The following is a 57,671-nucleotide window of genomic DNA, read 5'->3' as shown; positions in this document are numbered from 1 at the left end:
TTGCACTAAGCATATGTATTGCTTTATATATTTGGCAGGATGAATTTACTTCTCTGTTGCATAGACTTTAATAAAGCTGTGGAACGATGGGTAGTGCACTACCTAAAAATTAAATAATTGCATATAGTATTAGTATACATTCAATGATTAACCGGAGCGATTTCGACCATTGTATGTTAAAGTGGGATATTTTTACGTAAGGGGGATACTGTATGCGTGTTGAAAGACTGTCAAGTCACCAGTTTACGATTTTCTTAACGTTTGATGATTTAATTGAACGTGGCTTTACGAGCGATGATATATGGCACGATGCAGCAAGTGTCCGGCATTTGTTCAGTGAAATGATGTATGATGCAAGTGATGAACTAGATATAGAGTTAGATGGTATGCTTCTTGTTCAGGTGTTTATGATGCAAGCGCAAGGAATGCATATTCTTGTCACTCAAATGAATGATATTGTAGGTGAAGATGATGATTTCATCGAAATGAAGGTGACATTAGACGAAAGTCATGAATTGATATTTTTGTTTGATGATATTGAGAATCTTATTCATGTTGCCTCCTATTTATCTCCTATGGGTATTGAAAATGGGCAGGTATACTACCTGGACAATTATTATTACATGCTCTTTGAAGAGGACGATTTATCCGGTGTGGAGAAGGAAAGCATCATTGCAGTAATGTCGGAGTATTCCCAGTCCAGTATTCTGACCTCCCATCGTCTAAAAGAATACGGTAAGATAATTTATGAAAATCAAGCAGTGAAACAGTTGATCGATAACTTCTACTGATAAGTTATTGGCCTCCATGTTTAAATCTGAGGGTATTATGGGAAATGAATTATTAATCATTTATATTAGTGTTTCAGGTATTTATATCCCGAATCGTAGTTACCTGTTTTATAGTATTTTTATTGCATATTTACTGTTAAAGTGTATACTAACTTCTTAGTAGAAGGTTTTTTATTATATATGTATTCTAGGGGGTAAATTCATGGTAACCGATAAAGCAGTAGATTCTACCGAAGAAAATCATGAAAATCTAGATGTGTTAGATTCCACAAGAACAGTGATTAAAACGGCCTTAGAAAAACTGGGATATTCGGATGAAGTTTATGAATTGTTGAAAGATCCACTTCGTATGATGTCAGTTCGTATTCCAGTACGGATGGATGATGGGAAAGTAAAGGTTTTTACAGGCTATCGTGCACAGCACAATGATGCAGTTGGACCTACTAAGGGTGGAATTCGTTTTCACCCAGATGTTACAGCCAAAGAAGTGAAGGCTTTATCCATTTGGATGAGTTTGAAAGCGGGGATTGTAGACCTTCCGTATGGTGGTGCCAAGGGTGGAATCATCTGCGATCCGCGACAAATGTCTTTCCGCGAATTAGAGCAACTAAGTAGGGGATATGTTCGAGCTGTTAGTCAAATTGTTGGACCTACTAAAGATATTCCAGCACCAGATGTATTCACAAACTCTCAAATTATGGCCTGGATGATGGATGAATATAGTAAAATCGACGAATATAATAGCCCTGGTTTCATTACTGGAAAACCAATTGTTCTTGGTGGATCACATGGTAGAGAATCTGCAACCGCAAAAGGGGTAACGATTGTTCTAAACGAAGCTGCTAAAAAACGTGGCATTGACATAAAAGGTGCTCGAATCATTATTCAAGGCTTTGGAAATGCAGGAAGCTACTTATCGAAATTCTTATATGACCAAGGGGCAAAGATTGTTGGAATAGCAGATGCCCACGGTGCACTATATGACGCGGATGGGTTAGATATTGACTATCTGTTGGATAGAAGAGACAGTTTTGGAACCGTAACCAATCTGTTTGATAATACTATTTCAAATAAGGAATTGTTTGAACAGGAATGTGATATTATTATTCCTGCTGCTGTAGAGAATCAAATAACTAGAGATAATGCGCATAAAATTAAAGCGAGTATTATCGTTGAAGCTGCAAACGGACCAACAACTGCTGAAGCAACCCAAATCTTGACAGAGCGAGGAATACTGCTCGTGCCAGACGTACTGGCATCAGCTGGTGGGGTAACTGTATCCTACTTTGAATGGGTGCAGAATAATCAAGGTTATTACTGGTCAGAAGAGGAAATAGATCAAAAACTACATGAAATAATGATAAATGCTTTTGAAACGATATATAACCTTTCCCAGACTAGAAAGGTTGATATGCGACTTGCCGCTTACATGATTGGTGTAAGGAAAATGGCAGAAGCAGCCCGTTTCCGAGGCTGGGTCTAAAACAACCTAAACAAAAACTCTTATCATTTGTCTGATAAGAGTTTTTATATTGCATAATAACTTAGAAAGTTCATTACGCCTCTACTGGAGGACTGCTCACAGCTATACATTTATTAATCTCACTGCATTTTCATGAAGCAGTTTATACATTTTCCAACACATCTTCGTTTGTACTTAAATTTATTTATAGTAAAATGGACCATAGAGCATATATAAAGGAAGTGGCAAGTTATGCAGCAGGAAGAAGTTATCATTGTGGGTGCTGGTCCTTGTGGGATGGCAGCAGCAATTGCTTTACAGGAAAAAGGTATTAACCCTTTAATTATCGAAAAAGAAAATATCGTAAATAGTCTATATCGTTTTCCGACACATCAAACATTTTTCAGTTCCAGTGATAAACTCGAAATTGGGAATGTAGCATTCATTACAGAAAAACAACGCCCTGTGAGAAATGAAGCACTGACTTATTATCGTGAAGTGGCAAAAAGAAAAGAATTGCGGATTCATTCTTTCGAGGAAGTTATACATATCGAAAAAGACAATAAGGGGTTTACTGTACAAACGGAAAATAGAAATCAAGCTACAAAAGAATATAAAGCGAAGTTTGTTATTATTGCAACGGGATATTATGATCAACCAAATTGGATGGGGATACCTGGTGAGGAATTATCTAAAGTAAGTCATTATTTTAAAGAAGCTCATCCTTATTATGATAAAAATGTTGTCGTTATCGGAGGCAAGAATTCAGCGGTAGATGCAGCATTGGAGCTGCATAAGGCTGGTGCTCATGTAACGGTGATGTATCGGGGAGATAAATATTCCAAAAGTGTAAAACCTTGGATTTTACCTGGATTTGATTCACTTGTGCAAAAAGGCGAGATATCAATGATTTTTAACGCTCATGTGACAGAAATTACAGAGCAAGAGGTCTATTACCATGTGGCTGGAGTTGAAGATAAAATCCCTAATGATTATGTGTTTGCGATGACAGGTTATCAACCGGATATTAAATTCTTAAACCAAGTAGGGGTACATACGGATGAACAAACTGGGATTCCAATGTATGATGACGAGACTTATGAAACCAATGTACCGGGGCTCTATATAGCGGGAGTAGTAGCTGCAGGATTTAACAACAATGCGATATTTATTGAGAATGGGCGTTTTCATGGAGAGGCTATTGCAGAATCGATAGCTGCTCTACATTCAAGTAAAGTATAAATATCCAGTCTATTATTTGTAATTCTTAAAGAGAGTTAGCATGAAGTGCTAACTCTCTTTATTTAGTTGAAAATAGTTGTCAATGATTTTATATCTCTCGTGTTTTCTAGTGCTATCAATAGTTTTAGTCTTGCTTTCGGACCAGTTAACCCATTGGCAAAAATAACTCCTATTTCTTTCAACTGCCTGCCCCCGCCAGAATAAGCATAAGTCGGTTGGACAATTCCTTGGTAACTTCGGGAAACGAGAACAACTGGTACTTTATTCTCGAGTAATTTGCGGATTGATTCAACTGTAGAAGCCGGTAAATTACCTTGCCCAAGTGCTTCAATTACCAATCCGTCCGGCTTGATTGTGTGGAGAGCTTCGATTAATCTGCCATCCATTCCAGCATATGCCTTAAGCAAATAGACATTCGAATTGATTTGGTGAACTGGATAGTGTTCCTGCCTTAAAATGCCGTGATGAAATATGATTAGTTCCTTTGTGACAATTCCAATAGGTCCATATTGAGGACTTTGAAATGTTGCGACATTACTTGTTGATGTTTTGGTTACGTTGGCAGCTGTATGTATTTCATCATTCATTACGACCAGAACACCTTTATCCTTGGCGTTATCTTCACAAGCTACCCGTAACGAGCTTATTAAGTTATATAGTGCATCTGATCCGATTTCATTACTTGACCGCATGGCGCCTGTAAGGATAATCGGTTTTTCAGTATTAATTACAAGATCTAAAAAATATGCTGTTTCTTCAAGAGTATCTGTACCGTGGGTTATAACGATTCCATCATACTTTGGTAGAACACGTTGTATTTCAATTGCCAGTTGTAACATATGATTAGGAGTAATATGGGGAGAAGGTAGGTCAAAGATTACTTGTTCATCAATGTCTGCAATTTGTTGATACTGGTCTTTTGCTCGGCTTAGAGGGTGTTCGTTCGTTACATTTACCGCACCAGTTTCTTTATTTTCCAACATAGAAATGGTGCCACCCGTATGAATCAATAATATTTTTTTCATCGTATTCACCTGCTTAAAATTTTACTATTTCAAATAGGACAACTTAATGATACGATAAAAGTAATGTATTTGGAAAGAGGTTTAAGGTTATGATCGCTATATTTACAGTCGGGTTCGCACCTGTTGTAGCATTAATGTCATTTTTTTACTTGAAAGATGAATATCAAGAGCCTATCCCACTAATCATCCGTTGTTTTTTATTGGGTAGTGTTCTTGTTTTTCCTATTATGTTCGTGCAACACGCATTTGTAAAAGAAGGCTTTGTTTTAAATAGCTTCTTAGAATCCTTTCTCCAAATTGCATTGCTAGAAGAATTTTTAAAATGGTTTATTTTTATGTTCTCCATGTACCATCATGAGGAATTTGATGACCATTATGATGGGATAGTTTATGCTACAGCGATCAGTCTTGGCTTTGCCTCAGTTGAGAATATCCTCTTTTTATTAACGAATGGAATAGAGTATGGTTTTTCCAGAGCCATATTTCCCGTATCTTCTCATGCCTTGTTCGGAGTGATTATGGGCTATTATATTGGAAAAGCAAAAACTCGTGAAAGTAGAACGAAGTATAACCTATGGTTGGCATTTTTCATCCCATTCTTGCTTCACGGCATTTATAATTATATTTTACAAACCGTCACAACGAATTGGTTATATTACTTGATTCCTTTTATGATTGTTTTATGGATGTTTGGACTACATCGGATGAAAGTAGCAAACCAACCAAATCTCAATTAAAGAACAGTAAGCATGTAGAGCATCACACCTCTACATGCTTTTTATTTTTCTATCATGTATAAAAATAGAGTTGCAACAAAAACTATCCTCAAGTAATTGCATTAGAGGAGGGTTAGGTTTGCGAACAACAAAGATTAGTTTATTAATCATCTTTAGTTTATTCCTGTTGCTCTTTATTAACGATGACAATCAGGAAATAAAAGCGTTTAGTCCCCAAGTAATTCAACATGGGGCGGTTGGTGATGATGTAATTGAACTTCAAGCTAGGTTACAATATTTAGGATTTTATAACGGAAATATTGACGGCGTGTTTGGCTGGGGTACGTATTGGGCACTTAGAAACTTCCAATATGAATTTGGGATGGAGATTGATGGATTAGCAGGTGAAGAAACTAAAAATAAACTGGTCCAAGCTAGTGAGTATGATGAAGCGTATGTAAAAGAACAAATTAAACAAGGTAACCGGTTTACGCATTATGGCGGAACTAATAAACAATCAGACACTGGAAATCAACAGAACCAGGAAGCCCAACAAACAGATAATACAACTGCGGTAAATGTACCTCAAGGATTTTCACAGAATGATATTCAGTTGATGGCTAACGCAGTCTATGGGGAGGCAAGAGGTGAACCATATGAAGGACAAGTGGCAGTGGCTGCTGTTATCTTGAATAGAGTGGCTAGCCCGAGCTTTCCTGATACAGTATCAGGGGTTATTTTTGAACCAAGGGCATTTACTGCTGTAGCTGATGGACAAATTTGGTTAACTCCAAATGAAACAGCCAAAGAAGCAGTTCTCGATGCGATTAATGGTTGGGATCCTTCGTCGAATGCGTTGTACTACTTTAATCCAGATACCGCAACTTCACCTTGGATATGGACCAGACCTCAAATTAAGCAAATCGGTAAACATATCTTTTGTAAATAGGAAGGCGTGAATAGTATGATTCGTTGGATTACCATTGGTGCTTTAACTTTAGGTTTAATTGGAACAGCAGTTTGGGGATACCAAGAACATCAAGAGAAGAATGCGATCTTAATACAAGCAGAGAATAGCTATCAAAAATCCTTTCATGAACTTACTTATTATATGGATTTATTGAATGATGAAATCGGGACAGTACTCGCAATGAATTCACATGAACGGCTGTCGCCTCAATTCGTTGATATTTGGCGAATTGCTTCAGAAGCTAATACAAATGTTTCTCAGTTGCCTCTTGGTCTGTTGCCTTTTAATAAGACAGAGGAGTTTCTATCGGATATCGGTGATTTCACTTATAGAACAGCAATCCGCAATCTAGATGACGATCCATTGACATCAGAAGAGACAAAGGTGTTAGAGGATTTATATGTGCAAGCAAAGGAAATTAAGGACGAATTAAGACATGTGCAACATATGGCGCTTGAAAATAATTTACGCTGGATGGATGTTCAACTAGCCTTGGTGAATAATGACCAATCTGACAATACAATCATTGATGGTTTTAAAACCGTTGAAAAACAAGTGGAAGGCTATACTGAGGCGAATAGCCAATCTGGTTTAATCGGTGTAAGTACAAAACCGCAAAATCATATTGAAGATTTGCCTGGAGAAAAGCTAACCGAAAAAGAAGTACAAGACTTGGGGCGAACAGTTTTAGGTGTTGATCAAAGTGAAGAAATGGATGTTACCTCTTCAGGAGATGGAGCAGATATACCTTTTTATACCGTTTCCTATCATGATGATGATAAAAGGACATATATGGATGTGACACAAAAGGGTGGATACCCGCTAACGATATTAATTGAGCGGCCAATCGGGGATAAAAAATTAAGTTTGCATGATGGAGCAGAAAAAGCTGAAGAATATTTGGAACAAATGAATATTGAAAATATGGAATTATATCAAAGCATGGAATTGGATAAAGTCGGAATGTATTCTTTCCTGTATAACCAGGATGGAATCCGTGTGTACTCTGATTCGGTGGAAGTAAAAGTTGCTTTGGACAATGGAGATATTCTCGGTTTAACTGCAGAAAACTATTATAGTAACCATCATAAACGAGAAATAGCTGAACCTACGCTTAGTGAAGAAGATGCCTTAGAGTATGTTAATCCGAATGTAAAAATTGAAGAGGCTGACCTTGCGATAATCACTAATGACCTTGATGAAGAAGTTTTAGTGTACGAATTCCTAGGTACATTGAATAATGAAACGTATCGTATTTTCATCAATGCAGAAGATGGAACGGAAGAAATGGTTGAAAAACTAGGAGGCAAGGAATTAAAATATTCTCTTGATTTTTAGGGGTAGGCTAAAGCCTTCCCCTTTTCAAATAAATCTGTAATAATAAATATATAATAATTTGAATAATTGAGAGAAGAATTGAGGTAACAAGATGAAGGGGATTTCCATCAAAGTTGGAACAAAGGTCAGTTTGATATTAAATGAACCAGGGAAGAGTAAGGAAGAATACTACAGTAAAATAATCGATATGAAAGAAAACTATATTATTTTGGACAATCCGGTTCATAAGGCTACAAGGAAAACTATATATTTTCCCGTCGGTACTTCTTTTAACTTAAGTTTTGTAGGAGACGACCAAGCAGTATATGAGTTTTCCACTAAAATTGCTGCCAGGCTAAAATTAAAATTTCCTGCCTTAGCGGTTCCTATGCCTAAATTAGAAGATCTACATAGGATTCAACGTAGGGAGTTTGTGCGGGTAGATGCAATTGTAGATGTCGCTGTTCACCGGAAAGATAAATACAATCGAGCATTTACTACAGTTACATCAGATATTAGTGGTGGCGGCTTATCACTTATCTTACCTAAAAAAGAATCCCTTGAAATGGATGAAGTCGTTGATATCTGGCTGAGTCTTGGTTTCATATCTGGGACATATCATTATATACATACAAGTGCTAAAGTAGTGTTTATCCAATCAAAAGATGGTATTCGTTCAGCTTCCGTTAAGTTTGAATCTATAAAAACACAAGAGCAACAGTTAATTGTCAGTTATTGTTTTGAAAAACAGAGGGAAATGAGAAAAAAAGAATATTCTTAAGTAGAGAATTCTAGACCTTACAATTTAAATTATGCTATGATGAATAGTAGATAGGTTTAATAATTGCTTGATCATGTGGTAGGTAAGATGCATGGTCGGAGAGGACGGCAGGTTGTACATGCAGGAACAGAATACAGCAATTGCAATCGACGGGCCAGCAGCAACTGGAAAGAGTACCGTCGCAAAAATTGTAGCTGAAAAATTAAAATATATTTATGTGGATACAGGAGCGATGTATAGAGCCCTCACATTAAAGGTACTGAATCTGGATATAGACCCTTCAGATGAAGAAGCAGTGTTGGAAGTGCTTTTGGAAACCGATATTGAACTGACCAATGAATCAAACGGGCAGCGGGTTCTTTTAGACGGGCAGGATGTCACAAATGAAATACGTCATCAACCTGTATCTGCAAATGTATCATACATAGCTAAACTCCCTACTGTACGAAAAGAAATGTTGAAAAGACAGCAGGAATTGGCTAAAGACCGTGGAGTAGTTATGGACGGTCGGGACATAGGCACCCACGTACTTCCCAACGCTGCAGTTAAAATTTTTCTTGTGGCTTCGGTGGAAGAAAGGGCAAAAAGACGTCATGAAGAAAACATGGCAAAAGGCATCCCGTCAGAACTAGACCAACTGAAAAAGGAAATTCAACAAAGAGATGAAATTGACTCTAATCGTGAAATCGCTCCATTAACAAAGGCTGAGGATGCAATTGAAGTAGACACTACTTCTTTATCTATAGAAGAAGTTGTCGATCGTATTTTACTCGAAGTAGAGAAGTACAAAACTACACAATTGTAGAAGACTTTACTTGACAAAAAAATGTAATTATTAGAAGTTATAAAAAGAATCATTTATAATCGTATGATGTCAATAGGAGGGCTAAGGATATGAGTAACGAATTTAACGAAATACCAGAACTAAACGTAGGGGATACGGTAACGGGGACGATTGTTAAGGTAGAGGAAAAACAAGTTCTCGTTGATATCGGTTATAAAACAGAAGGGATTGTTCCGATAAGTGAACTTTCCAGTCTGCATGTTGAGCTTCCAAGTGATGTTGTAAGCGAAGGAGATACTATTACACTGCAAGTGAAAAAAGTTACGGATGACGAAGTTGTGTTATCTAAAAAAGCAGTAGATGCTGAAAAAGCATGGGCAGATCTACAAGAGAAATTTGACAATAAAGAAGTCTTTGAAACTGTCGTTAAAGAAGTAGTTAAAGGTGGACTTGTTGTCGATGTGGGTGTGAGAGGATTTATCCCTGCATCACTTGTAGAAACATATTATGTAGAAGATTTCAGTGACTATAACGGAAAGACTCTAGAGGTCATCGTTGAAGAACTGGATAGCAGCCAAAATCGTGTGATTTTATCACACCGTGCAGTAGTGGAAAGAGAAGCTGAAGCGAACAAAAAAAATCTGTTGGAATCGCTCGAAGAAGGTCAAGTAATTGAAGGGACTGTACAACGCTTAACAAGTTTTGGTGCATTTGTTGATATTGGTGGTATTGATGGTTTAGTCCATATCTCGCAACTAGCCCACCATCATGTTGAAAAAGCATCAGATGTTGTTTCAGAAGGAGATAAAATCAAAGTAGAGATTTTATCCGTTGATCGTGACAGCGAAAGAATTTCTCTATCCCATAAGGCGACACTTCCAGGACCATGGACAAATATCGGTGAAAAGGTTGCGCAAGGTGATGTACTTGAAGGTACAGTAAAACGACTGGTGAGCTTTGGTGCATTTGTTGAATTGTTCCCGGGAGTAGAGGGACTAGTGCATATTTCACAAATAGCTAACCGTCATATTGGTACCCCTCAGGAAGTTCTTGAAGTCGACCAAAAAGTCAATGTAAAAGTACTTGATGTAAACGAAGAAGAAGAACGTATATCACTGAGTATCAAAGAACTTGAGCAACAACAGCAACAAGAAGAAGTAAAAAATTATGAAAAAGATGATGATCATTCCGGTTTTCAATTGGGAGACGTGATTGGTGATCAACTGGATAAATATAAATAAAAAGAATTAAAAGCTTTCCCTATAGGGAAAGCTTTTTTTGTGTTTACTATATGAGTTAATCCGGATATCATTTCGTATAACAAGCTCACTTTTTTGGAACAATGATGACAAAGGAGTGAGAATATGAATGAGTATACATATGCTATTGTGTTTGGAATAGCGGTAGGTACTCTATCGCGTATTTTAATGTTGAAAACGGATTACAGACAATATCCAACATACCTTCACGGTAAGATTATCCACGTCTCTTTAGGCTTTATCGCAGCAGCATTAGGTGCGATTGCAGTCCCTGCCTTACTTGAGCAAGAATATACAGCAGTAACATTGTTGACAGTGGCCGCAACACAGTTTCGTGACGTTAGAAATATGGAAAGAAACACATTGACTGAGATTGATCAATTTGAGCTTGTACCGAGAGGAAAGTCTTATATAGAAGGTATAGCGATTTCCTTTGAAAGCAGAAATTATTTATGTGTTTTCACTGCTTTCATATCCGCATTATTATACATTCACTTTATTTTACCAATTGCTATTTTAGGCAGCATACTCTGTATATTAATAGCGATGAAATTGATGAGTGGAAGTACAATAAAGGATATAGCTGAGATTGTTCCGATCCCTTTAAAGTTTGAAGGAGCAGGGCTTTACGTTGATAATATTTATATTATGAATATTGGGGTAGAAGAAAGAAGGGAAGAAATATTAAAGTACGGGATGGGCTTTTTGATACTTCCGAAAAATAGGGACATCGTGCAAACGTTAGCTAATTTAGGGCAAAGACAAGCAATGCTTCATGATGTATCCGTTTCATTAGGTATCTTTCGTGATTCAGGAACTCCAGCTCTAACACCATTAATTAAAAGAGATCTGGTTGATGGCAGAGTAGGAATGTTCATTCTACCTCAAACTCGTGATATTGATTTAGCAATTAAAATAATCGGTTCTGTACCTGTGTTGGAGAGTGCGATAAGACTTCCATCTGAATCAAAACCTTATAATGGAAAGAGTGATGAATAGTGGTAATTGAGAAAGCCATCCTCGCAGTTGTAACTACTAATAACACAAAGATTACTGGTGGAGCACCAATTTTTATTTGTGAATCCAAGAATGAATTGCAAACCATTTGTGCTAATCTTGAGGCAATAACAGATGGAATTGCCCATGCATTAAGTGAAGAGCTTTATATCGTCGTTAAACATTGATATTGGTTTAAAATTGTTTATATGGCTTGGTTTTGCTAGAATAATGAAGTAATGAAAAGTATGTTTGAGAAGGGAAGTTCCTTTCATGAGAAAATCAGTAGTAGCAATAGTAGGTCGACCGAATGTCGGCAAATCAACAATCTTCAACCGTCTAGTGGGTGACAGAATTTCCATCGTTGAAGATATTCCTGGTGTTACCAGGGATCGGATATACTCTAAAGCAGAGTGGTTAAATAATGAATTTAATCTTATTGATACAGGTGGAATTGAATCTGGTGATGAGCCATTACTTGTACAAATGCGAGAACAAGCCGAAATAGCCATCGATGAAGCGGATGTAATCATCTTCCTAGTTGATGGGAAAAGCGGGATCACTGCAGCAGATGAAGAGGTAGCCAAACTTTTATTTAAATCTAATAAACCTGTAGTATTGGGTGTAAATAAAATGGATAACCCAGAAATGAGAGAAACCATTTATGAATACTATTCTCTTGGCTTTGGTGAGCCATTCCCTGTATCGGGGGCACATGGACTTGGTTTAGGTGATCTGTTGGATAAAGTAGTCAGTTACTTTCCGGAACAGCAGGAACCTGAAGAAGACGATGAAACAATCTATTTCAGTTTAATTGGTCGTCCGAACGTAGGGAAATCCTCTTTAGTAAATGCCATGCTGAATGAAGAACGTGTAATCGTCAGTGATATCGCTGGTACTACGAGAGACGCTGTAGACACAAGGTTCAGTCGAGAAGGGCAGGACTATGTAATTACGGACACCGCGGGAATGAGAAAACGTGGAAAGGTGTATGAAACGACCGAAAAATATAGTGTGCTTCGTGCATTAAAAGCAATTGAACGTTCCGACGTTGTCCTTATTTTAATTGATGCAGAAACTGGAATCATGGAACAAGACAAAAAAATTGCAGGAATAGCTCATCAAGAAGGAAGAGCTATTGTCATTGTGGTCAATAAATGGGATACGGTTGAATCCAATGAAAAAGCAATGCGGGAATTTGAAGAACAAATTAGAGTGCATTTTCAGTTTCTTGAATACGCACCAATTGTGTTTCTATCCGCCAAAACTAAAAAGCGATTGCATACACTATTGCCTGTAATCAATATGGCGAGTGAAAACCATGTAAAACGGATACCGACCAATCTATTAAATGACGTAATTATGGATGCGTTAGCTATCAATCCGACACCGACATATAAGGGAAGACGGTTGAAGGTATTGTATAGTACACAAGTTGCGGTAAAACCCCCATCTTTTGTGGTTTTTGTTAATGACCCGGAACTGATGCATTTTTCATATGAAAGATTTTTAGAAAATCAGATCAGGGAAGCGTTTGACTTTACTGGTACGCCAATCAAAATTTTCGTAAGGAAGCGACAGTAGAGTTAAAGGAGGAATTATCTTGAAAAAGGTAGCAGTGTTAGGTGCAGGAAGCTGGGGAACAGCTTTAAGTATTGTATTAGCTGAAAACGGCCATGATGTCAGGTTATGGAGCCATAGGGCAGAACAGGCTGAGGAGATTAACAAAACAAAACGGAACGATCGATATCTGGATGTTACTCTACCTGATCAGATAACTGCATTTTACAATCTCAAAGAAGCTGTACAAGATGTGGAAGCGATTGTGATCGTCGTACCTGCAAAAGCAATACGTGAGGTAGCGCGATCATTGACAGGAATTATACCGGAACATGCAACAATCATTCATGCTACAAAAGGTATTGAGCCGATTACTCTAATGCGTGTGTCTGAAATGATAGCTGAAGAGTTGCCTGAATATCCAGCAGATAATATTGTTGTATTATCTGGGCCAAGCCACGCGGAAGAGGTTGCATTGAGACATCCGACAACGGTTACGGTAGCCGCTAAAAATGCAGATAAGAACAAACACGCCCAAAATCTCTTTAATAGTGATACGTTTAGGGTCTATACAAGTCAGGATGTATTGGGAATAGAATTGGGTGGAGCTTTAAAAAACATTATTGCACTTGGGGCTGGTATTTCCGATGGTTTAGGATTTGGTGATAATGCAAAAGCTGCATTGATCACAAGAGGGCTTGCGGAAATTACACGACTTGGTACCTCTTTAGGTGCCAATCCTTTCAGTTTTCTAGGATTATCTGGTGTAGGTGACTTGATTGTAACGTGCACAAGTGTTCACAGCCGAAATTGGCGTGCAGGAAACCTGTTGGGAAAAGGGCATGAATTGGAAGCTGTGCTGGAAGAAATGGGCATGGTAGTCGAAGGTGTCCGTACGGTGAAAGCTGCACAACAAATCGCTGAAAAACAAGATGTTGAAATGCCCATTACAACGGGAATCTACCAAATTCTTTTTGAAGGTAAAAAACCTGAAGAGGTAGTCAATCAATTAATGAACCGAGACAAACGTGAAGAATTGGCAGAACTGGAGATATTGCTAAAAGAACATGATTCTTAATTCACACGCATTTCCTTCGCTTGCATATAATATTTTGAAATTATGAATCAAGGAGGAAATGCGGTGAACAACTTTCAAAAAGGAATGTTCGATAAAATTCAACAAAACGCAAACATATCACCTGATGAAATATTTAAAGTAGCTGACTCGGTAAAGAATGCAGATTTTTCCGATGAGCAAACAGTTCGTGATCTTATCCAACGTTTATCACGGATGGCAGGTAAGCCTGTCTCGAAGCAAAAAGAGGATAAGATTGTTGAGGCTATAGTTAAGAATAAAATGCCAATGGATTCTAAAGCCATGAATAAATTTTTCGATAATTAATGCGGTATTAGGCAGATGAGGATGCATAAGTCATAATTCTCGCATAGAATACATCGCACAAGCATTCATGGATAGAGTCTGCGTGGGTATTATCTAGTCACCCGAGATGGAGTCAGCCCCCCTCCGTCTCGGTTCTTTTTTTGCATCATTTTAATATAAGAATACTTCATGCTTATGATATAATATGGGATGGTTTCGGTAGATTTTACAAGTTAGAGGTGAATTATAAAATGAGTATATCTATGCTAAAAATGTACATTTCGTTTGTAGGAATGATTTTATTATTTATAGCATTAGGTCTAATCTGGTTAAGCAGAAAGAAATTAACAGGTTGGTTAGCAAATGTAATATCCCTTTTAGCATACTTCAGTTTAGTTTCAGGAGCTATTATCATTCTCTTTGTCGTCTTTACAGGACCTACAAGATAGTTATCAGGAGGTTAAGCATTGAAAGTTTCATACATAAAAGGTACTTTATTAGGATTATTTATTCTCTTGCTGACAGGATGCATGTATCCGGATAGTGAAAGAGCAGAGAATCAAGTCCCCCATGATACACAGCTTGAAATTGTACAAAATGCAGTAGATACTTATCGCGAGAAAACTGGTGGATTGGTACCTATCCGGACTAAACCTAGTGATACACCTATTTTTGAAAAGTATCTGGTTGACTTCAGCTTATTGAAGGAACAAAATGCCATCTCTGAAATTCCGGGGAATGCTTTTGAAAATGGTGGATATTATCAATATATCTTAATTACGCCGGAAGAAAATCCAACAGTTAAAGTCATTGATCTTCGCGTTACTGAAAAGATTCGTAGTGTCAACATTCGATTAAATGCATTTAGGCAAGAACACACCTATCCTGCATTTGGTGAAAAAGTAGAAGATGGGATTTATCTAATCGATCACGAAAAATTAAAACTCGACGATCCACCAACCGTAGTAAGCCCATATAGTCAAGAAAACCTTCCACTTGTAATGGACGTGCATGGAAATCTATATGTAGACTATCGAATTGACTTACAACGTGCTTTAGAGGAATATGACCATGACTATAAAGAGGGGGATGACATTCGATTCTTATTGACGGATCATACCCCTTTTGCACCAACATATTCTCTTCCTTATACTGTTAAAGACGGAGAACCGGTATTTATGATGGAAGAATGAAAGGATAGTACTATAGTGAAGATCCAGGCATAAACAAACACCCTTGCGACATATATATTGTTGCAAGGGTGTTTTTATTGATTTTAATATCCTAATGGAAGATTAAATAAAGTGCTGATAAATAAAATCTAGGCTATTTGCTATCATCAATAGCTCGGCCGCTCCTGAGATACCTTGTTTTCCTTGGGAGGCGGTGAGATTGGACTGTGAAACATATAAGAGTGTTTCATAATAATTTCCAGCAGGTTGTATCAATTTTAATATGTTTTAAAAAGGAGTAAGCTCTCCTTGTTATCCTAAATAAGAATTATGGGGTGATAATCAGCAATGGAGTATATATAATTTTTAAAAATATATTTTTGCTATTCTAGTATACCTGAATCATGCATAATTCTTTGGGACAACATCATAGACTTGTAGTGGCAAGAAATAATCTGTTGTATTAATTATAGTTTTAGGATCGGGAGGGATTACTTTGGAGAAAATCGATATTTTTAAAGATATTTCTAAGCGGACAAATGGAGATATATATCTCGGGATCGTGGGGGCAGTCCGTACAGGAAAATCGACTTTTATCAAGAGGTTTATGGAACTTGTCGTACTGCCGAATATCGTTGATGAAAGTGATAGGGCAAGAGCCTTAGATGAACTTCCTCAAAGCGCAGCAGGGAAAACCATCATGACGACAGAGCCTAAGTTCATTCCAAATCAAGCGGTTACAGTAAATGTAGATGAAGGATTAGATGTAAATGTACGTCTTGTCGATTGTGTAGGTTATGCAGTGGAAGGCGCCAAAGGATTTGAAGATGAGAACGGGCCAAGGATGATTCATACACCATGGTATGAAGAACCTATTCCGTTTCATGATGCAGCAGAAATAGGAACACGTAAAGTTATTCAAGAACACTCAACCATTGGAATTGTTGTTACTACAGATGGATCCATCGGTGAGATTCCTCGTTCGGACTATGTGGAAGCAGAGGAAAGGGTAATTGAAGAGTTAAAGGATGTAGGAAAGCCATTTATTATGGTTGTCAACTCCGTACGCCCGACAAGTCCAGAGACTGAATTTTTACGCCAAGAACTATCCGAGAAATATGATATTCCTGTTATAGCTGTAAGTGTAGAAAATATGACGGAGCATGATGTCTATAAAGTACTAAGAGAAGCATTATTTGAGTTCCCGGTACTGGAAGTGAATGTAAACCTTCCGAGCTGGGTGATGGTATTAAAAGAAGATCATTGGCTCAGAGAAAATTACCAGGAGGCCATTCAGAATACAGTCAAAAACATAAAGCGATTGCGAGATGTTGATGAGATTGTTGCGACATTTTCTGAATATGAATACATTGAGCGTGCAAATCTAGCTGGAATGGAGATGGGAGATGGAATTGCTGAAATTGATCTCCACTCACCGCCTGAACTGTATGATGAGATTTTAAAAGAGATTGTCGGGGAAGAAATTCGAGGGAAAGATCATTTATTAGAACTCATGCAGGAATTCACTCACGCGAAGAGGGAATATGATCAAATTGCAAGTGCACTACAGATGGTTAAACAAACAGGCTACGGTATCGCAGCACCTAGTGTACAGGATATGATACTGGATGAACCTGAAATAATTCGTCAAGGAACAAGATTTGGTGTTCGGCTTAAAGCTGTTGCACCTTCCATTCATATGATAAAAGTTGAAGTGGAGTCAGAATTTGCTCCTATTATCGGAACGGAGAAGCAAAGTGAAGAGCTAGTAAGATATTTGATGCAAGACTTTGAGGATGATCCTCTATCCATTTGGGAATCCGATATCTTCGGCAGGTCACTGAGCTCCATTGTACGTGAAGGAATTCAAGGAAAAATCTCATTAATGCCAGAAAATGCTAGATATAAATTAAAGGATACACTAGAGCGAATTATTAACGAAGGATCTGGCGGATTGTTGGCAATTATCTTATAGCAGCTGAAATAGGCTGCTTTTTATTTTTTTAACGGAAGGAAAATCCTTTTTGTTGTCGAATAGCTATAGTAACGGTAAAAACAAATAAAAAACTACTTTCACGCTTGAATAATCTGTAAAATTGGGTGAAATACCATGTTTTACAAAAATATTAGAGAAAAAGCGCACATATTGTTGAATTTTAATGCAAAGTCATATATTATAAGGCTTGTTACTAATTTGATTTAGTAACCAAGTATAAAAAAAGGCAAAGTTGTGAACAAATGAATTAAGTAGTTTTTTGTTTGTTGCACTGTCAAGTTTAACATTTTGGGAGGAGGTGAATGTCATGAACAAAACAGATTTAATCAATGCAGTAGCTGAGAAGACTGAGCTTTCTAAGAAAGACGCTACGAAAGCAGTTGAAGCTGTATTTGACTCTGTCATGGATTCACTTAAAAACGGTGAAAAGGTACAGTTGATTGGATTCGGAAACTTTGAGGTGCGCGATCGTGCAGCTCGTAAAGGCCGTAACCCACAAACTGGAGAAGAAATTGAAATCCCTGCAAGCAAAGTTCCTGCGTTCAAACCAGGTAAAGCTCTTAAAGACGCTGTTAAATAATTTGCTACATAGGGCTGATAAAGGGTACGTTCCTACGTACCCTTTTTTATGTACTGTTATCCACAGCAAATAGAATGCAGTCAATGTGAAAATATGCATATAATAGAGGATGGTAGATGGATTCTCCCAAACGTCCAATTTGCTAGGAATTATTATTGTTCTTTAAAATACTTTGTTTAAGGGGATGGAAGTATGAAAGATACTAAAACTGATTTTATCGTAATTAAAGCACTTGAAGACGGGGTAAACGTGATAGGATTAACGCGTGGAACAAACACAAAATTTCATCATACAGAAAAACTCGATAAAAATGAGATTATGATTGCACAGTTCACTGAACATACTTCAGCTGTTAAAATCAGAGGTAAAGCATTAATTCAAACTAGTAATGGGGAAATGAGCAACGAATAATAAGTCCTCTATAATCTATCATCTTTTCCTGTCAGTAAGGATGTAGATTATAGTTAAATATGCTATAATGACTAAGGCACTTCAATTGATGAAAGGGCTTAGGTGATTTTTTTGAGTAAATCAATGAATGAAATAACTTTATACAAAGAGATAATAGAAAACAAAACAAATCATGACTTCCTAAGGAAAACTATACACAAGCCCGTAATTGATGAGGATAAATTGTTTATCCTATTGAAGCTCATTCCTAAGGACACTGCTTCAGCGCAAACGAACCGCGACGTTTATATCATTACTACGATGCTTGTTCAAGTTGCGTTGGATACCCATGAGCTTGTTATGGATAATGATGATAATGAAACTGACGATGAGAAACTTGTTAAGCAGCTTTATGTACTAGCAGGTGATTATTATAGTGGATTATACTATTATCTGCTTTCAGAAATAGATGACTTGACATTCATACATAAACTAGCATCAGCAATAAAAGCGATTAATGAACGAAAGATGAAGCTTTATTATGGAGAGTATGAAACTTTCAGTGAATATACAAGCTTAAAAGTGGAAGTTGAGAGTCTCCTAATTGAAACCGTCGCCAATTATTTTCAGCATATCGATTTTATAGATTGTGTGAAACAATGGCAATATATCAAACTCCTTAGCAAAGAAAAGGAACGTATCGTCAACGATGAGATTTTACTTAACAGTATGATGGATTCCAAGAAAACGAACCCATATATGACTGCTGAAGATAAATTTAGTTCGATCATTCAAAGAGAATGGACAAGTTTTAATAATAAATTAATGAAATTGCCTCATTCAACTACCGACCTTCAATCTTATTTCAACCAGAAAATGGTCGACCATGTATATAGAAATACCTTAAATGCGGAAGAAGGGTAAAACGTGCATAAACAATCAAAAGAAGAAAGAGTACATTACGTATTTGAAAAAATATATAAAAATTACGATTCCATGAACTCCATTATTTCTTTTCAACAGCACAAAGCTTGGCGAAATGATGTTATGGCTAGAATGCATGTGGAAAAGGGCGCGAAGGCATTAGACGTATGTTGTGGTACTGGGGACTGGTCTGTTTCTCTAGCTCATGCAGTAGGTGAAGAGGGAGAAGTAATTGGCTTGGACTTCAGCGAAAATATGCTATCTATTGCCGAAGATAAAAAAGAAAAGTTGAATTTAAATCAAGTGAAATTTGTACATGGCAATGCAATGGAATTACCTTTTCCTGATAATACGTTCGATTATGTGACAATCGGATTTGGACTTAGAAATGTTCCCGACTATATGACCGTATTAAAAGAGATGTACAGGGTTGTAAAACCAAATGGAAAGGTAGTTTGCCTCGAAACTTCTCAACCAGAGTTGATTGGCTTTAAGCAATTATATTTCTTTTATTTTCGTTTTATCATGCCATTGTTTGGGAAGATATTCGCGGAAAGTTATGATGAGTACGCTTGGTTAAACGAATCAACAAAGAGTTTCCCTGATAAAAGGAAACTGAAAGAAATGTTTCAAGAGGCAGGCTTTTCTTTTGTCGAGGTGAAGAGCTATACACTTGGCGTAGCAGCGATGCATATGGGAACGAAGCAAATTCGCTGATAAAGGCCTTTTAGATGTAATTTGAAAATAAAGGTGACACATATGAAACTACCTAAAACATACGGATACTTAAAAAAGGATCTTGAAGTAATCGAAGAAGCTTTAAATCAAACGATTCAAGCTGAACACCCTGTCTTACGTCAAGCTTCGATAGATTTATTAAATGCTGGTGGAAAGCGAATTCGTCCTGTATTTGTGATTTTAGCCGGACAACTGGGTGACTATGATGCAGAAAGTATAAGTAAAGCTGCTGTTGCACTTGAATTAATACATATGGCAACGCTTGTCCATGATGATGTGATTGATGAAGCAACGTTACGCAGAGGCAAGCCCACCATAAAACATTTATATGGAAACCGTATAGCAATGTATACAGGGGATTATATCCTTGCCAGAGCTTTAGAAGAGGTAACAACAATAAATAATCCGAAAGCACATCGGGTACTCTCTAAAGCGTTAGTGGAAGTTGCCATAGGAGAAATTGATCAAATTCAGGATAAATTTAACTGGGAGCAGAATCTTAGAGATTATTTACGAAGAATTAAACGTAAAACAGCACTTTTAATTGCGACTAGCTGTCAGCTTGGAGCACTTCTTTCAGGTCTTTCCGATAAGGAAGTGAAGCTCCTTTATCGTTATGGCTATTACATTGGAATGTCGTATCAAATAATTGATGACATATTGGACTTTACGGAAACGGCGAAGCAATTAGGAAAACCTGCGGGAAATGACCTTTTGCAAGGGAATATTACCCTTCCGGTCCTATATGCCATTCGAGACCGGGAATTTAATGAAATGGTACAAGAGGTTTTTAAAAAACCTGATCTCATACAGTCAGACGACATGAAATTAGTAATCAATACATTAAAACAAACCGATGCAATACGGAAATCCTATGAATTAAGTGACATGTATTTGAAAAAAGCACTGGATACTTTGAATGAATTGCCTAACAGCAAATCAAAGATAACACTACAAACCATTGCTAAATACATTGGAAGAAGAAGAGTTTAATGATAAAATTTGTTATTTCTTCAAGACTTTTGTATAATTTTATAGGTTAATAAATCAGCATAACTAAAGAGGTGTAGGAATGGAAAAAACATTTTTAATGGTAAAACCAGATGGTGTACAACGCAATCTAATCGGAGAAATCGTTTCACGTTTCGAAAAGAAAGGTTTCAGACTAGCGGGTGCGAAACTGATGCAAGTTTCCAACGAATTGGCTGAAGAACATTATGGTGAACATAAAGAAAGACCTTTCTTCGGAGAATTAGTTGAATTTATCACTTCTGGACCAGTGTTTGCAATGGTTTGGGAAGGTGAAAATGTTATCTCAACAGCACGTAACATGATGGGGAAAACAAACCCAAGTGAAGCTGCTCCAAGCACAATCCGTGGTGACTATGGTGTAACTGTTGGAAAGAATATCATTCACGGTTCTGATTCACCAGAAAGTGCAGAAAGAGAAATCAACTTATTCTTTGACGAAAAAGAATTGGTATCTTACGAAAAAGTTGATACAACTTGGATCTACTAATCCAACCACTAACCTCCGTTTATATAACGGAGGTTTTTACAAATAAAAATACATGATGGATTATTCTCTGGCGTATGATATGTGGTGCAAGTACGCTGGTTGTAGCTTCATTCCATCATCAAATTATTAAAATGTTTATATGAAACAGCATAGGGGGAGCAATATGTTGGATGACTATCTAGAATTTATCCAAAAAGTAAACAAAAAATATGATATTGACCTCAGTCTATATAAAGAAACTCAAATGAAAAGAAGAATAACAACATTGCGTGATAAACGAGGGTTTTCCAGCTATGTTCAATACTACGAAGCAATGAATAAAGATGTTGAACTGCAGATAGAATTTATAGACCGATTGACAATTAATGTTTCAGAATTTTTCCGCAACATCAAGCGATGGGATGTTTTAAAGGACAAAGTAATTCCGCATATTTCACATAATAAATCTCGAATTTCAATTTGGAGTGCCGCTTGTTCGACTGGAGAAGAACCTTATAGCATCGCTATACTATTCAAAGAATATTTCCCTCACGTACAAATTGAGATCCTGGCGACTGATATTGATGATAAAGCACTTAGTAAGGCGAAGGAAGGTTTATATTTTGAACAATCTTTGAAAGAGGTTCCTCCTTCTCTAAAACAAAAATATTTTACTAAAACTCAAGCAAAGTATAAAGTCGACCCGGCGTTGAGAAGGAATATAACGTTTAAGAAACATAATTTATTGGCTGAACGCTATCCTACTAACTATGATTTAATAATCTGCCGTAACGTTCTGATTTACTTTACGGACGAAGCAAAAGAGCAAATTTATACTGGATTTAGTAACTCGCTGATCAATCAGGGGGTGCTTTTTGTAGGGAGTACCGAACAAATCTTCTCACCGGAGAAGTATAATTTCAAATTATTGGATACATTTTTCTATCAAAAGCATAAAAACTAAAATCATTTAATTTTTACGGTAATTTAATTCCAAAAAAATGTTCGAATATGTTATAGTAATTAGAAATCTAATTCAGTACATAATTATTAATTGCTTGGGAAAAAGGAGAATGCTACATTGAGGTACTTAACTGCAGGTGAATCACATGGTAAACAATTAACAACAATTGTAGAAGGCGTTCCTTCTAATCTACCTATTACAAAGGAAGACATCAATCATTCCCTATTAAGGAGACAACAGGGCTATGGTCGTGGAAAAAGAATGCAAATTGAAAAGGACCTTGTAGAGGTTACCGGTGGTATCAGACACGGATATACGTTAGGCTCGCCAATATCACTAGTTATCAATAATGATGACTACAAACATTGGACGGATATAATGGGGGAGGATCCGATTGCTGAAGATACGAAGCTACGCCGTGTTGTGACCCGTCCGAGACCAGGACATGCCGACCTAAATGGTGCTTTAAAATATGGTCATCGAGATATAAGAAATATTCTTGAGCGTTCTTCTGCGAGAGAGACGGCTGCAAGAGTCGCTGCTGGTGCTGTTGCGAAAAAGTTGCTTAGGGAACTAGGTATAGAGGTAGCCGGATACGTAAAAGAAATTGGTGGAATCATAGCTGAGGAAAAAGATGGTCTGTCAATCAAAGAAAGACAAGAAATCGCTCAAAATTCACCAGTTATGGTACTTGATTCATCAGCTGAAAAAGAGATGATGGCAAAAATCGACTTGGCAAAAAGCGAGGGAGACACGCTTGGCGGTGTCTGTGAAGTCTATGTGGAAGGTGTGCCAGCTGGGGTAGGATCGTATGTTCATTATGATCGTAAGCTCGACGCAAGAATTGCGGGTAGTGTAGCAAGTATTAATGCTTTTAAAGGTGTTGAATTTGGTATTGGTTTCCAAGCTGCAAAGATTTTTGGAAGTGAGAACCATGATGAGATTGCTTGGAATGAGGAACGGGGATATTATCGTACGTCCAACCGATTGGGCGGTTTTGAGGGCGGTATGACTACTGGGATGCCAATAGTAGTAAGAGGGGTCATGAAGCCAATTCCTACTTTGATGAAGAAACCATTGCAAAGTGTTGATATTGATACAAAGGAACAAATCACAGCGACAATTGAAAGATCTGATCCTTGTGCAGTGCCAGCAGCCTCTGTAGTCATGGAGCATGTAGTTGCTTTTGAAATTGCAAAAGCGATTACTGAGCAATTCCCACATGATCAATTTCCAAAGCTAAAAGAAGCCATTGACCAGTACCGAGATGAAATTAGGTGGTTTTAGTGCAAGAGCTATCTGTAAAACATAGTAACGGAGTCTATTCCATTTTAGTTGGAAATGGACTTCGTTTTAAACTACATGAGTATTTAAAGAAGTCCTATACGAAGGTACTTATAATTTCCGATGAGAATGTAGCTAAGTATTATCTAGAAGATGTAAAGAAAGGTCTGGATAACTTTTCTTTGGCTTCATACACGATACCTTCAGGTGAGCATTCCAAACATATTGATGTTTATTATGAGATACAGACAAGAGCAATTGAAATCGGTATGGATCGGAACTCTTTGATTATTGCTTTAGGTGGTGGAGTAGTAGGAGATCTTGCCGGATTTGTCGCCGCTACCTTTATGCGGGGTATCGATTATATTCAAGTACCAACCACGATACTTGCTCACGACAGCAGTGTAGGAGGTAAAGTGGCTATAAATCATTCTCTTGGAAAAAATTTAATCGGTGCTTTTTATCCTCCAGTGGGTGTTTTTTATGATATGGAAACTTTAACTTCCTTATCGGAACGCGAGACACGTTCTGGTTATGCAGAATTAATTAAAGAGGCGTTAATTTCCAGTGAAGAATTATTTTATTCCATGATTGAAACAGATTTAGAATCCATATCAACGGAGAAGTTACAGGAATATATTATGGCTGGTATAAGAGTGAAACAAGGAATTGTGGAAGCTGACGAGAAAGAACATGGAATCCGTATGTTCTTGAATTTAGGTCATACGCTAGCTCATGCACTGGAAGCTGAATTAGGATATGGCAAAATCACTCATGGAGAGGCAGTTGCCATCGGGTTATTGTTCTCTATCCATGTAAGTGAAAAAGTTTATCAGAAAAAACTTCCATTTGATCGATTAAAAGGCTGGCTCGTAGCGAATAATTATCCGATACTATCGACCTTCGATAGTAAAGAAATCATAAAACATATGAAATCAGATAAGAAGACTATCGGACAACAAATTAAAATGGTTTTAATGGAAGCACCTGGACAGTTAAAAGTAGAACAGATTACCGACGATGAATTAAATAATCATCTTAATACATTTAAAGAAAGGTTGGTGTAAACATGGTGTCGAGGGGAATACGAGGTGCAACCACAATAAAAGAAAATAACGCTGAGGAAATTATCCAACAGACGAAACTCGTGTTAAAGGAAATGATTGACAGCAACAATGTGAAACCAGAGAATGTGTCACATGTATTCATTTCCGCTACAAAAGATATAAATGCAGTGTTTCCTGCTCGGGCCTTAAGAGAATTTCCAGGCTGGACATATGTGCCTGTCATGTGTATGGCCGAAATTGATGTGCAAAACAGTTTGAAATCCTGTATTCGTATTATGATGGTTGTCAACACAGATCTGGCTCAAGACGAGATTAGACATGTTTTTCATAATGAAGCTGTAACGCTTCGTCCAGAATTAGTTGAGAAGAGGGGAAAGTAATAAAGTGAAACAGAAAACAATACTCAGCAAACTAACTGCATACCAACAGGGTAAACAAACCCATGAAATCAAAGAGGAATACGGTTTAGAGAAAATAGTGAAGCTCGCGTCTAATGAAAATGTTTATGGTTATTCGTCTCAAGTCAAAAATTATTTAACAGAGAACCTTCCTGAATTAAATATTTATCCGGATGGGCATACGAGTGAATTGAGAACAGCGCTTAGCAAAAAACTTGCAGTAGACGAAAATCAGTTACTATTTGGAAGTGGTTCAGAAGAGATCATTCAAATTATCTGCCGGGCATTTGTCCAAGATAATACGAATACCGTTATGGCAGCTAATTCTTTCCCGCAGTATAGGCACAATACATTGGTTGAAGGTGGAACTGTTAAAGAAATTCCTGTAAAAGCAAATGGAGAACATGATTTGCAAGCAATGAATGCAGCCATTGATGAAGAGACGGTCGTTGTGTGGATTTGTGCTCCAGACAATCCGACAGGTACATTGATCAAGGGAGAAGAATTCATTAATTTTATGGAAGATTGCCCCAAAGACGTATTGGTTGTACTGGATGAGGCATACCGAGAATACGTGGATGTGGCGCAATTGCTTGATTCACATACATACATTAAGAATTATCCTAATCTGATTTCTTTGCGAACTTTTTCTAAAGCTTATGGGTTGGCGGGGCTACGGATAGGTTATGGAATTGGACATCCGGATCTGGTTCATCATTTAAACGTCGTTAGAGGTCCATTCAACACCACCTCTGTCGCTCAGAAAGCTGCTACGATCGCGATACAAGACGAGGATTTCATTCGTGAAACAGTAGAGAAAAACCGTGATGTTAAAAATGATTTCTGTCAATTTCTCGATGAGATAAATTGGGCATATTATCCTAGTTATACAAACTTCATTTCTGTATCGACTCCAGTAAGTGGCCTAGAGATGTTTCAATATTTGATTGAAAATGGCTTCATTGTAAGACCTGGAGAATTGCTTGGATATCCTAATTCAATTCGGATAACCATAGGTAATAAAGAAGATATGACAGAGCTCCAAGAAATCATAAAGAAATTTATTGAAAGTAATGGGTGAACATATGGATAATCGAAAAATCTTAGTAGCAGGTATAGGGCTCATAGGTGGCTCTCTTGCTAAAGCCATAAAAATAAATCCTGAACATACCGTACTGGGCTACGATTTGAATGAACAAAGCTTGGACTACGGCCTAAAAAATGGAATTATAGATGAAGCTTATACAGACTTTAAACATGCCGCTCAAAATGCTGATATTATAATCCTTGCAGCTCCAATAACAGAAACCATTGAATTATTGGAGATGCTTGACTCCATTACATTTGAAAGAAAAGTAATTGTAACAGATACGGCGTCTGTGAAAAATACAGTCATTGAAACAGCGGAGAAACTTATTAACCAACAGATTGTATTTATCGGTGGCCATCCAATGGCTGGATCTCATAAACGCGGAATTGAAGCGGCGAAATCGCATCTATTTGAAAATGCAATTTATGTCTTAACCCCGACGAAACGAAGTACGGAAAAAGATGTACATACGTTAAAAGAAGTGCTGACACCAACGAAAAGCAAGTTTATCGTTTTAAAGCCGGAAGAACATGATGAAATGACTGGTGTCGTTTCTCATTTTCCGCATTTGATTGCATCTTCACTTGTCCATCAGGCTAAGAAATGGCAAGAAACTCATGCTTTCTTACCCAAATTAGCTGCTGGGGGTTTCCGAGATATTACTAGAATCGCTTCAAGTAATCCAGAATTATGGCAGGATATTTTCTATCATAATCGGAGAAAAATGTCCGTGTTGTTACAAGAATGGATTGAAGAAATGATGCATTTGAAAAGTCTCGTAGATTATAACGAGAAGCAAGAAATGATTAATTATTTAAAGACAGCAAAGACGTATCGTGATGGTATTCCAACAAAAGATGGTGGTGCGATACCAGCATTTTATGATCTTTATGTCGATATACGTGACCAACCCGGGGCTTTGGCTTCTGTGTTTAAAATTTTAGCAGACTATGAGATAAGCGTTAAAAACATTGAAATTCTAGAAATCCGTGAAGGAATTACCGGGGTGCTTCGTCTAAGTTTCTATACGGAAGAAGCGCAAAAGAAAGGTAAGAAATATTTAGAACAAAATGGTTATGAAACAATGATACAAAATTGAAGTGAGAGGATGAGCACGTATGGCTGAAAAAAGACTGCTACCCCAAGCATCACCTATTGTGGGGGAGATAGAGGTACCTGGAGATAAATCAATTTCCCACCGGGCAGTCATCTTTGGCTCCTTAGCAAAAGGCCAGACTAAAATCAGGCACTTCTTAGATGGTGAAGATTGTTTGCGTACCATCGATGCTTTTCGTGAATTGGGAGTGGACATCGAACGAGATGGAGAGACAATTTTAATAAATAGCGATGGACCGTCCAGTTTCAAAGAACCCAAAAATCCACTATACTTTGGCAACTCAGGAACGACAGCTCGCCTTTTAATCGGTTTGTTTGCAGGGTTACCTTTATTCACTACCATTTCTGGAGATGCTTCTTTGTCAGGAAGGCCGATGGATCGAGTGATTCTCCCATTATCAAAGATGAACGCAAAAATCTATGGTAGAGAAAACGCCCGTTTGCTTCCCCTCGCTATTGTCGGCCAAGACCTGAAGGCTATTGAATATAAGCTTCCGGTTAAAAGTGCTCAAGTGAAATCTGCTCTATTGCTTGCAGGTTTATTTGCTGAAGGGGAAACAAAGATTACGGAACTAACTCAAACTAGAAACCATACAGAAACAATGTTAGAAGCTTTTGGAGTGAACCTTCATGTAGAAGGGAACACCATTCGAATGGAAGGGAAACAAAATCTAAAGGCTACAGATGTTTATGTTCCAGGCGACATTTCATCGGCTGCATTTTTCCTCGCAGGTGCTGCTGCGAAACAGAATAGTTCACTTCTATTAAAGAATGTTGGACTTAATCCAACTCGTACTGGAATCGTAGATGTACTAATCAAAATGGGAGCCGACTTGGAAATCAGCCATCAACAAAAAGTTGGCGGAGAAGTTTTTGGTGATATTCTGATAAAGAGTGCACCGTTGTCTGGGATTGAAATTTCAGGCGATATCATTCCGCGGTTAATTGATGAGATTCCGATTATTGCTCTTCTAGCGACTCAAGCCGAGGGAAGAACAATCATTAAGGACGCTGAAGAACTCAGAGTAAAGGAAACGGATCGGATTGCTGCAGTAGTAGAGCTGCTAACTACACTTGGTGCGAATATAAAAGCTACGGACGATGGAATGATAATTGAAGGAAAGACACCTTTAACTGGTGGTAAAATATCCGCTTACCATGATCATAGAATGGCTATGATGGGTGCTATTGCATCCTTATTTTCCGACGAAGAAATCATTATTGACGACGTATCTTCCATCGCCATCTCCTACCCAAGATTTTTTGACGATTTAAAGATAGTAACATCAAACGAATAAACCATAAAACCTAAAGAGAGCCAAATAGCTTGGCTCTCTTTAGGTTTTCATAAACATTAGAAATTAACTGTTGATTAATTTAGAAATCCTACTCCGGTCCGCAGCCCCCGATACACCTTCGCTTTCCGTGGGCGGCTGGTGAGCCTCCTCAGGCGCGAGGCGCCTTGCAGGGTCTCACCGATTCCTTTGCTCTCACAGGAATCTCCGGTGTATCGGGGACTGTTCCCAGCAAATATTAATTATTTGCAGCATTGAATTTAGTTAAAAAATCGATTACATTAATTATCCAAATATCTCGAGACTACTTCAGGAGGACAGGTCGGAGTGAGAGTGAGACCAAACAGTGATACGAGGCAGACTGTGGACGCAACGTGGGATAACAACGTATGCATTAGCACGTCCTTTGCGTAGATGCTCGAGACGCATAAAGAAAATGGGTGGGCTTTGGACTACGGGCTTCGATCATAACCGTTAAGCTTTCAATTCTATTATGCAGCATTTATTTATTGATTGAACCAAATCATACTTTTCGTTATGATAAACTATATGCAGTATTATTAAAGAAAGGATGGAGAAATGGATACCATCTTACAAGCAATTGAATTGGTAGAACAAAACGATATCAATCAAGCACTGAATTTGCTTGAGGAATACATTCCACAAGCAAATGATGATGAAAAATTTACCATTGCTGAACTTTATTTAAAATGGGGCTTATTGAATGAAGCTGAAATAATTCTGACTGATCTTTTACAGAAATATCCGGACGAAAGTGATGTAAAGCTCCTGCTCGTTGATATTTATATTGAGAAGGAACAAGATGAGCTGGCTATATCTTTACTTGATGATATATCAGAAGAAGACCCGGCTTATATTCAGGCATTAGTGCAATTGGCGGACTTATATCAAGCACAGGGGCTTTTTGAAGTTGCTGAACAGAAATTGCTTGAAGCGAAACAAAAACTCCCGAACGAAGTAATTATAGACTTTGCCTTAGGAGAATTGTTCTTTTCCATCGGCGAATACATAAAAGCGGTCACTTACTTCGAGAAAGTTGTGAAAGAACATGACTTATTAGCAGATGTCTCGATAAAAGACCGGTTGGCTGAGTCCTATGCCGGGGTTGGTGAATATGAAAAAGCACTCGAATTCTTCGAGGCAGGGTCAGATAAAAGTCCAGATAAATTTTTTAAGTTTGGTGTCACTGCCAATCAGGCGGAGAGATATGACATTGCGATAACTGCATGGAAACGAGTGATTGAAATTGATCCTTATTACCATACGGTTTACGAGAATCTAGCAGAAGCATTAAATAAAGAAGGTATGCCAGCGGAAGCATTTGAGATTGCAAAGAAAGGACTTCAACATGATTCTTTCAATAAACATCTGTACTTTCTCACCGGCAACCTTGCTCATCAGCTGAATGATGACCGTTTAAGTGAGGAATATGTTAGGGAAGCAATAGCTTTAGATCCTGATTACTTGGAAGCAATACTCTTTTTACTGGAATTTTTGAAAGAGAGAAATAGACATTCTGAGATTATCGAATTGATTACTAGTATCAAGTCGACCGGATCTCTTGAATCTTTATACGATTGGGAGCTGGCAAAAGCATATACCGAAGAAGAAAAATATAAAGAGGCACTTTCTTCTTATCGGGAAGCTTATCAGAATTTAAGTGACGACCCTGACTTTTTAAAGGAATATGGTTATTTTCTAACAGAGGAAGGTTTAATTTCGGAAGCTATTGATGTTTTGAATAAATACCTTAACTTTGTTCCAGATGATTATATAGTCGAAGAGTATTTATCTCGGCTACAAGCCCAAGACGATTGAGGAGGATTAATTCATGAGGACTCCAATTATTCAGCCACATGAAAAGAAAGCATTTATCTATTGGTTTTTAAACCAGTATGAGCTGAAGTCTCGGGAAAGTAATTGGATACTTACCTATTTGGCAAGTAATCATAAAGTGTTGAGAAATGTCCATTTCGTTCGGAATGCTAAATTTTGCCCTCGCAGTATTGTCATCTCAAGTACATGTTCGGATGGAGTTGCTTTTCGATTTTATCGTAATCAATTGGTTACTTCCGAACCCGAGAAAGCATTTCATGATATTCGGTTAAATGCCGAGGAACCATTGTATATTGAACTGAACTTTTATCGTTGGAAGCAATCTCCACAGTTTGCATTGATTCTTGAAGAAAATCCGTTTCTAACGAATGATGATTACATTACGAATGAAGATAAGGTAGAAGCCGATAGAATTATCAATTATACTTTGCAATACAGAAAAAAAGAATTATTGATAAAAGCGATTGACCAAGCTCTTGATGAAAGAGATCCAGAGAAGTTCCACAAACTATCGAAAGAACTGCAACAGGTGGAAGCTTCTCTATTGAATCAACCGACTTCCACGTGAATCGGGTAATTTGATAATATCAAAAACCGTTAAAGAAAGGCTGAATGTTTTAAATGAAGTGGAGAAAAGAAGACTTAGAGAAATATGTACAAGCCAAGGAATATATTGACACAATTCTATTGCCAATCATACCATTCCAACTGGCAGATGATGCAGAATCTGAAAAACATGCATTTCAACAAGAGGTTATGGGGATATTCGGCAGTGAAATAGAACAGGAGTTAAGTGGTAGAGTAATGCTGATACCTAGTTACTACTACTTAAAAGAAGGAAACAAGGAAGTAGAGGTCCAGCGGTTGAACGATTGGATAGCTGAAGCTAAGGATCAACCCTTCCAACATATTATTTTGCTTACTTTTGATGCAACGTGGAAGAAGTATGAAAAAGAACTTGATGGAAATTTATTATGGTTGCCTGGTCTTCACGGTGCTGATATACGAACAAAAGAAACGCAGGGAATCATCCGAGATCAAGTCAAGCAGCTTACTGAAATCATCCGCTCTTATTGGCAGTAAAGCTATAAGCCTGAAACACCAATTAATTTTATTGTTCAAATAAAGGTTTTTTATTAGCAAAGTAGGAAAGAATTCTAGTAACTCTAGTTATTTATTGACCCAACTAGAAGATTGCGCTATCATGGTATTGTCCTAGTAATGTAAGTTAATTTATAAATGTCCTTAATTATTGTAAAAGAGGGGGGAAAATCATGAGTGAAGAAAAAAAGCAACAAGTATCCCGTAGACAATTCTTAAATTATACGCTTATGGGTGTAGGGGGATTTATGGCAGCTGGCCTTTTAATTTCTCCTGTTAGAATGGCTATCGATCCTGTATTGAAGTCAGGTGAAGGCGGTGGTCTAGCTAACGTTGGTATCGCTGTTGATGAAATTACAAATGAACCAACAAGGATTGACTGGAGTGTCGATCAAGTGGACGGTTGGTATGAATCTCAAGTAAGCCGCTCTGCGTGGGTCTTTAAAGATGAAAATGATGAAATTGTAGCTTTCTCCCCAGTATGTAAACACTTAGGTTGTGTTGTTTCTTGGGAAGGAAGCGAAAAGTATCCAAACGAATTCTTCTGTCCATGTCATGATGGTCGCTATTATAAGAACGGTGTAAACGTACCCGGCACACCACCATTGACACCACTAGATGAATATGAAATGGAAATCAAGGATGGAATGCTATTCTTAGGAGATCCAAAACCACACAGGGAGGCTTAAAAAGATGCTACAGAAAATATATGATTGGATTGACGAACGCATCGATCTTCAGCCAATTTGGCGAGATATTGCCGATCATGAAGTTCCTGAGCATGTTAATCCTGCCCATCACTTCTCTGCTTTTGTTTACTGTTTTGGCGGATTGACATTTTTCGTCGTTGTAATCCAAATTTTATCTGGAATGTTTTTGACTATGTACTATGTACCAGATATTGAAAATGCATGGAGATCAGTTTATTATTTGCAGACTGAAGTTGCTCATGCTCAAATTGTTCGAGGAATGCACCACTGGGGTGCCAGTGTGGTAATTGTCATGCTTTTACTACATACATTACGTGTATTTTTCCAAGGAGCATACAAGAAGCCTCGTGAATTGAACTGGATGGTAGGGGTATTACTATTCTTTGTAATGCTCGGATTAGGCTTCACAGGCTATCTATTACCATGGGACAACAAAGCGTTCTTCGCTACTCAGGTTGGACTGGAAATGGCACAACAGGTTCCATTTATCGGAGAACAATTGAAGATTCTATTAGCTGGTGATGCATCAATCGTTGGTGCCCAAACACTTACTCGATTCTTTGCAATTCACGTATTCTTTTTACCAGCAGCTTTGTTTGCTCTATTAGCAGTACACTTTATCTTAATTAGAAGACAAGGTATTTCTGGACCACTATAAAAAGGAGGGGAAAGCAACATGCAAAGAGGGAAAGGTATGAAATTTGTCGGTGATTCCCGAATTAAACAGGGACCGACGGCCTCAAGAATCCCGAAAGACTATTCGGAGTATCCTGGCAGAACTGAAGCTTTTTGGCCCAACTTTTTATTAAAAGAATGGTTGGCAGGTGCCGTATTCCTAATTGGATTTTTAATACTTACATTAGCGCAACCCTCTCCGCTTGGAGGATTGGCTGATCCAACAAACGCTTCGTTTATTCCGTTGCCAGACTGGTATTTCTTATTCTTATATGAACTATTGAAATATGAATTTGCTTCAGGAAACTATATTATTTTAGGAATGCTTGGACTTCCAGGTATTGCATTCGGTGCTCTATTCCTAGCCCCGTTCTTAGATAACGGTCCAGGAAGAAGACCCCAACAACGACCAATTGCTGTTGGTATGATGCTTTTAGCTTTGGTTTCTGTTATCTGGTTAACTTATTCATCTGCTGCGCCAGTAGACTGGGAAGGCCGTGCGGAAATGGACCCTCCAGTACCGCCATCAGATGTTCAAGTTGAAATTGATACAGAACATCCAGGGTATGCTGTTTACGAGACAAGTTGTTTAGCTTGTCATGGGGCTGAGCTAGAAGGTACAGCTGCTCCTACATTAGTTGGCATTGACTATAGTGCTGAAGAAATTGCAGATATTTCTGTAAATGGTATCGGCACAATGCCACCAGATCAATTTACTGGATCTGATGAAGAACTAGAGCAACTAGTTGATTTCATTTTATCTGTAAATGAATCTGTAGAAGAATAATTTTAGAATGATTACACCCCTACCATGCTTGAGATGGTAGGGGTGTTTTGTATATTGCGCTCATTCTATGTCTGTAGTATTAAGTTTGAAGTGCTTATATTATCTTATAATGCTTGCTTACTTGGAAGTATAGTGTATATAGTGGAATTACATCTAAAAATCTTGAATAAGAGAGGTTTATATCATGTTCAATTACATACTTGCAGATAAGAAATTTATTTTATTATTATTTTTGGTTAACCTCTTTGGAACAATTTATGGTTATATCTGGTATATTCCTCAGTTATCAATTACACCGGATAAATACTTATTATTTGTGCCAGACAGCCCTACAGCCAGCTTGTTTTTCACGATTTTTCTTTTATTCTTCCTTTTCAATAAGAATGTACCGTATATCGAGGCATTAGGCCTTGTAACTCTAGTCAAATACGGGACGTGGGCTGTAGTAATGAATGTTCTAACATTGATTGTTGAAGGTTCATTATCTCCAGCAGGGTACATGCTGATGTTATCTCATGCAGGAATGGCAATTCAAGGCATACTTTATGCTCCATTTTATAAAATCAAAATGAGGCATCTTGTCATTGCTGGAATATGGACGTTACATAATGATGTGATTGATTACGTGTTCGGAATGATGCCAATTTATTCGTCTTTAACACAGTATATGAAGGAGATAGGCTATTTTACATTTTGGCTAAGTATTGCATGTCTCTTCCTTGCATACTGGTTGACGGTTAGAAAGACTAGGATATTATCTTAGAGTGATAAATGGCAGTCCCTCATCATATAAATGAAAATAGGTGAGGTGACTAAAATGGGAATGACATCAGCTTTACTATTAATGGTTTCAAGTGCTATTGGTACGTTCATTCTTTCGTCTAGTGCAAATGCTTTCACATTTCCAAATTGGTTATTTACTAATGCCGAGTTAGTTCCGTTATTGCCAGCATTGCTAATTGTTGGTGGCTTTATTATCCTTACATTATCTTATGTTAGTTGGAGAAAGTATAAGGGAGAGAAGCAAAACAAACAAGAACGAAAGGAACGGAGCGGGACAAATTAGTTGACTGAATTTGGATTCCTGACTAAAATTGACTTATAGACTTTTATATTGGAGGGAAAAAGATGGGCGGTTACTTAATATATATAGCCTTACTTATCATTATTCCATTATGGGCTCAAGCAAAAGTTAGATCCGCATACAGTAAGTATTCTAAAAAGCCAACTTCTTCCCAAAGAACAGGTGCCGAGGTGGCAAGAAAAATTCTGGATGATAACGGACTATACCATGTGAACATTGAACAAACAAGAGGTAAGTTATCAGATCATTATGACCCTCGTTCTAAAGTGGTTCGCCTTTCTGAGGATATATACCATGGGCGTTCGATGGCATCCTCTGCAATAGCAGCCCATGAAGTAGGACACGCAATTCAGGACCAAGAAGAATACGCTTTTATGCGGTTCAGAAGTGCCCTTGTCCCAGTTGCAAACTTAGGCTCGAATCTAGCCTTTTTTCTAATACTAGGCGGTATTTTCTTTCAAGCGACAGGCCTTTTCCTCATCGGAATACTCTTCTTTGCGGCAGCAGTATTATTCCAACTTGTAACTTTACCAGTTGAATTTGATGCTTCCAATCGTGCGATGACGCAACTCATCTCGACAGGGATTATTCGAAATGACGAGGAAAGAGAAACGAAAAAAGTGTTGAATGCGGCGGCGCTAACCTATGTTGCAGCAGCACTTGTGGCAGTACTTGAACTAGCCCGGTTTATTTTAATTTTCTTAAATAGTAGAGAGTAGTTTTGCTCTATGTAGATTAAAGGGATGGCGAATCTTTCGTCATCCCTTTACTAATTTTATAATAGTGGTTTTTTGTTCTCGTCCAAGGTAAAGCCTTCACCTTGTACATCCTGAACTGTGCTAATGGATATAAAGGCGTGAGGGTCCACTTTGAGAATGATATTTTTTAGTCGGACAATTTCATTTCTCGCCACAACACAGTAGAGTACGTCTCGCTCTGCTCCGGTAAAACTTCCTCGACCTTTCAAGACAGTAACTCCCCGATCCATTTTTTGGATTTCTTTTGCTATCTGTTCGCTTTTCTCAGAAATGATCGTTGCCCCTTTTGCAAGATAGGCCCCTTCTTGAATAACATCAAGTACCCGTGCACCCACATAAACAGCAACTAGCGTATACATTCCTTGATCAAGTTCCAAGATTAATAAAACAGAAGAAGTAATGACTAGGAAGTCAAATAAAAACATGGTGTTGCCCATACTCCAACCAAGATATTTATTAGCTAAACGCGCAATGATGTCTACTCCTCCGGTTGTGCCTCCGTACCGGAAGATGATTCCAAGACCAACCCCAATAAATACACCTGCAAATAAAGCGACCAACATCATATCATTTTCCAGTTGTATATCAAATTGATATCGTTGAAATATCGCTAAAAATAGGGAAACTGCAGAGGTTCCGATAAGAGTATATATGAAAGTATTTCTACCTAACAGTTTCCAGCCGATCAGAAATACCGGGATGTTTAACAGTATATTTGTGATTGCTGGGTCAAATTTCCATAAAAAGTACAATAAAAGTGTAATTCCGGTAAAGCCGCCTTCACCGAGGTTATTTTGCATATTAAAATGAACTATCCCAAAGGAGTAGATTGCGGCTCCCAATAAGATGAATATAATGCTCTTGATTCTTAGACCAAACAGCACATGAATTATCTCCTTTCGATCAAGAGTAGGTATATCAATTATAATCATTTTACCCAAGGAGAACAATTTAATGATATTCTAAAGAAAAAGTTTGTCAAAATGCGAAAGGTTAGCTAACATGAAAGATAAGCAATTGATGTGGATAAAGGAGAACGAACACGATGGAGCAAAGCTATACGACCAAAGAAATCCAAGAACGAGTGGATGATTATATTAGCCAGTTTAAAGAAGGTTACTTTTCTCCACTGGCAATGATTGCAAGATTAACGGAGGAAGTAGGGGAGCTTGCCCGTGAAGTGAATCACCATTACGGAGAAAAGCCAAAAAAATCAACAGAAAGAGAAAAGACTGTCGAAGAAGAAATTGGGGATTGTCTCTTTGTACTTGCAAGTTTCGCCAATTCGCTCAATATTGATTTGTCTGCCACCTTTGAGCAATCCATGTCGAAATTTGAAACACGTGATAAAGATAGATGGACAAAGAAATAATCTTAAACAACTTATGAGGTGAAACGTCAATGACAATAAACATTATATTAGCAGGACCAAGAGGGAAAATGGGGAACGAAGCTATAAAAATGATAGATCAAGTTCCGGATTTCAATCTAGTTGCTGTAATCGATCGAAAGAATGAAGGAAAATTCCTTAAAGATGTTTCCGAACATACCCATGCTGCTGTACCTATATTTGTTGAACCTGAAGAATGTTTTACAAAAGTGGAAGCAGATGTGTTCATCGATTTGACAAGTCCTGAAACAGGATTCATACATACAAAACTTGCACTTGAACATCATGTCCGACCAGTAATCGGAACATCTGGTTTCTCTGAGGAAAGTGTCCAAGAATTAAAAGCAATTGCATCAGAACGTAAAGTTGGCTGTATCATCGCCCCTAACTTTGCAATCGGCGCGATACTTATGATGAAGTTTTCTCAAATGGCTGCGAAGTATTTCCCAGATGTAGAGATTATTGAAATGCATCATGATCAAAAAGTCGATGCTCCATCAGGCACAGCTGTAAAGACTGCTGAAATGATTCGTAAGTCAAGAACAGAGAAAAAACAAGGACATCCAGATGAAAGAGAAGAACTTGCAGGTGCACGTGGTGCCGAGATTGATGGCATGCACATTCATAGTGTCCGTTTGCCAGGGCTAGTCGCTCATCAGGAAGTTATATTCGGAGGGCCTGGACAATTATTTACAATTAAACATGATTCGTTAAATCGTGAGTCATTCATGGATGGCATTAAAACATCCATTTATAAAGTGATGGAATTGGACGAACTTGTATACGGTTTGGAGAACATATTATAGAGAGAAAAGAGGTTATACGCAATGAAAATCGCATTAATTGCTCACGATAAGAAAAAAGAAGATATGATAAATTTTGCAATAGCCTATGAATATATCCTGAACGAACATGAATTATTCGCTACTGGAACAACTGGAAAGCTTATATCAGAGGCTACAGAGCTTTCCATTCATCGTTTTCAGTCAGGACCACTTGGCGGTGATCAGCAAATTGGTGCCTTGATTGCAAATAACGAAATGGATATGGTTATTTTCTTCCGTGATCCTTTAACAGCACAACCACACGAACCTGATGTGACAGCACTTATGCGATTATGTGATGTCTATCATATACCTTTAGCGACAAACTTGGCTGCAGCGGAGATATTTATCCATGGTTTGGAACGGGGCGACTTTAAGTGGCGAGAAATTATTAAAGCAAAGGATAAAAAATAATAAATGAAAATCGGAATAACTTGTTACCCATCTGTAGGTGGATCAGGAATTATCGCAACGGAATTAGGTAAGCTGTTGGCTGAGAATGGGCATGAAATCCATTTCATTACTTCAGACTTGCCCTTTAGGTTAGATAAAATCCACCCAAAGATCTTTTTCCATCAGGTTGAAGTCAATCATTACCCTGTGTTTCAATATCCACCATATGATTTGGCACTAGCGTCTAAAATGGCAGAAATTATCGACCAAGAGAAATTAGATATTCTTCATGTGCATTATGCCATACCACATGCGATTTGTGCCATTCTTGCCAGGGATATTGCCGAACATAAAGTGAAAGTTGTTACTACCTTACATGGTACGGACATCACTGTATTAGGCATTGATGATACATTTAAGAAAATGATCCGGTATGGTATTGAAAAATCTGATGCTGTTACAAGTGTATCGGAAAGTTTAGCAAAACAGACACAAGAGATGATAGAAACGGTAAAACCAATTTCTGTCATCTATAATTTTGTGAATGAAAAAGAATATTATCCGTACGAAGCACCATTAATGAAACAGCAATTTAACATCAAGCCAGAAGAAAAAGTCATTATTCATATATCCAATTTCCGCAAAGTAAAAAGGGTTCCGGATATCATTCAAACCTTTTATAAAATAAATAAACAAACACCAACAAAGTTATTACTCATTGGTGATGGTCCGGAGTATTCTAACGCAAAGAAGCTAGTTAAAGAATTAAACCTTGAAGATCACGTCCTATTTTTAGGAAAGCAGAATAATATTAGTGATTTACTGGCGATTAGTGATTTGCTGCTCTTACTATCTGAGAAAGAAAGCTTCGGTCTTGTTTTATTAGAGGCGATGGCTTGCGGTGTACCTTGTATTGGGACAGATGTCGGTGGTATTCCAGAAGTGATTGTCCATGGAGAAACAGGGTTTATTGTAGACAAGGGCGATACGGATGCTGCAGCTGCACATGCTTTGTCCATGCTTACTGATTCTGATTACCAAAAGCAACTATCAGTGGCTGCTATCAGGTCAGTCAAGGAAAGGTTTCAATCAGAGATTATTTTGGAACAATATATAAATTTATATAAAGATCTACTAAATTGAGAGAATAACGGTGATAGCATGTTAACCAAACAATTTTTAAGAGTTATACCTCTACTGGAAAAAATTGAAGAGCATAATCATGAAGCATACTTTGTCGGTGGCTGTGTACGGGATTTGATATTACAGCGGCCAATCAAAGATATTGATATTACTACCTCTGCTACACCTAGTGAAATACAGCAAATCTTTCCAAATGTCATTCCAGTCGGAATTGAGCACGGCACAGTGATTGTACGTTTTGAGAAAGAATCCTATGAAGTTACAACATTTCGTACTGAAGGGGATTATTCAGACGGGAGACACCCAGATCACGTGGAATTCATCAGGAATATAGAGCAGGACTTAGAACGTCGTGATTTTACGATGAATGCACTGGCAATGGATAAAGAAGGCAATATCATTGATTTATTTGGCGGCAAAAATGATTTGGAAAACAGGTTGATACGGACAGTAGGGAACGGAAGGGAGCGCTTCAACGAAGATGCACTACGGATTATTCGTGCCCTCCGATTCTCTAGCCAACTTGGCTTTCAAATTGAAGAACGTACCTATGATGCAATGGTTGCCTCAAAACAAGCCATCTTGGATATTTCGATTGAAAGAATCACAAAAGAAATGGAGCTTTTTTTCGCTGGAGATAGTATCAAGAATGGAATCAATTATTTAGTAAAAACAAAAATAAGTGATGTGTTACCTATTTTTAAAGACCATCCTGGCTTGATTAATGAACTTCCAGAAGAGATGAAACCATTACATACATTCGCAGAAGTAATTGCTTATTTTCAGTTTCGGTTTCCTGAAATCTCTATTCAACAATGGGTGAAAGCTTGGAAATGTTCAAACCATACGAAAAGGATGGCTGACATGCTTTGTTCAGACATAAAAAGATATGAAGCCAATGGACTGGATGAAATGACAATCTACCGACTGAATGAAGAAGGAATGAAATCATTTATTCGATTAGTAGATTTAATATTTAATGTACAAATCAGTTTGACCGAACTTCATCATGCCAAAGAAAAGCTGCCTATCCAATCGAGAAGCGAACTGAAGATAAACGGTAACCATCTTTTATCATTTTTCCCAGACAGAAAAAGGGGTTCCTGGATAAAGCAGACGCTGGACAAGATTGAAGAGGCTGTCGTTACAGGGAAAGTCCATAATCAGTATGATGAAATAAAGGAATGGTTAAAGTGGAATCCAATAGAAACAAATTAATTCAAATACTCTCCGAAAACAAAGATAATTTTATTTCCGGTCAAGAGATTTCAAGAATTTTAGAAATATCTAGAAATAGTGTTTGGAAACATATGAAAGCTCTCGAAAAAGATGGGTATGTTGTTGAAGGTGTACCGAGAAAAGGCTATCGAATATTAAAGCAACCAGACAAAGTAAGCGAAAATACGATTAAGTGGGGATTGGAAACTAGTTGGTTGGGACATACCATCATCCATAAAGAATCTGGTCCTTCAACTCAATTCTTGATTCATCAAGCTGCACAAGAAGGAGCAAAGCACGGAGCTGTCGCCATTTTGGATGAGCAAACAATGGGACGGGGTAGAATGAATCGTCAATGGCATTCTGCAGATAAAAAAGGAATGTGGCTTAGCATGCTTCTTCGCCCGATGATATTGCCTCAACAAGCACCACAGCTCACCTTGCTTACTGCTACGGTGCTTGCTGATGTGTTGAAAAAATGTACTCAAGTGGAGCCAATGATCAAATGGCCAAACGATATTTTATTAAAAAAGAAAAAAATCGCAGGGATATTGACCGAAATGCAAGCAGAACAAGACAGAATTCAATACATTGTCATCGGAGTAGGATTGAACATTAATCACTCCAATGATGACTTACCAGAATCATTTACCTATCAAGCTACTTCTTTATATCATGAGACAGGAAAAACGTGGTCGACGCAAATGATTATTCAACAGTTTTTAAATGAATTCGAAGTATCATTTGATAAGTATGTCAAAGACGGCTTCACCGAAGTGAAACAAAAATGGGAGAGTTATGGGTTTAAACTTGGTGAGAAGATAAAAATAACGACTCCAAAAGGGGATACAGAAGCCGTATTCCATGGTATCGCTGAAGATGGGGCACTGTTAATCATTAACTCATTGGGAGAAAAGGAAAAATTATATTCAGGAGAAATCCAGTGGTTTGAATAAACTTGGGGGGGAGAACTCAATTGAAAACAACACTTGATTTGTTAAAAATGAAAAAAGAAACCGATAGAATTACGATGATTACTGCTTACGATTATCCAGCAGCAAAACAGGCTGAAGCTGCTGGTATTGATATGATTTTAGTAGGTGATTCATTAGGTAACGTCGTATTGGGTTATGATAGCACTGTACAAGTAAAGCTAGAAGATATGATCCACCATGGTAAAGCGGTAAGAAGGGGTGCTCCGAACACATTCGTCGTGGTGGATATGCCTTTCATGTCTTATCATGTTTCCTTAGAAGAATCACTTAAAAATGCCGCTGCCTTATTCCAGGAAACAAATGCTCAAGCATTAAAAATTGAAGGTGGTTCTAAGGAGAATATAACCTTAATTAAACGTTTACAAGATGCAGGAATTCCAATAGTGGCACATTTAGGCCTTACTCCGCAGACCTTTAATGTACTTGGTGGTTATAAAGTTCAAGGGAGAGATAAAGAAACTGCTAAGCAGCTAACCGAGGATGCCAAAGCAGTAGCATCAGCTGGAGCGATTGCACTAGTGTTGGAGTGTGTTCCCCTTGAATTAGCTGAGGTGATCACTAATGAAATTGATATACCTACTATCGGAATTGGGGCTGGTGTTCATTGTGATGGTCAAGTTCTTGTTTATCATGATGTGATGCAGTATGGTGTCGATCGGTTACCCAAATTCGTAAAAACCTATGCTGACTTTAACGGAGCTGGGGTAGAAGCCATTACAAATTATGTAAATGATGTGAAAGGTGGAACTTTCCCAAGTGAGGAATATTCTTTCCTACTTAAAGACCGTTCCATTTTAGAATAATTAGGGTGAAGAATATGAAAGTCATTCGTAAAGCAAAAGAAATCCAGGATATTGCAACGCAATTTAAGAAACAAAATAAATCAATTGGTTTTGTTCCAACGATGGGTTATTTACATGAGGGACATATCAGCTTAATCAAAGCAGCTAGGGAAAACGATATCGTCATTGCAAGCATCTTTGTAAATCCTTTACAATTTGGGCCGAATGAAGATTATGAAGCGTATCCACGCGATGAAGAAAGAGACATAGCAAAAGCCAAGGAAGCAGGCGTTGATTATTTGTTTGTTCCTGAAGTGACAGATATGTATCCAAATGAACCAATGGTCAGCATGAAGATTACCGATCGGGTAGACGTATTATGTGGACGTTCCCGCCCAGGGCATTTTGATGGTGTGATTACGGTCCTGACCAAGCTGTTTCATCTCGTCCAGCCTGACCGTACTTATTTTGGGAAGAAGGATGCTCAGCAAGTTGCTGTAGTCGATGCCTTGATCACTGAACTCAATTTCCCTGTTGAACTCGTCAGCGTGCCAACAGTAAGGGAAGAAGATGGTTTGGCTAAAAGCAGCAGAAATGTGCGGTTAACAAAAGAAGAAAGAGCGAATGCTGTTCATTTGTACCAGGCATTACGAGAAGGAAATAAACTGGTCGTAAATGGAGAAAAAGACCCCTCAGTTGTCATTTCAAAAGTGAAACATCATATTGAACATCATTCTTCGGGAGAGATTGATTATGTAGAGGTATTAAGTTACCCTGCATTAAAGTACATTCAAACCATTAAGGGGCGAGTCATCTTAGCTGTCGCCGTTCAGTTTAAAAATGCGAGATTAATCGATAATTTGATTATAGAAGCAGAAGGTTGAGGGGGAAATATTCATGTTTCGCACTATGATGAAAAGTAAAATACATCGTGCTAGAGTAACTGAGGCAAATTTGAATTACGTTGGGAGTATCACAATTGACCTAGATATTATGGAGCAAGTTAATATTTTGCCCCATGAAAAGGTTCAAGTAGTAAATAATAATAATGGAGCAAGGCTTGAAACGTACGTAATCCCCGGCGACAGAGGGACTGGAATTATATGTTTGAATGGAGCGGCAGCCAGGCTGGTGCAACCGGATGATGTAGTTATCATCGTTTCTTATGCAATGATTGCTGAAAGTGAATTAGCATCTTTTCAGCCAGTAGTTGCAATAATGAACGAGAATAATGAAATTGAAGAATTGATTCATGAAGAACCGGCGACCACCGAAATGTGACTCCAGATCATATAAAACTCTTATCCTACTGAAGATAAGAGTTTTCTTTTCGTATGAATGCTGTATATAATAGAAGGGATGGAGGTGTGGAATTGAATAAATTTGTTGTCATTGATTTAGAAACTACAGGACATTCACCTGAAAATGAGGATAAAATTATAGAAATTGGTATGGTTACAATAGAGGATAATACAATTGTCGATAAACGAAATACTTTATTGAATCCAGATAAGGACATTCCTCCATTTATTACAAGCCTTACAAATATAACAAATGAAGATGTGAAAGATGCACCTGCATTTTCCGATAAAGCAGATAAAGTCATCGACCTATTTCAAGACGGTTACCTGATTGCCCATAACGTGCCTTTTGATTTGGGATTTCTAAATGCGGAATTGAAAAATAGTGGAAGAATGATTCTAAAAAATCCAGTCATCGATACAGTGGAACTTTCACGAATCCTGTTTCCGAAAGCACCAAGCTATAAATTATCTCAGCTTGCAGAATATCTGGATATCCATCATGATGAACCCCATCGAGCATTATCAGACGCATATGTAACAGCAGAAATATTCCTGTTATTAAAACAGAAGTTATTTAATCTGCCTTATGAAACACTAGCCAATCTGGCAAAATTGGAGAAAATGCTCAAGTCTGACCTTCACGATTTGCTGCAGCAAGCGATGGAACAGGCTGAATTAGAAGTTAGAGATGAAGAGTTTATTACGTACCAAGGGCTTGCTTTCAAATTAACTGAGGACTCTCCAAGAGAAGAGGTACAGATGAAGACTTCTTTTGGTGAATATTTAGACCAGATTTATGAGGAAAATGGCGCGTTGGAAAACAATCTTAAATCGTACGAGAAAAGAACTGGCCAGCGGGAAATGTCAGAAACCATATATGATGCATTTCAAATGAAAAAACATGCATTAATTGAAGCAGAAACTGGCACTGGTAAATCTCTCGCATACCTTCTTCCAGCTTTGTATGAGTCTGTTCAACAAAAGAAACGCATTATTATCAGCACATATACGACACAACTTCAAACACAGTTGTTGGAAGAAGAAATTCCTCTAGTGAAGAACTTAGTGGATTTCCCAATTGAAGCAATGGTTTTAAAAGGAAGAAACCACTATTTGAGTCTGGAACGTTTTGCTCATGAATTAAATTCTAAGGAGCGGGACAATTACGATATCATCTTGACAAAAGCAATTCTCCTTGTCTGGTTAACAGAAACTGTTACAGGAGATATTGATGAGATTCAGCTGCCATCTAGTGGATATAACTTTTTTAATCGTATCTCCGCTGATTCCGAAAGACGGCTGGATGTCACTTCACCGTGGTTCAGTTATTCTTTCTATACGAGAGCGAAACGTCGTGCGCAACGTGCAGATCTCATTATAACCAACCATGCTTTACTGTGTACGGACATGTTTAATGATTATCAATTTTTGCCTACATACGATAAATTAATCATCGACGAAGCACATCATTTAGAGACAACGGCCGCACATCATTATGGTCTCAAGTTGGATAATATATCCATGCACTTTACTTTAAATCAAATTGGTCGCTATGAAGAGAATCGTATGCTGAATCAAGTTATCGGTAAGTATAAAGATTCGCTTGAACATATCGAGTTTGATAAGTGGGATCAATTGATGGATGATACAAAATATGAACTTGATGAGCTTTTTCATTACTTATATCATTTCGTCCAAAAACAGCGTAAAAACGATAAATCCTTAAGTGATGTAGGAAGAATTCAATTCCGTTTCAGTAAAAATGAAATTGATGAAAAGGATTGGGATACCATTATTGAGATGGTTAACCGAATTATCTTTTACTATCGTGACTTGGTCCATTTTCTATCGACACTCGACTCGACCCTCGAAAAAGCGACGAATTATAATAAGTATGATAAGCAGGAAATTCTTCAAATGATTGAGCGGCTTAAGATGCAAATCGATCAATTGCAACTATTATTTTTGCCAAAGCCCGATATCAATCATGTACAATGGATTGAAATTGATACAAAGGGCTCTAATCAAGCCGTGTATTTGTATAGTGAGCCAACGTCAGTATCCCAATTACTTAATGATGAACTGTTCGTTAAGAAGGATAGTGTTGTATTGACAAGTGCTACTTTAACGATGAGAAATTCTTTCCAGTTTATCATACAACAACTTGGTTTGACTGAGGACCGGCTGATTACGAAAAGAATAAACTCGCCATTCTCATTTAAAGACCAAGTTCAGGTTTTAGTACCGAATGATTTTCCAGATATCAAATATGGCAACATGGATGATTACATTTATGCTACGAGTGAGGCGATTCTATCATTGGCAGAAGTCACTGATGGAAGGATGCTCGTTTTATTCACTTCGTATGATATGTTGAGAAAATCGTACAAGTTATTGAAGGAAATAATGACGGAAGAAAAATACATGCTTATCGGACAAGGAATTACAAGCGGTAGCAGAGCTAGATTGAAGAAGAATTTTCAAAGCTTCGAACGCTCTATCTTGTTAGGAACAAGTTCCTTCTGGGAAGGGGTTGACATACCTGGAAAGGATCTTTCCTGCCTGGTGATTGTCCGTTTACCATTCCAACCGCCGGATCATCCGGTATATGAAGCAAAAGCTTTAGAAATAAAAGAAAATCATAAAAATGCATTCATGGAGCTGTCATTACCTAATGCTGTTATTAAATTCAAGCAGGGATTTGGCCGGTTAATCCGCTCCACAAGTGATCGGGGTATTGTATTTATTTGTGATGCGAGGATTGTGAAGGCACGCTATGGAAAGTACTTCACAGAATCGATTCCTGATGTCCCTGTTCATTATGACTCAACCCATGCGCTGCTTTCTAAAGCAAAAGAATGGTTTTAAAAAAGATGCTACTGTATAGAGATACAGTAGCATAATAAGTGGTGTGCAGGTGGTATGAGCAAGTGAATTTTGGTAATTTGCTTATAGCCGTGGCATTTATCAGTGCAGGATAAGGCTGTAAATAAACACGGCTTTAAACAATTTACTATCTATATTGTTCACATTTCTAATTGTACTATGGCTAGTAAATTTTGATAAAATTATAGGAAGATTTTAGGAAGTAAGTCATTGTAAAGGTGTGAGATGTTAAAATGACGAAAATGAATCGCAGATGGTTGCGAAATAGCCTGTTAATCTTCAGTATCTTATTTATTTCTCTTGTAATATATGGTATCTTTTTATACATGGATTTAAACGAAGAAAGAACTAAAGGATTCAGTAAGACACAAAGGGATTTAATTCAACAAACTTCGATTACGGACATTGAAAAAATTGAAAAATTTAATGGTGAACAAGCCTATCATGTAGTATACGGAAAAACAGAAGATGGAAGCGAAAAAATTATTTTCTACCCGTTGGCAGGCAGTGAAAAGCAACTGACTACCGTGGATGCGGATGAAATTCTTCCTGAATCTAAGATGATCGGTATGTGGCAGTCTGAATGCCCGTCATGCCAATTAGTGAAAGCAACTCCGGCTTTATTGGATAACGAACTATTATGGGAACTCGTATACTATGATGAGGAAAATCACTATGTATTTGATTATCGCTCTATTTATGACGGCTCCCACTATGAAGATATCCGCTATTTAAGACAGTTTAATTAGGAGGTAAATGGATGGAATTAGCAAATCGGGTCAAAACAATTACTCCCTCATCTACATTAGCGATTACAGCTAAAGCAAATGAATTAAAAAAACAAGGATACGACATTATCGGGTTAGGGGCTGGTGAACCTGATTTCAACACTCCAGTGCAGATCAGAGATGCTGCTGTGGAGGCGATGCAGGCAGGTCATACAAAATACACCCCAACTGGTGGTATTTCTGAATTAATAACTGCTGTTCAGAATAAGTTCCAGCAAGACCATCAATTATCTTATAATAAAAACGAAATAATCGTTACGTTAGGGGCAAAGCATGCTCTTTATTCCGTCTTTCAAGTTCTTTTGAATGAGGGAGATGAAGTAATCATCCCAGCACCATATTGGGTAAGTTATCCTGAACAAGTCAAATTAGCTCAAGGCGTTCCAGTCATATTGGATACAGCGGAGGAAAATGAATTTAAACTGCAACCTGAAGACTTGGAAAAAGCGATCAGCAGTAAAACGAAAGCACTTATCATCAACTCTCCAAGTAACCCAACAGGAATGATGTATACCGAGGAAGAGCTTCGTAAACTTGGAGAAGTTTGTTTGAAATATGGTATAGTTATTATCTCAGATGAAATTTATGAAAAGCTGATATATTCCGATCAACCTCATGTATCTATAGCCAGTTTAAGTCCAGAGCTAAAGAAACAAACAGTTATTATAAATGGAGTTTCAAAAACTTATGCAATGACAGGCTGGAGAATAGGATATGCTGCGGGAGATGAAAAAATTATTAAAGCCATGAAAAACGTTGCTTCCCACTCGACATCCAATCCGGTGTCCATTGCGCAATATGCATCTGTTGCTGCACTTTCATTAGATGAGAATGAAGTGACAAAAATGAAAGATATTTTTGCTGAGAGATTAGAATTATTTTATCGTTTAATCGGTGAGATACCAGGGATACATTGCGTGAAGCCAAAAGGAGCATTTTATTTATTCCCGAACGTTTCTGAAGCGGTTGAGAAGAATGGCTTTGATTCCGTTGATGCATGGGTAACAGCTATATTAGAAGAAGAAAAGGTTGCATTAGTGCCTGGTTCAGGGTTTGGAGCACCTGATTATGTAAGGGTATCTTATGCACTTTCGATTGAAGACATAAAAGAAGCGGCAAAACGTATTAAGCGATTTGTCGAAAATCACTAGACGACGGCATTATGGAGGTAATAAGATGAAAATTACAATTTCACAAGCACCAGATTACAATGAAAAAGAAGTAACGATTGGCGCATGGCTTGCAAACAAACGTTCAAGTGGAAAAATCGCGTTTTTACAATTGCGTGATGGTACAGGCTTTATGCAAGCGGTAGTCGTAAAAAGTGATGTATCAGAAGAAGTATTTCAAGCGGCTAAAAATTTAACCCAAGAAACTTCAATCTACATTACAGGAAAAATTGTGGAGGATAAACGTTCACCTTTCGGATTTGAAATGCAAGTGTCCGATCTGGAAGTGATTCACGTTGCGGAAGATTATCCAATCACTCCAAAAGAGCATGGTACAGAATTTTTAATGGACCATCGTCATTTGTGGTTACGTTCTAAGAAACAACATGCAATTATGAAAGTCCGTAATGAAATTATTCGAGCAACTTATGAATTCTTTAATGATCAAGGATTTGTAAAAGTCGACCCACCAATACTGACTGCCTCTTCTGCAGAAGGCACAACAGAATTATTCCATACGAAATATTTCGATGAAGATGCTTATTTGTCACAAAGCGGACAGTTGTATATGGAAGCTGCTGCAATGGCCTTAGGTAAAGTATTTTCGTTCGGTCCGACTTTCCGGGCTGAAAAATCCAAAACACGCAGGCATTTAATTGAATTTTGGATGATTGAGCCTGAAATGGCTTTTGTAGAACATGACGAAAGCTTAGTTGTTCAGGAGAATTACGTCGCATTTCTTGTTGAATCCGTATTGAAGAACTGTAAATTAGAATTAGGCGTATTAGGTAGAGATTTATCCAAGTTAGAAAATATTAAAACGCCATTCCCGAGAATCACATATGATGAAGCGATTGAATTATTAAAGGAAAAAGGCTTTAACGATATCGAATGGGGCGAGGACTTTGGTGCGCCACATGAAACCGCAATTGCAGAAAGCTTTGACAGTCCTGTATTCATTACAAACTACCCGAAAGATATTAAAGCCTTCTATATGAAACCACATCCGGAGCGCGATGATGTAGTGCTCTGTGCTGATTTAATTGCACCGGAAGGGTATGGTGAAATCATCGGTGGATCCGAGCGAATCGCTGATTATGACTTAATGAAACAGCGTTATGAGGAGCATGGTCTAACTGGCCCTGCATATGAATGGTATCTGGAGTTAAGTAAATACGGAAGTGTACCACATTCAGGTTTTGGTCTAGGATTAGAACGTACAGTAGCTTGGTTGTCAGGAGTGGAGCATATTCGTGAAACAATCCCATTCCCTCGACTATTAAATCGTTTGTATCCATAATTTATCCAGAAATCCAATTGGAGCTGGATTGACCTTAAAATCCCTTGCATATAGGAGCAAGGGATTTTAAATTGCTCCTGAAAATCGGAATTCCGTGTTATACTGATAGAGAGGTGTCCTTACATGTTTGAAACCAATTCGCTTCAAGCGATTTTACATGATCAATTACATATCCCGGGAAAATTACTTACATCCTACACGAAACTAGGTTTAAATGAAACAGAAGTAGTTCTTATACTTCAGCTCATCCATTTTTTCAAAGAAAAGAACCATTTTCCGACTCCTTCCGAATTAGCAACCCCCCTTACGATTAATGAAGAGCATTGCTCTGATATATTAAGGAAACTTATTCAAAAGGATTTATTGAAAATCGAACAAAAAGAAAATGCTAAAGGTCAAATTTCGGAAGTATATTCCATTGAACCATTACTTGTAAAGTTATACCAAGAGGAAAAAGAAGAAGTAGTGGAAGAGAATAATACTGGTACAATATTTATTCTATTCGAACAGGAATTCGGGAGACCACTTTCACCATTTGAAATTGAGATGGTCAGCGCTTGGCTTGATGAAGATAAGATAAGTCCGTCCTTAATTAAAGCAGGACTTAGAGAAGCGGTATTAATGGGTAAATTGAATTTCAAGTATATAGATCGTATATTGAGAGAGTGGAATAAAAAAGGAATCAAATCTGTGGAGCAGGCACGTAATGCAAGCAGACAATTCCATCGCCATCAAAAAGTAAACCAAGCGGTTCAACCGCAGAACAGAGATACTTCAATATATTATAACTGGCTAGAAGGGGAAGACTAGTTAGATGCTGAATTTAAAAGAAATTAGATACTGTTTAGATACTATTGCAGAAATGTTTCCTGATGCTGAAGGAGAGTTAAATCATTCAAATGCATTTGAATTGTTGATTGCTGTTGTATTATCGGCACAATGTACAGATAAGTTAGTGAACAAGGTAACTGCAGATTTGTTTAAAAAATATAAAACACCTGAAGATTATGTTGCTGTTCCATTAGAAGAAGTACAGCAGGATATTCGTTCCATTGGTTTATGGAGATCAAAAGCAAAAAATATCCAGAAGTTATGTCAGATATTAATCGATGAGTATAATGGTGAAGTACCAAGAACAAAAGAAGAGCTGATGGAACTACCCGGTGTTGGGAGGAAAACTGCGAATGTCGTGGCATCTATTGCATTTGGAGAGCCGGCGATAGCTGTAGATACCCATGTAGAGAGAGTTTCCAAAAGGTTAGGCATATGCCGTTGGAAAGATTCTGTTTTAGAGGTAGAAGAGACCCTCATGAGGAAAGTCCCGCGTGAAGAATGGTCTGTAACTCATCACCGCTTAATATTTTTTGGAAGATATCATTGTAAAGCAAGAAATCCAAATTGTCCGGAATGTCCTTTATTGGAATTATGTAGAGAAGGAAAAAAACGGATGAAAAAAATAAACGTTTAAGTTTAAAGCTAAAGTGGCAGTTTCATTTGATGTAATGATTAAATGAATGAAATCTCGGTAAATAAAAAGGGAAGCTTATCCAGACGATAAGCTTCCCTTTAATTTATATCAATTATTCTTCTTCATCCGTTGATGTTTCTTCATCTTCAGGTTCCTCGGTTTGAGGGATAGTAACAGATGTCGATTGGGTTTCACCGCGTACTCCGCTATTGGCTCCATTTTGTCCAATCGGAGTGACAGTAATGGAATATGTTTCTCCTGGTGTGAATGTTCCACTAATTTCAATACCCTGCGATTGGACGGTTCGAGTTTGTCCTCCATTAACGACTACTTCAAATGAAGCTGGTGGCCCATTATATGTCCAGGAAACATCAATGAATCCTTGATCTTCCAAGTAGGAAGCTGTAAGTCCGGATACCGGAGGAATGTTTCCTTCATTATTTTCTTCTTCAGCCTCTTCTTCAGGTTCTGTTTCTTCTTCCGTATCTTCTTCGGTTTCCTCTTCTTCCTCTTGTGCTTCTATCGTGAGTGAAGTGGTTACCGGTTCACTAGTTAAGGAACTGCTCTCATTACTTACCACGACAACTTGAATGGTGTAAGATGCACCTTCTTCAACTTCCGAAATATCGAGTGATAAATCTTCGGTCGTAGAAAGTTCCTGCATCGATCCGTCATTGACACTTGCACTTACCACAAACGAAACATCTCGTTCTGTATCATAACTCCATTCAACAGCAATCGAATTACTTTCTTCGTTATAAGTTGCATTCAGACCTGTGACAGGATCAAGTCGATCGAATTTCTCGGAAGTCTTTTTCGGCTCCGTACCTTTGACGAAAAGCTCTATGACTTTCTGAGAAGCAGGAGTAAACTCACTCGCTAGCTCTGGTGGATTTGTTCCACGTTCAACGGCCACCTCAACGACAGAATCAGGTTTCGTAAAGTCTGGCGTCTCCAAGCCTTCCGAAATAGGCAGTATCGTTTCCCTGAACATTTGCTGTGCGATCGTCCAATGAACGGAGTCTGGTAAACCTATTCTTTTACCATTTTCATCTTGGTAATCCCCAACTAAAGATACTACTGTATAGTTTGTCGTGTATCCGGCAAACCAACGTTCTGGTGCTGTATCTCCAAGGTTTGTCGTTCCTGTTTTACCTGCTACAGGTAATCCGCCGAGACTTCCAGCTTCCCAGGTACCATCAGTAATGGCGTCTTTCAACATATCGGTGATCATATATGCCGTGTAATCATGAATCACTGCTTCCGACTCAGGGCGGAGATCAACCGTACTTCCATCTGGAAATTCGACAGATGTAACTGCATATGGTTCATTATAAATACCTTCATTTCCAAATACGCTGAATGCACCCGCGAGTTGAAGTGGGCTGACTAGTAGATTACCCCCACCAAGTGAGTCAGATGGTACAAGATCACTAGGCATGTCTAACCCTAATTTCTCTCCGAATTCGATTGCGTTTGCACGATCTACTTCTTCTTCGAACAATTTAATGGTAGGCACATTTAACGATTTACTTAATGCGGTTCGGGCTGATACCCAACCGGAAAACGTCCTTGAAAAGTTATTGATCGACTTTCCATCAACCTCATAAGGCTCGTCAAGAATCTGATGATAAGTGGACATTTGATTATATTCAATTGCCGGACCATAAGCTAAAATTGGCTTGATCGTGGAACCAGGCTGGAATTTCTTCGTAGCGTAACTTAAATCACCAACTCTTGTACTATTACGGCGACCACCAATACCTTGAATGGCACCTGTTTTTGTATCAAGGACAACAATCGTACCTTGAACTTTCTCATCACCGTAATCTATTGGGTTTTCTGCACTATCCGTCAGTAAAAATTCAACTCTATCTTGTACACTCGTATCAATTGTCGTGTGTATTTTTAAACCGTCGGAATAAATATCGGTTCCCGGCAGTTTTTCATTGATTTCTTCTTCAACCCTGTTGATAAATGCACCATATGGTGTTGCGCTATCCGTAGGTTCGGCTAGTAGCGAAGTAATATCTACTTGACGTGCTTCATCAGCTTCTTCTTCAGTAATTTTACCGTGACGTACCATTAGTTTTAATACAGTATCCATACGTTCCGCAGTCAACTCAGGATTTCGATATGGATTATAGGCTGTCGGCCGTTGTGGAAGCCCGGCCAAGATAGCAGCTTGCGGTAACGTCAACTCATCCCAGTCTGTTATTCCAAAGTAGTTCTTTGCAGCTGCGGCAACACCATAAGAATTATCGCCATAGAAGATTTTATTTAAGTACATTTCCAAAATTTCTTCTTTTGAATACTGTCGTTCAAGTTGTAATGCAAGCCATTGTTCTTGAACTTTTAACTTAATTTGCTTTTCATTAGATAAGAAAAAGTTTTCAACCACTTGGTGTGTAATTGTACTTGCACCTTGTGAGCCAAAACCATCGGTGATATTAGCCATGATCGCTCCACCAAGCCGCCTGAAGTCAATCCCTGAATGTTCAAAGAATCGGGCATCTTCAGTGGCGATGACTGCATCAATCAATACCTGCGGCAACTCTTCATAACGAACAAGTTCACGGTTTTCCGCACCTAACGTAGCGAAGGAATTGCCGTTTTTATCATAAAAGACAGAAGAGAGGGGGACATCCAATTTATCTGGGTCCAAATCTGGTGCAGTGGCAATCCAGTATATTCCGACTGCTCCGACAACAATTCCAGCTGCGATTCCTACAAATAGGATACTTAATAAAATAGTTTTCCAGAGTGGTCTTTTAGTCGATTTTTTAGATTTTGTATTCGGTGTTTTCTTTTGTTGATTTCTTCTTGCTGTTCTTGACATCTTATCTGCCATAATAAAACCTCCATCAATAGAACTATTCCTCATTGAAGTATAGCTGATCGATTATTGATAAATAGTCTACTCTTGCTTGGTATTTTAAAGGTATAAGGTGACCCTCTTGTTGAATGATCTCATAAGAAATAGATTTCTTGCCTTTATGGAACTGCTCAAACCAGAACGGAAGAAGTTTCTCTATTTCCAGTAAATAAGTTTCACTGAAACTGGAAAAGCGGATAATAATAAATGAAATTCCTCCGTGTTTAATCACGCGCTCCATATGGACAATTTGATGTTCGTGAATATTCGCTAGAGGAAAGCGTGTTTTATTTTTAGTTTCTTTTGCTTCAAAATCGATATATTTCCCCCGGTACAGTCCATTATAATCGGTAGTCGAAGCTCGTTTATAGTAGGCCTCCGTAATGACAGCGGCACTGCGTTCAGGATAATGGACCTTTACGACTTGAATCGGTGTAGGCTTTTTATGTACTACCGCGCGATTCTGTTCCAAATAATATTCGTTAGTAACGTTAATATCTTCTTCTAAAGTCATTCCCCGATTACTGTAATTATTAATCTTCATCCCGGTGTTTTCTTTTTTTAATGGACGCTTTTTCTGTCCATTTGGGTAATTCATCATTTAATCCTCCTAATTACTGCTGCAATATTCCTCCCTTTCTAATTACCATAAAGCAACTATACTTATTTATTATATAACAAATTCACCATTTACACCTAATCTAGAAGAAATTCCAGTAAAAGAAATGGTATAAATAAGTTTATAAATTGGACATATATATTGGAGACAATACACGTGGATACTGTCAGCACTTGCATGAAATGAACTAGTTTTGACTGTTCTTTTCTAGTTTTGTCGACTGTGCAGGATACTGGCTTTTCCCATCGAATAACTATTTAAGGAGGGGATAGCTATGGCGATAGCTCTTAAACGGTTTCAGTCGGCGGAAGGAATGAATAAAGAAGAAGTTGAAAAAGTTTTACTTCATATTGCCTATCAATTGGAGAAAATGGACCAGCAGTTAAAAGTAAGGACGGATAACGAAACTTGGAGGCTTTTTCAGGAACAACAGCAAGAAGTATATAAAGTGGAATTGACAATAAAAGAATTATTGCCATACAAATAGATGCGAAGTTACGACGAACATGGTACAGTTAACTTATGAGCAACTTAAAGGTAATAACGACAAGGGGATCCGACCATGTTAGACGTAAAAAAACAGACTATAGAACTTAGAAACCACCTAGAACGATTAAAAGATAGATTTGAAAATAATGATCCTCCTGAAAACAGGCGAGATCGTGATTTCTTTAATAAGGTGAAAGAGGAAACAACACCTGTTTACGAACTCTTAGTGACTTGGGAGGAGAAAACACTACTTGTTGTTAAAGAACGAAAGTTAAAGGTTCATCCACAACAAGTTGTTTCGACAAGAGAGAATATGGAGCTTCTGCTCATGCATAGTTATTTTATCGATGCACGACCGAAGCGTTATATGGAACTCTATAAATCCATTCTCTATATATTTGACCAAATCGTAGATGAAATCGAATAGTATATGAAGCGAGGGTAAGCACATGGATCAACAAACATTAATTGAAAAAGCGATTGAAATCAGAAAACATGCTTATATTCCATATTCTAAATTTGCAGTAGGAGCAGCACTACGAACAAAATCAGGCAAAGTTTATACTGGATGTAACATCGAAAACGCAGCGTATCCGGTTACTTGTTGTGCAGAACGGGTTGCCATATTTAAAGCAATTTCTGAAGGTGATTTAGAATTTGTTGAAATGGCTGTTGCAGCTGACACAACGCGCCCTGTACCTCCGTGTGGCTCCTGCAGACAAGTAATGAGTGAATTCTTCCCTAAAGACATGAACATCCATTTAACCAACCTCAACAAGGAAGTTACTACTTTTACAATGGAAAGCCTTTTACCATTTTCTTTCACGGAGGCAGATTTATTAGGTGAATAGAATCACCAATTTATCGGAAGCTGATTTCTCAGTTTCCTTTTTTGATGATATACTATATAATGAAGCAATCTATAAACAAAATAATTGAATACTAATGAAACAGGAAAATTGCATATAAGAGGTGATAGTGATGAGTTTTGATCAAACCCAATTAAATGCCAAAGATATTTATGAGAAAGATTTCAAAACTGAATTTCGGGGTTATAGCCAAAAAGAAGTGGATGAATTCTTAGATGTTATTATCCAAGACTATGATGCCTTCCAACAAGAAATCCAACGATTAAAACAAGAAAATGAAAGACTGAAAAGAACTTCTGAAGATCATCAACATACTAGAATCCGACCACCACAACAAAATACACAAGTTAACTACGATGTATTGAAACGGTTATCGAATCTGGAAAAAGCAGTATTTGGGAAGAAAGTATCCAGTTCTACGGAATGATTGTTAACTTTTACCACATATTGTCCACGGAACATTTTTATGTTAAAATGACTGTAGCAGGAAGTTAAATACTCATGTAATCGCTGTGTGCATTTGCATGCAGAGGAAAGTCCATGCTCACACAAGCTGAGATGCTTGTAGTGTTCGTGCTTGACGAAACCATAAGTCAAGGTGACTATCTAGTCAACGGCAGGAGGAATTCCTAAGTCTTTAAGATATGGAAGAAACTCCTTGAAAGTGCCACAGTGACGAAGCTGGGTCGGAAACGATTCAGGTGGAACGAGGTAAACCCCACGAGTGAGCAACCCAAATTTTGGTAGGGGCACTCTCCATTAGGGAATTGAACCGAAAGAGAGACAGGCTTTAGGAAGTCTGTAGATAGATGATTACACCCGCATGTACGAGGTTAAAGACCGCCGTTTGCAGTACAGCGGGACAGAACATGGCTTATCGAGTATTTAACGGTCTTCACATTTAAATTAAACCTAATTCTTTCGCATACTTTTTGCAGAAGAATTAGGTTTTTTATTTTTCTTTATATGGTAAACTAATACTAATCTGCAAATGAAGGGACTAACAGTATATGCAAAAGGTTAAATTAGTTGCAACAGCTGCAATGGGTTTAGAATCAATTGTAGCAATGGAAGTGAAACAATTAGGATATGAAGTAGAAGTAGAGAACGGAAAAGTTATATTTGAAGCACCTATTTCCGCTATTCCTCGATGTAATCTGTGGCTCAGAACAGCGGATCGTATAAAGATTATTGTAGGAGAATTTAAAGCCGAAACATTTGATGAATTATTCGAAGGCACAAAGGCATTGAATTGGGAGAGGTATATTGCCGAAGATGGTCAGTTTCCTGTAAGTGGAAAATCGGTGAAATCTACCTTATACAGTGTTCCAGACTGTCAAGCGATCGTAAAAAAAGCTATAGCTGAAAGATTGAAGTTGAAATACGGTATG

Annotated in this window: 64 protein-coding genes and 1 other RNA gene (2 of these 65 cut by a window edge); 61 read left to right on the top strand and 4 right to left on the bottom strand. The window is 37.9% G+C overall.

The genetic code is table 11. The features are described 5' to 3' along the window. The 4 genes from ACFSBH_RS11975 to ACFSBH_RS11960 form a co-directional block, all read left to right on the top strand. Window positions 1–71: the 3' portion of a hypothetical protein gene (locus ACFSBH_RS11975; protein WP_379597682.1), read on the top strand. Its footprint begins 232 nt before the window's first position; 71 of the gene's 303 nt are visible here — the last part of the coding sequence; its start codon lies off the left edge, out of view; its stop codon occupies window positions 69–71. A gap of 141 nt (window positions 72–212) precedes the next feature. After that, window positions 213–791: an adaptor protein MecA gene (locus ACFSBH_RS11970; protein ID WP_251510262.1), complete on the top strand. Its 579-nt coding sequence runs from the start codon at window positions 213–215 to the stop codon at window positions 789–791. A 202-nt stretch (window positions 792–993) separates the two neighbouring features. Further along, the gene (locus tag ACFSBH_RS11965) at window positions 994–2,274 is read left to right on the top strand and encodes a Glu/Leu/Phe/Val family dehydrogenase (RefSeq protein ID WP_251510264.1); all 1,281 of its coding nucleotides are present in this window, start codon (window positions 994–996) and stop codon (window positions 2,272–2,274) included. A 231-nt stretch (window positions 2,275–2,505) separates the two neighbouring features. Then, window positions 2,506–3,495: a YpdA family putative bacillithiol disulfide reductase gene (locus tag ACFSBH_RS11960; protein WP_251510266.1), complete on the top strand. Its 990-nt coding sequence runs from the start codon at window positions 2,506–2,508 to the stop codon at window positions 3,493–3,495. A gap of 62 nt (window positions 3,496–3,557) precedes the next feature. Here the strand turns inward: ACFSBH_RS11960 and ACFSBH_RS11955 are convergent, their stop codons facing one another. Continuing rightward, entirely contained in the window at window positions 3,558–4,520 is a 963-nt protein-coding gene (locus ACFSBH_RS11955; protein WP_379597679.1) for an asparaginase, read from the bottom strand. An 89-nt stretch (window positions 4,521–4,609) separates the two neighbouring features. Between ACFSBH_RS11955 and prsW the strand changes: the two genes are divergently transcribed. From prsW to ACFSBH_RS11775, 36 genes are all read left to right on the top strand, one after another. Next, window positions 4,610–5,257 carry a glutamic-type intramembrane protease PrsW gene (prsW, locus tag ACFSBH_RS11950; RefSeq protein WP_379597677.1) on the top strand — a complete coding sequence of 216 codons (648 nt, stop codon included), beginning with the start codon at window positions 4,610–4,612 and terminating at the stop codon, window positions 5,255–5,257. Between the two features lie 145 nt (window positions 5,258–5,402). Continuing rightward, on the top strand, window positions 5,403–6,185 hold the full coding sequence (sleB, locus tag ACFSBH_RS11945; RefSeq protein WP_379597714.1) for a spore cortex-lytic enzyme: 783 nt from the start codon (window positions 5,403–5,405) through the stop codon (window positions 6,183–6,185). Window positions 6,186–6,200: 15 nt separating this feature from the next. Further along, on the top strand, window positions 6,201–7,544 hold the full coding sequence (ypeB, locus tag ACFSBH_RS11940; protein ID WP_379597675.1) for a germination protein YpeB: 1,344 nt from the start codon (window positions 6,201–6,203) through the stop codon (window positions 7,542–7,544). Between the two features lie 91 nt (window positions 7,545–7,635). Further along, complete coding sequence (locus ACFSBH_RS11935; protein WP_251510276.1) at window positions 7,636–8,304, top strand: flagellar brake protein; 669 nt, start codon at window positions 7,636–7,638, stop codon at window positions 8,302–8,304. A 118-nt stretch (window positions 8,305–8,422) separates the two neighbouring features. Further along, a complete protein-coding gene (cmk, locus tag ACFSBH_RS11930; protein ID WP_379597672.1) occupies window positions 8,423–9,109 on the top strand; it encodes a (d)CMP kinase in 687 nt (228 codons plus the stop codon). Between the two features lie 89 nt (window positions 9,110–9,198). Beyond that, complete coding sequence (gene rpsA / locus ACFSBH_RS11925) at window positions 9,199–10,329, top strand: 30S ribosomal protein S1 (RefSeq protein WP_251510281.1); 1,131 nt, start codon at window positions 9,199–9,201, stop codon at window positions 10,327–10,329. A gap of 123 nt (window positions 10,330–10,452) precedes the next feature. After that, a complete protein-coding gene (locus tag ACFSBH_RS11920) occupies window positions 10,453–11,346 on the top strand; it encodes a YIEGIA family protein (protein WP_379597670.1) in 894 nt (297 codons plus the stop codon). After that, window positions 11,346–11,531, top strand: a complete 186-nt coding sequence (locus ACFSBH_RS11915) for a capping complex subunit for YIEGIA (RefSeq protein WP_251510285.1) — start codon at window positions 11,346–11,348, stop codon at window positions 11,529–11,531. The genes ACFSBH_RS11920 and ACFSBH_RS11915 overlap by 1 nt, the downstream gene beginning before the upstream one ends. 85 nt (window positions 11,532–11,616) lie before the next feature. After that, entirely contained in the window at window positions 11,617–12,927 is a 1,311-nt protein-coding gene (gene der / locus ACFSBH_RS11910) for a ribosome biogenesis GTPase Der (protein ID WP_251510287.1), read from the top strand. A gap of 19 nt (window positions 12,928–12,946) precedes the next feature. Further along, a complete protein-coding gene (locus tag ACFSBH_RS11905) occupies window positions 12,947–13,981 on the top strand; it encodes an NAD(P)H-dependent glycerol-3-phosphate dehydrogenase (RefSeq protein WP_251510289.1) in 1,035 nt (344 codons plus the stop codon). Between the two features lie 63 nt (window positions 13,982–14,044). Continuing rightward, complete coding sequence (locus tag ACFSBH_RS11900; protein WP_251510291.1) at window positions 14,045–14,305, top strand: stage VI sporulation protein F; 261 nt, start codon at window positions 14,045–14,047, stop codon at window positions 14,303–14,305. Between the two features lie 230 nt (window positions 14,306–14,535). Then, window positions 14,536–14,733, top strand: a complete 198-nt coding sequence (locus ACFSBH_RS11895; RefSeq protein ID WP_251510293.1) for a DUF2768 domain-containing protein — start codon at window positions 14,536–14,538, stop codon at window positions 14,731–14,733. Window positions 14,734–14,751: 18 nt separating this feature from the next. Next, the gene (locus ACFSBH_RS11890) at window positions 14,752–15,477 is read left to right on the top strand and encodes a hypothetical protein (protein WP_379597667.1); all 726 of its coding nucleotides are present in this window, start codon (window positions 14,752–14,754) and stop codon (window positions 15,475–15,477) included. A 475-nt stretch (window positions 15,478–15,952) separates the two neighbouring features. Next, window positions 15,953–17,431: a stage IV sporulation protein A gene (spoIVA, locus tag ACFSBH_RS11885; protein ID WP_251510297.1), complete on the top strand. Its 1,479-nt coding sequence runs from the start codon at window positions 15,953–15,955 to the stop codon at window positions 17,429–17,431. A 328-nt stretch (window positions 17,432–17,759) separates the two neighbouring features. Beyond that, window positions 17,760–18,032 (top strand): HU family DNA-binding protein, encoded by a 273-nt coding sequence (locus ACFSBH_RS11880; protein ID WP_251510300.1) that lies wholly within the window; start codon window positions 17,760–17,762, stop codon window positions 18,030–18,032. Between the two features lie 192 nt (window positions 18,033–18,224). Further along, the gene (gene mtrB, locus ACFSBH_RS11875; RefSeq protein WP_251510302.1) at window positions 18,225–18,443 is read left to right on the top strand and encodes a trp RNA-binding attenuation protein MtrB; all 219 of its coding nucleotides are present in this window, start codon (window positions 18,225–18,227) and stop codon (window positions 18,441–18,443) included. Window positions 18,444–18,566: 123 nt separating this feature from the next. Further along, a complete protein-coding gene (locus ACFSBH_RS11870; RefSeq protein ID WP_379597665.1) occupies window positions 18,567–19,346 on the top strand; it encodes a heptaprenyl diphosphate synthase component 1 in 780 nt (259 codons plus the stop codon). Between the two features lie 3 nt (window positions 19,347–19,349). Further along, a complete protein-coding gene (menG, locus tag ACFSBH_RS11865) occupies window positions 19,350–20,063 on the top strand; it encodes a demethylmenaquinone methyltransferase (RefSeq protein WP_379597663.1) in 714 nt (237 codons plus the stop codon). 42 nt (window positions 20,064–20,105) lie between these two features. Then, window positions 20,106–21,077, top strand: coding sequence for a heptaprenyl diphosphate synthase component II (hepT, locus tag ACFSBH_RS11860; protein WP_379597661.1), 972 nt, complete (start codon window positions 20,106–20,108; stop codon window positions 21,075–21,077). Window positions 21,078–21,156: 79 nt separating this feature from the next. After that, entirely contained in the window at window positions 21,157–21,603 is a 447-nt protein-coding gene (ndk, locus tag ACFSBH_RS11855; protein ID WP_251510311.1) for a nucleoside-diphosphate kinase, read from the top strand. A gap of 163 nt (window positions 21,604–21,766) precedes the next feature. Then, window positions 21,767–22,546, top strand: a complete 780-nt coding sequence (locus tag ACFSBH_RS11850; RefSeq protein ID WP_379597659.1) for a CheR family methyltransferase — start codon at window positions 21,767–21,769, stop codon at window positions 22,544–22,546. Window positions 22,547–22,663: 117 nt separating this feature from the next. After that, a complete protein-coding gene (gene aroC, locus ACFSBH_RS11845; protein WP_251510315.1) occupies window positions 22,664–23,833 on the top strand; it encodes a chorismate synthase in 1,170 nt (389 codons plus the stop codon). Further along, window positions 23,833–24,897: a 3-dehydroquinate synthase gene (gene aroB, locus ACFSBH_RS11840; protein ID WP_379597656.1), complete on the top strand. Its 1,065-nt coding sequence runs from the start codon at window positions 23,833–23,835 to the stop codon at window positions 24,895–24,897. Before aroC ends, aroB begins: the two co-directional genes overlap by 1 nt. 2 nt (window positions 24,898–24,899) lie before the next feature. Then, the gene (gene aroH, locus ACFSBH_RS11835) at window positions 24,900–25,277 is read left to right on the top strand and encodes a chorismate mutase (RefSeq protein ID WP_251510318.1); all 378 of its coding nucleotides are present in this window, start codon (window positions 24,900–24,902) and stop codon (window positions 25,275–25,277) included. A gap of 4 nt (window positions 25,278–25,281) precedes the next feature. Then, the gene (gene hisC / locus ACFSBH_RS11830; RefSeq protein WP_379597654.1) at window positions 25,282–26,376 is read left to right on the top strand and encodes a histidinol-phosphate transaminase; all 1,095 of its coding nucleotides are present in this window, start codon (window positions 25,282–25,284) and stop codon (window positions 26,374–26,376) included. A gap of 4 nt (window positions 26,377–26,380) precedes the next feature. Continuing rightward, window positions 26,381–27,484 (top strand): prephenate dehydrogenase, encoded by a 1,104-nt coding sequence (locus ACFSBH_RS11825; protein WP_379597652.1) that lies wholly within the window; start codon window positions 26,381–26,383, stop codon window positions 27,482–27,484. A gap of 19 nt (window positions 27,485–27,503) precedes the next feature. Beyond that, the gene (gene aroA / locus ACFSBH_RS11820) at window positions 27,504–28,799 is read left to right on the top strand and encodes a 3-phosphoshikimate 1-carboxyvinyltransferase (protein ID WP_379597650.1); all 1,296 of its coding nucleotides are present in this window, start codon (window positions 27,504–27,506) and stop codon (window positions 28,797–28,799) included. A 576-nt stretch (window positions 28,800–29,375) separates the two neighbouring features. Beyond that, window positions 29,376–30,635, top strand: a complete 1,260-nt coding sequence (locus ACFSBH_RS11815) for a tetratricopeptide repeat protein (RefSeq protein ID WP_379597648.1) — start codon at window positions 29,376–29,378, stop codon at window positions 30,633–30,635. Between the two features lie 13 nt (window positions 30,636–30,648). Next, the gene (locus ACFSBH_RS11810; RefSeq protein ID WP_251510328.1) at window positions 30,649–31,221 is read left to right on the top strand and encodes a ReoY family proteolytic degradation factor; all 573 of its coding nucleotides are present in this window, start codon (window positions 30,649–30,651) and stop codon (window positions 31,219–31,221) included. Between the two features lie 53 nt (window positions 31,222–31,274). After that, window positions 31,275–31,736, top strand: coding sequence for a YpiF family protein (locus ACFSBH_RS11805; RefSeq protein WP_251510330.1), 462 nt, complete (start codon window positions 31,275–31,277; stop codon window positions 31,734–31,736). Between the two features lie 191 nt (window positions 31,737–31,927). Further along, window positions 31,928–32,443 (top strand): QcrA and Rieske domain-containing protein, encoded by a 516-nt coding sequence (locus tag ACFSBH_RS11800; RefSeq protein ID WP_251510333.1) that lies wholly within the window; start codon window positions 31,928–31,930, stop codon window positions 32,441–32,443. Window positions 32,444–32,447: 4 nt separating this feature from the next. Next, window positions 32,448–33,122 carry a menaquinol-cytochrome c reductase cytochrome b subunit gene (qcrB, locus tag ACFSBH_RS11795; RefSeq protein WP_251510336.1) on the top strand — a complete coding sequence of 225 codons (675 nt, stop codon included), beginning with the start codon at window positions 32,448–32,450 and terminating at the stop codon, window positions 33,120–33,122. Between the two features lie 18 nt (window positions 33,123–33,140). Further along, window positions 33,141–33,926: a menaquinol-cytochrome c reductase cytochrome b/c subunit gene (locus ACFSBH_RS11790; protein WP_251510338.1), complete on the top strand. Its 786-nt coding sequence runs from the start codon at window positions 33,141–33,143 to the stop codon at window positions 33,924–33,926. A gap of 184 nt (window positions 33,927–34,110) precedes the next feature. After that, window positions 34,111–34,689, top strand: coding sequence for a lipoprotein heptaprenylglyceryl N-acetyltransferase LhaT (lhaT, locus tag ACFSBH_RS11785; RefSeq protein ID WP_251510340.1), 579 nt, complete (start codon window positions 34,111–34,113; stop codon window positions 34,687–34,689). A 30-nt stretch (window positions 34,690–34,719) separates the two neighbouring features. Continuing rightward, entirely contained in the window at window positions 34,720–34,992 is a 273-nt protein-coding gene (locus ACFSBH_RS11780; protein WP_379597644.1) for a sporulation protein YpjB, read from the top strand. 62 nt (window positions 34,993–35,054) lie between these two features. Next, entirely contained in the window at window positions 35,055–35,729 is a 675-nt protein-coding gene (locus tag ACFSBH_RS11775) for a zinc metallopeptidase (RefSeq protein WP_251510345.1), read from the top strand. A gap of 56 nt (window positions 35,730–35,785) precedes the next feature. Here ACFSBH_RS11775 and ACFSBH_RS11770 read toward each other — a convergent pair whose 3' ends face one another. Next, complete coding sequence (locus ACFSBH_RS11770; protein WP_379597642.1) at window positions 35,786–36,652, bottom strand: YitT family protein; 867 nt, start codon at window positions 36,650–36,652, stop codon at window positions 35,786–35,788. A gap of 161 nt (window positions 36,653–36,813) precedes the next feature. On the opposite strand from ACFSBH_RS11770, the gene ACFSBH_RS11765 reads away from it, so the two are divergent. The 15 genes from ACFSBH_RS11765 to nth all read left to right on the top strand — a co-directional run bounded on the left by ACFSBH_RS11765 (window position 36,814) and on the right by nth (window position 51,428). Next, complete coding sequence (locus ACFSBH_RS11765; RefSeq protein ID WP_379597640.1) at window positions 36,814–37,140, top strand: nucleotide pyrophosphohydrolase; 327 nt, start codon at window positions 36,814–36,816, stop codon at window positions 37,138–37,140. A 29-nt stretch (window positions 37,141–37,169) separates the two neighbouring features. Further along, window positions 37,170–37,964, top strand: a complete 795-nt coding sequence (gene dapB / locus ACFSBH_RS11760) for a 4-hydroxy-tetrahydrodipicolinate reductase (RefSeq protein ID WP_379597638.1) — start codon at window positions 37,170–37,172, stop codon at window positions 37,962–37,964. A gap of 21 nt (window positions 37,965–37,985) precedes the next feature. Then, window positions 37,986–38,396: a methylglyoxal synthase gene (mgsA, locus tag ACFSBH_RS11755; RefSeq protein ID WP_251510370.1), complete on the top strand. Its 411-nt coding sequence runs from the start codon at window positions 37,986–37,988 to the stop codon at window positions 38,394–38,396. Window positions 38,397–38,399: 3 nt separating this feature from the next. Then, on the top strand, window positions 38,400–39,518 hold the full coding sequence (gene bshA, locus ACFSBH_RS11750) for an N-acetyl-alpha-D-glucosaminyl L-malate synthase BshA (protein WP_251510379.1): 1,119 nt from the start codon (window positions 38,400–38,402) through the stop codon (window positions 39,516–39,518). Between the two features lie 18 nt (window positions 39,519–39,536). After that, complete coding sequence (locus tag ACFSBH_RS11745; protein ID WP_379597635.1) at window positions 39,537–40,736, top strand: CCA tRNA nucleotidyltransferase; 1,200 nt, start codon at window positions 39,537–39,539, stop codon at window positions 40,734–40,736. Further along, complete coding sequence (locus tag ACFSBH_RS11740; RefSeq protein ID WP_379597633.1) at window positions 40,703–41,692, top strand: biotin--[acetyl-CoA-carboxylase] ligase; 990 nt, start codon at window positions 40,703–40,705, stop codon at window positions 41,690–41,692. The genes ACFSBH_RS11745 and ACFSBH_RS11740 overlap by 34 nt, the downstream gene beginning before the upstream one ends. 20 nt (window positions 41,693–41,712) lie before the next feature. Further along, window positions 41,713–42,534, top strand: coding sequence for a 3-methyl-2-oxobutanoate hydroxymethyltransferase (gene panB / locus ACFSBH_RS11735; protein WP_379597631.1), 822 nt, complete (start codon window positions 41,713–41,715; stop codon window positions 42,532–42,534). 14 nt (window positions 42,535–42,548) lie between these two features. Next, on the top strand, window positions 42,549–43,397 hold the full coding sequence (panC, locus tag ACFSBH_RS11730) for a pantoate--beta-alanine ligase (protein ID WP_379597629.1): 849 nt from the start codon (window positions 42,549–42,551) through the stop codon (window positions 43,395–43,397). A gap of 13 nt (window positions 43,398–43,410) precedes the next feature. Then, window positions 43,411–43,794, top strand: a complete 384-nt coding sequence (gene panD, locus ACFSBH_RS11725; protein WP_251510389.1) for an aspartate 1-decarboxylase — start codon at window positions 43,411–43,413, stop codon at window positions 43,792–43,794. Window positions 43,795–43,880: 86 nt separating this feature from the next. Beyond that, window positions 43,881–46,685, top strand: coding sequence for an ATP-dependent DNA helicase DinG (gene dinG, locus ACFSBH_RS11720; RefSeq protein WP_379597712.1), 2,805 nt, complete (start codon window positions 43,881–43,883; stop codon window positions 46,683–46,685). A 251-nt stretch (window positions 46,686–46,936) separates the two neighbouring features. After that, a complete protein-coding gene (locus tag ACFSBH_RS11715; protein ID WP_251510391.1) occupies window positions 46,937–47,452 on the top strand; it encodes a cell wall elongation regulator TseB-like domain-containing protein in 516 nt (171 codons plus the stop codon). 11 nt (window positions 47,453–47,463) lie between these two features. Beyond that, on the top strand, window positions 47,464–48,642 hold the full coding sequence (locus ACFSBH_RS11710) for a pyridoxal phosphate-dependent aminotransferase (protein WP_251510393.1): 1,179 nt from the start codon (window positions 47,464–47,466) through the stop codon (window positions 48,640–48,642). A gap of 25 nt (window positions 48,643–48,667) precedes the next feature. After that, the gene (asnS, locus tag ACFSBH_RS11705; protein WP_251510394.1) at window positions 48,668–49,960 is read left to right on the top strand and encodes an asparagine--tRNA ligase; all 1,293 of its coding nucleotides are present in this window, start codon (window positions 48,668–48,670) and stop codon (window positions 49,958–49,960) included. 123 nt (window positions 49,961–50,083) lie between these two features. After that, complete coding sequence (locus tag ACFSBH_RS11700) at window positions 50,084–50,770, top strand: DnaD domain-containing protein (protein ID WP_251510395.1); 687 nt, start codon at window positions 50,084–50,086, stop codon at window positions 50,768–50,770. Window positions 50,771–50,774: 4 nt separating this feature from the next. Then, window positions 50,775–51,428 (top strand): endonuclease III, encoded by a 654-nt coding sequence (gene nth, locus ACFSBH_RS11695; protein WP_251510396.1) that lies wholly within the window; start codon window positions 50,775–50,777, stop codon window positions 51,426–51,428. 112 nt (window positions 51,429–51,540) lie between these two features. On the opposite strand, the gene ACFSBH_RS11690 is transcribed toward nth, so the two are convergent. Both ACFSBH_RS11690 and recU read right to left on the bottom strand, forming a co-directional pair. After that, window positions 51,541–54,279: a transglycosylase domain-containing protein gene (locus ACFSBH_RS11690; RefSeq protein WP_251510397.1), complete on the bottom strand. Its 2,739-nt coding sequence runs from the start codon at window positions 54,277–54,279 to the stop codon at window positions 51,541–51,543. A gap of 22 nt (window positions 54,280–54,301) precedes the next feature. Next, a complete protein-coding gene (gene recU / locus ACFSBH_RS11685; protein WP_251510398.1) occupies window positions 54,302–54,901 on the bottom strand; it encodes a Holliday junction resolvase RecU in 600 nt (199 codons plus the stop codon). A 295-nt stretch (window positions 54,902–55,196) separates the two neighbouring features. Between recU and ACFSBH_RS11680 the strand changes: the two genes are divergently transcribed. From ACFSBH_RS11680 to ACFSBH_RS11655, 6 genes are all read left to right on the top strand, one after another. Further along, window positions 55,197–55,409: a hypothetical protein gene (locus ACFSBH_RS11680; RefSeq protein ID WP_251510399.1), complete on the top strand. Its 213-nt coding sequence runs from the start codon at window positions 55,197–55,199 to the stop codon at window positions 55,407–55,409. Window positions 55,410–55,484: 75 nt separating this feature from the next. Continuing rightward, window positions 55,485–55,838: a DUF1798 family protein gene (locus tag ACFSBH_RS11675; protein ID WP_251510400.1), complete on the top strand. Its 354-nt coding sequence runs from the start codon at window positions 55,485–55,487 to the stop codon at window positions 55,836–55,838. A gap of 22 nt (window positions 55,839–55,860) precedes the next feature. Continuing rightward, the gene (locus tag ACFSBH_RS11670) at window positions 55,861–56,262 is read left to right on the top strand and encodes a cytidine deaminase (RefSeq protein WP_251510401.1); all 402 of its coding nucleotides are present in this window, start codon (window positions 55,861–55,863) and stop codon (window positions 56,260–56,262) included. A gap of 130 nt (window positions 56,263–56,392) precedes the next feature. Continuing rightward, window positions 56,393–56,707 carry a cell division regulator GpsB gene (gene gpsB / locus ACFSBH_RS11665; protein WP_251510402.1) on the top strand — a complete coding sequence of 105 codons (315 nt, stop codon included), beginning with the start codon at window positions 56,393–56,395 and terminating at the stop codon, window positions 56,705–56,707. A 68-nt stretch (window positions 56,708–56,775) separates the two neighbouring features. Next, an RNA gene (gene rnpB / locus ACFSBH_RS11660) (RNase P RNA component class B) lies at window positions 56,776–57,162 on the top strand. Window positions 57,163–57,290: 128 nt separating this feature from the next. After that, window positions 57,291–57,671, top strand: partial view of a THUMP domain-containing class I SAM-dependent RNA methyltransferase gene (locus ACFSBH_RS11655; protein WP_251510403.1) — the 5' portion only. It continues 750 nt past the right edge of the window; only the first 381 of its 1,131 coding nucleotides appear in the window; its start codon is at window positions 57,291–57,293; the stop codon falls past the right edge of the window.

Origin of the sequence: Oceanobacillus luteolus, from assembly GCF_042678205.1 — a bacterium.
In the GTDB taxonomy this organism is placed as follows: Bacteria; Bacillota; Bacilli; order Bacillales; family Amphibacillaceae; genus Oceanobacillus; species Oceanobacillus luteolus.
The sequence above is the reverse complement of the archived record's forward strand: the minus strand, read 5'-3'. Positions and strand labels throughout refer to the sequence as shown.

Excerpts from the sequence above, each read along its gene's own strand:
- mtrB (WP_251510302.1), top strand. The coding sequence starts at position 18,225 with ATGAAAGATACTAAAACTGATTTTATCGTAATTAAAGCACTTGAAGAC.
- qcrB (WP_251510336.1), top strand. The coding sequence starts at position 32,448 with ATGCTACAGAAAATATATGATTGGATTGACGAACGCATCGATCTTCAG.
- ACFSBH_RS11700 (WP_251510395.1), top strand. The coding sequence starts at position 50,084 with ATGTTTGAAACCAATTCGCTTCAAGCGATTTTACATGATCAATTACAT.
- ACFSBH_RS11690 (WP_251510397.1), bottom strand. The coding sequence starts at position 54,279 with ATGGCAGATAAGATGTCAAGAACAGCAAGAAGAAATCAACAAAAGAAA.
- asnS (WP_251510394.1), top strand. The coding sequence starts at position 48,668 with ATGAAAATTACAATTTCACAAGCACCAGATTACAATGAAAAAGAAGTA.
- ACFSBH_RS11850 (WP_379597659.1), top strand. The coding sequence starts at position 21,767 with ATGTTGGATGACTATCTAGAATTTATCCAAAAAGTAAACAAAAAATAT.
- ACFSBH_RS11920 (WP_379597670.1), top strand. The coding sequence starts at position 10,453 with ATGAATGAGTATACATATGCTATTGTGTTTGGAATAGCGGTAGGTACT.
- ACFSBH_RS11715 (WP_251510391.1), top strand. The coding sequence starts at position 46,937 with ATGACGAAAATGAATCGCAGATGGTTGCGAAATAGCCTGTTAATCTTC.
- ACFSBH_RS11870 (WP_379597665.1), top strand. The coding sequence starts at position 18,567 with ATGAATGAAATAACTTTATACAAAGAGATAATAGAAAACAAAACAAAT.
- ACFSBH_RS11780 (WP_379597644.1), top strand. The coding sequence starts at position 34,720 with ATGAAAATAGGTGAGGTGACTAAAATGGGAATGACATCAGCTTTACTA.
- ACFSBH_RS11880 (WP_251510300.1), top strand. The coding sequence starts at position 17,760 with ATGAACAAAACAGATTTAATCAATGCAGTAGCTGAGAAGACTGAGCTT.
- ACFSBH_RS11745 (WP_379597635.1), top strand. The coding sequence starts at position 39,537 with ATGTTAACCAAACAATTTTTAAGAGTTATACCTCTACTGGAAAAAATT.
- lhaT (WP_251510340.1), top strand. The coding sequence starts at position 34,111 with ATGTTCAATTACATACTTGCAGATAAGAAATTTATTTTATTATTATTT.
- ACFSBH_RS11805 (WP_251510330.1), top strand. The coding sequence starts at position 31,275 with ATGAAGTGGAGAAAAGAAGACTTAGAGAAATATGTACAAGCCAAGGAA.
- ACFSBH_RS11800 (WP_251510333.1), top strand. The coding sequence starts at position 31,928 with ATGAGTGAAGAAAAAAAGCAACAAGTATCCCGTAGACAATTCTTAAAT.
- rpsA (WP_251510281.1), top strand. The coding sequence starts at position 9,199 with ATGAGTAACGAATTTAACGAAATACCAGAACTAAACGTAGGGGATACG.
- ypeB (WP_379597675.1), top strand. The coding sequence starts at position 6,201 with ATGATTCGTTGGATTACCATTGGTGCTTTAACTTTAGGTTTAATTGGA.
- hepT (WP_379597661.1), top strand. The coding sequence starts at position 20,106 with ATGAAACTACCTAAAACATACGGATACTTAAAAAAGGATCTTGAAGTA.
- ACFSBH_RS11810 (WP_251510328.1), top strand. The coding sequence starts at position 30,649 with ATGAGGACTCCAATTATTCAGCCACATGAAAAGAAAGCATTTATCTAT.
- ACFSBH_RS11825 (WP_379597652.1), top strand. The coding sequence starts at position 26,381 with ATGGATAATCGAAAAATCTTAGTAGCAGGTATAGGGCTCATAGGTGGC.
- recU (WP_251510398.1), bottom strand. The coding sequence starts at position 54,901 with ATGAATTACCCAAATGGACAGAAAAAGCGTCCATTAAAAAAAGAAAAC.
- ACFSBH_RS11970 (WP_251510262.1), top strand. The coding sequence starts at position 213 with ATGCGTGTTGAAAGACTGTCAAGTCACCAGTTTACGATTTTCTTAACG.
- ACFSBH_RS11965 (WP_251510264.1), top strand. The coding sequence starts at position 994 with ATGGTAACCGATAAAGCAGTAGATTCTACCGAAGAAAATCATGAAAAT.
- dapB (WP_379597638.1), top strand. The coding sequence starts at position 37,170 with ATGACAATAAACATTATATTAGCAGGACCAAGAGGGAAAATGGGGAAC.
- ACFSBH_RS11670 (WP_251510401.1), top strand. The coding sequence starts at position 55,861 with ATGGATCAACAAACATTAATTGAAAAAGCGATTGAAATCAGAAAACAT.
- ACFSBH_RS11765 (WP_379597640.1), top strand. The coding sequence starts at position 36,814 with ATGGAGCAAAGCTATACGACCAAAGAAATCCAAGAACGAGTGGATGAT.
- ACFSBH_RS11955 (WP_379597679.1), bottom strand. The coding sequence starts at position 4,520 with ATGAAAAAAATATTATTGATTCATACGGGTGGCACCATTTCTATGTTG.
- ACFSBH_RS11935 (WP_251510276.1), top strand. The coding sequence starts at position 7,636 with ATGAAGGGGATTTCCATCAAAGTTGGAACAAAGGTCAGTTTGATATTA.
- ACFSBH_RS11740 (WP_379597633.1), top strand. The coding sequence starts at position 40,703 with ATGGTTAAAGTGGAATCCAATAGAAACAAATTAATTCAAATACTCTCC.
- aroH (WP_251510318.1), top strand. The coding sequence starts at position 24,900 with ATGGTGTCGAGGGGAATACGAGGTGCAACCACAATAAAAGAAAATAAC.
- ACFSBH_RS11960 (WP_251510266.1), top strand. The coding sequence starts at position 2,506 with ATGCAGCAGGAAGAAGTTATCATTGTGGGTGCTGGTCCTTGTGGGATG.
- cmk (WP_379597672.1), top strand. The coding sequence starts at position 8,423 with ATGCAGGAACAGAATACAGCAATTGCAATCGACGGGCCAGCAGCAACT.
- panC (WP_379597629.1), top strand. The coding sequence starts at position 42,549 with ATGAAAGTCATTCGTAAAGCAAAAGAAATCCAGGATATTGCAACGCAA.
- ACFSBH_RS11710 (WP_251510393.1), top strand. The coding sequence starts at position 47,464 with ATGGAATTAGCAAATCGGGTCAAAACAATTACTCCCTCATCTACATTA.
- prsW (WP_379597677.1), top strand. The coding sequence starts at position 4,610 with ATGATCGCTATATTTACAGTCGGGTTCGCACCTGTTGTAGCATTAATG.
- ACFSBH_RS11790 (WP_251510338.1), top strand. The coding sequence starts at position 33,141 with ATGCAAAGAGGGAAAGGTATGAAATTTGTCGGTGATTCCCGAATTAAA.
- aroA (WP_379597650.1), top strand. The coding sequence starts at position 27,504 with ATGGCTGAAAAAAGACTGCTACCCCAAGCATCACCTATTGTGGGGGAG.
- ACFSBH_RS11675 (WP_251510400.1), top strand. The coding sequence starts at position 55,485 with ATGTTAGACGTAAAAAAACAGACTATAGAACTTAGAAACCACCTAGAA.
- ACFSBH_RS11680 (WP_251510399.1), top strand. The coding sequence starts at position 55,197 with ATGGCGATAGCTCTTAAACGGTTTCAGTCGGCGGAAGGAATGAATAAA.
- ACFSBH_RS11895 (WP_251510293.1), top strand. The coding sequence starts at position 14,536 with ATGAGTATATCTATGCTAAAAATGTACATTTCGTTTGTAGGAATGATT.
- der (WP_251510287.1), top strand. The coding sequence starts at position 11,617 with ATGAGAAAATCAGTAGTAGCAATAGTAGGTCGACCGAATGTCGGCAAA.
- ndk (WP_251510311.1), top strand. The coding sequence starts at position 21,157 with ATGGAAAAAACATTTTTAATGGTAAAACCAGATGGTGTACAACGCAAT.
- mgsA (WP_251510370.1), top strand. The coding sequence starts at position 37,986 with ATGAAAATCGCATTAATTGCTCACGATAAGAAAAAAGAAGATATGATA.
- ACFSBH_RS11815 (WP_379597648.1), top strand. The coding sequence starts at position 29,376 with ATGGATACCATCTTACAAGCAATTGAATTGGTAGAACAAAACGATATC.
- bshA (WP_251510379.1), top strand. The coding sequence starts at position 38,400 with ATGAAAATCGGAATAACTTGTTACCCATCTGTAGGTGGATCAGGAATT.
- ACFSBH_RS11775 (WP_251510345.1), top strand. The coding sequence starts at position 35,055 with ATGGGCGGTTACTTAATATATATAGCCTTACTTATCATTATTCCATTA.
- nth (WP_251510396.1), top strand. The coding sequence starts at position 50,775 with ATGCTGAATTTAAAAGAAATTAGATACTGTTTAGATACTATTGCAGAA.
- panD (WP_251510389.1), top strand. The coding sequence starts at position 43,411 with ATGTTTCGCACTATGATGAAAAGTAAAATACATCGTGCTAGAGTAACT.
- gpsB (WP_251510402.1), top strand. The coding sequence starts at position 56,393 with ATGAGTTTTGATCAAACCCAATTAAATGCCAAAGATATTTATGAGAAA.